The sequence below is a fragment of the Gottfriedia solisilvae genome (assembly GCF_002128405.1).
GTDB classification, from domain to species: Bacteria; Bacillota; Bacilli; order Bacillales; family Bacillaceae_G; genus Gottfriedia; species Gottfriedia solisilvae.
In genome coordinates, this window is the sequence record NZ_NETJ01000005.1 from 57,672 (window position 1) to 115,342 (window position 57,671).

The following is a 57,671-nucleotide window of genomic DNA, read 5'->3' on the forward strand; positions in this document are numbered from 1 at the left end:
GGAAAAAGCTCGCAAATCTGAAAAGTTGTCTACTGAAATGGTAAATACATTAAATCATTGTAAAGCAATTGTACACTCACTTGTCAGTGATGTGCGTGAGATGGAAAAAAGCAGTGAGGAATCACTACACTCTGTAAAACAGTTAGAAAAACATACAAAGGAAGTTGAGAAAATTATTGGTTTCGTAGGTGAAATCGCAGCTCAAACAAATCTATTAGCATTAAATGCCTCAATTGAAGCCGCGCGTGCTGGAGAACATGGTCGAGGATTTGCCGTTGTTGCGGAGGAAGTTCGTAAGTTAGCAGATCAAAGTGCAGAAGCTGTTCAAGGGATTACAAATTTAATTTTAAATATTCAACATGAAGTAAAGAATGTAGTTGAATTAATCTCTCTTCAAGTAAAGTTAGCAAACGAAGAAGCTCATAAAGGAAATGAAACAAATACAGCTATTCTTACGATGACGAATTCTATCGATGAAGTTGTTCAAGCCGTAACATATATCGTTTCACTTGTTGAACAGCAATTTAATCATATTGAACAAACAGTAGGACAATCGCAAGAAGTAACTGCGATCGCAAAAGAGACATCAACTGGCGCATTAGAAGTTGCAGCTGCGGCAAAAGAGCAAACAAGTTTTATTCAGGATGTTAATAATTTAGCTGAAGAATTAGTGTCTCAGGCAGAGGAACTAAAAGAAACGATTAAGAGGTTCACTTACTAATTAATGGTTGTGTCATCTTCTTGGCACAACTTAGTACAAGAGTTTATTAATGTGACAAATCTGTCTTTCTAAAATTAACGGTAAGGTAGTTAGTTGTTCACTCTAGAGAACAGATTAGTACGATCTCTATTAGGTAAAAAAAATAATTTTATTGAAATAGCATTTTCAGTAGTAAAAAAATTAACAATAACAATGATATTAATTCGAAGGATATTATCATTTTTATTCATGAAAAAGTGGGAAGTTGGTTTAAGAGAAGGGAATATTTGCTTCTTTGAGCTTATGGATATAGGTGCTTTTTTTAATAGGCCTTGTTTATATTAATTGTTAATTTTAGTTAAATATAATAAGTGTATGAAAAGAGAATAGCCGGTTAGAGAGTAATTTGGAAAGCGAAGTACTTGGAATGGAAATCAGAAATCAACATCCTTTTTTTAACAGAGTCTTTAAGTAAATAATTCTATGAAATAGGAAAAGAAAGTGGGATATACTGGAACCTAAATCTTTTCCTTTTTTTATTTTATTTTCTCATCATATCAATTCAGGAAGTTTTATTTTGATATATTAATTTGTTGTATATTTGAGAACTAGTTTTGTAAGCGTTTTAAAAAATATAGAGGAAGATATTTAGATAACAAGAATACTAAAATAAGCCTCTCTTAAAAATTTATGGTTTTCTAGTTTGGCTTATTTCATTATATTGGGGAATTTAGTGAAAGGGTGGGGAATGATGAATCGAGACTATTTAATCAAACCATTACTTGGTCAACATTATCCTATGATCTCTCATGGGAAGGGCGTGTACTTGTTTGATAAAGAGGGAAAACGGTACATCGATGGTTCGTCCGGTGCAATTACAGTAGGTATTGGACACGGAGTCAATGAAATCATTGACGTTATGACTGAGCAAGCAAGACAAGTATCCTTTGTTTACCGATCTCAGTTTACGAGTGAAGCTGCTGAGAAGCTTGCTAAAAAAATAAGTGATATCACGCAAGGTGATTTGAACTGGACTTTTTTTGTGAACAGCGGTACGGAAGCAACTGAAACAGCTATGAAACTTGCAATTCAACATTTTCAAGAAAAAGGTATAAAAGGGAAAAACAAAATCCTTTCACGCTGGATGAGCTATCATGGCATTACAATTGGGGCTTTATCAATGTCAGGGCACCCTTTACGACGCCAAAGATTTGTTCCTATGTTGGAAGATTATCCATCCGTTTCACCACCATACTGTTATCGTTGTCCTCTTAATTTAGCTTTTCCTTCATGTGATACTGCTTGTGCATCTGAGTTGGAAACAGCGATTAATAGGATTGGTTCTGAGCATATTGCAGCTTTTATTGCTGAACCAATTATTGGGGCTGCCGGAGGAGCAATAGTTCCACCACATGGATATTATCAAAGAGTAAAAGAGATTTGTGAAAAGAATGATATTTTATTTATTGCTGACGAAGTGATGACTGGAATTGGTCGTACTGGAAAAATGTTTGCGATGGAGCATTGGGGAGTTCAACCAGATATCGTCACACTTGGGAAAGGAATGACATCTGGATATACGCCTATGGCTGCCACAATTGCGAGTGATAGAGTGATCGAGCCTATTATGAAAGGTTCAAAGCTGGTTATGAGCGGTCATACATTTAGTGCAAATCCACTGTCTGCAGCTGTTTCACTGGCTGTCATCGAATATGTCGAGAAACATAATCTAGTGAAAGCGGCTGAGGAAAAGGGAGATTATCTTAAAAAGAAACTTGAAGCTTTACAGGCGAATTCTTCAATAATCGGTGATGTAAGAGGAAAAGGTTTATTAATTGGAGTTGAATTGGAAGGTAACGTGAAATCAAGTTCTTTCATTCAAAATGCAAGCAATAAAGGTTTGCTTCTTTATCCATCGGTTGCAGGAAGAAATGGAAAAGAAGATTCAGCCTTTATGATTGCTCCACCATTAACGATAACCTATGAAGAAATTGATGAACTACTTCAGATTCTTTCCGAGAGTTTATATGAATTGGAAGCAAAACAATCGGGTTTAACCTATGCAACTAAGGGGGAATAAGATGAAACTAGTAGAAAATACGTATAAAAAGATCACAACAATTGACCAAATCCTTCAATATTTCCATGATGATATGACAATAATGGTTGGTGGATTTGGAGGAGTAGGCTCACCTCCATCCTTACTTCAAGGATTATTAGAAAGTGAAGTAAAAGATATTAATGTAATTTGTAACGATGCTGGTTTTCCAGATATCGGTATTGGGCGAATGGTGCGTAATGAAAGAGTGAAATCACTCGTTACATCACATATAGGTTCTAATCCTTTTGCCGGGAAGTTGATGACAGAAGGTAAGTTAGATGTTGAATTTTCACCACAAGGCACATTAGCGGAGCGCATTCGAGCAGGAGGAATGGGTCTTGGAGGCGTTTTAGTGGATGTTGGTCTAGACAGTATTGTAGAAAATGGGAAAGAAAAAGTAACTGTAAAAGGTAAGCAATTTCTGATTGAAGAAGCGTTAACTGCTGAGGTTAGTATTATTTTTGCAAAGAAAGCTGATCCGTTCGGTAATCTAGTTTTTGATAAGAGTGCTAGGAATATGAACCCACATATGGCTACGGCAGGAGAAATAACAATTGTAGAAGCTGAAGAAATTGTTCCTCTTGGCTCATTAAACCCAGAGGAAATCATTACACCTGGTGTATTTGTAAACTATATTATTCAATCAGAGGGAGTGAACTGGAAATGGGCGTGGGAATAGACTTTCGTCAAAAAATTGCAAAACGAGCTGCACAGGAAATTCATAATGGCATGATTGTTAATTTAGGAATTGGAATCCCATCACTTGTTCCAGATCATTTACCTGATGATGTTCACGTTATGTTTCATGCGGAAAACGGCGTAGTTGGAATAGGGCCAAGTCCGGAAAAAGGAAATGAAGACGAGAATCTTTGTAACGCGGGTGGTTTTCCAATTACGATTTTGGACGGTGCTAGTTATTTTGACAGTGCGACTGCATTTGGAATGATTCGTAGAGGTTTACTGGATTTAACAGTATTAGGTGCTTTACAGGTGAGTGAAAAAGGTGACTTGGCAAATTGGATTGTACCAGGTAAAAGGGTTCCAGGAATAGGTGGAGCGATGGACTTGGCACAAAAGGCGAAGAGAGTAATCGTTGTTATGAATCATACAGATAAAGCGGGAAATCCGAAAATCGTAAAAGAATGTAGTTTGCCTTTAACATCTAAACGTTGTGTAGATTTAATTATTACAGAAATGGCTGTTATAGAGGTTAAAAACGATCAGTTAGTGCTTAAAGAATTAATGCAGCCATATACTGTTGATGATGTAATAAAAAATACCGGAACAGAATTGGTTATTAGTGAAGATTTAAAAATATTTATGTAGAAAAGGGTGAGTACATTGAAGGATTACAAAAAAAGTATTCAAGACTATATAAATAATAATAAAGATAAGACTATCAAACTATTAGAACGGTTAGTAAAGGAAGACAGCATTTCTGGAAATGAGAGTAAAGCACAAGCTATTGTTGTAGAAAAGTTGAGAGAACTTGATTTGGATTTAGATATATGGGAACCGGCAATTGAAGAATTAAAGGATCATCCATATTTTATTTCCGCTAGAGAGAATTTCAATGGAAGTCCAAATATTGTAGCGACACTAAAGGGTACGAGTGGTGGTAAGTCTATGATTTTAAATGGACATATTGATGTTGTTCCTGAAGGGAATATTCAACAATGGACATATCCACCCTATGGTGCAATTGTAAAAGACAATAAACTTTATGGACGTGGAGCAACTGATATGAAAGGCGGTAATGTGGCCCTCATATTAGCAATTGAAGCAATTAAACAAAGCGGCATTACGCTAAAAGGTGATGTTCATTTTCAAAGTGTGATCGAGGAAGAAAGTGGCGGTGCAGGAACCTTAGCTGCAATCCTACGCGGATATAAAGCAGATGGGGTAATCATTCCTGAACCGACAAATATGAAGTTTTTCATTAAGCAGCAAGGGTCCATGTGGTTTAGATTGAAAGTAAAAGGAAAAGTAGCACATGGCGGCACTCGATATGAAGGCGTAAGCGCCATTGAAAAAAGCTTGCTGGTTATTCAGCAAATTCAAAAACTTGAACAGTTAAGAAATGATCGAATTGATGACCCATTGTACGATGGTGTACCAATTCCAATTCCGATCAACATAGGTACAATCAATGGTGGTACTTGGCCATCCTCTGTATCAGATCTTGTCACTTTAGAAGGTAGATATGGCGTGGCTCCTAATGAAAAAATGGAAGATGCTAAAAAAGAGTTTGAGAGATGGATAGAAAATCTCGGAAATCTTGATGAATGGTTTTTAGATCATCCAGTAGAAGTAGAGTGGTTTGGAGCAAGATGGGTTCCAGGTTCTGTTGAGGCTGACAATGAGTTGGTCAAAACTTTACTGCATAATTACCATCACATAACAGAACAAAAACCAATCATCGAAGCAGCGCCGTGGGGAACAGACGGAGGACTGTTTACGCAAGTTTTAGATATTCCTATGATTGTCTTTGGACCAGGAGAAACAAAGGTAGCTCATTATCCAGATGAATTCATTGATTTAGATCAAATGTTTTTAGCTGCTGAGATTATTGCTTGTACATTAATAGACTGGTGTAAGGTACAAGAACAGCATGAAGGCGAGGGAGTATATGAAAACGAAAAAGTATTATGAAATTATAAAAATGAAGCATGAGCACTTTTATTTTGAGGGAGCTTTAGATCATTTCAATGAGAGAATTCGGATTGATTATTATTTAGGGAATGTATCAAACCTGATTGAGAGAATCGAAAAGCTAGCGAAAGAATATCAGTATACTAAATTAATCATTAAAACAAGAAAAGAACATCTCTATTCTTTTTTGCAGAAAGGTTATATGATTGAAGCTTTAGTGAAAGGTTATTTTCAGGGAAGCGATGCGTTTTTTGTAACAAAATACAATAGCCTAGATAGAAGAAATAGTCTTTATTGGTCTCAAGGTGATGACATATTAGAGGCAGTTCTTAAGAGCGATAAGTTGAAAGAGAAAATCATTCCAGAAGGTTATCACCTCAGAAGAGCTGATAAAAAAGATGCAAAAAAACTCGCGAATTTATATGGTCAAGTTTTTCAGGTTTATCCAACCCCATTAAACGAAGCTGCATATGTAGAGAAAACAATGGATGAGGATACAATTTATTGGGTTTACGAAAAAGAAGGAATCATTGTAAGTGCGGCATCTGCTGAAATTGATTTTGCACAAAGAAATGCAGAGCTTACAAATTGTGCAACGTTAGTAGAGCATAGAAAACATGGTTTGATGAAAGAAATAATGAAAAAGTTAGAACAGGACTTAGTAAGTCAATCAATCTATTGTTCCTATACAATTGCACGCTCATTATCTTATGGTATGAACGCTGCTTTCCACCAGTTAGGGTACATGTATACTGGAAGAATGACAAATAATTGTTATATTTACGATAAATTAGAAGACATGAACATTTGGGTCAAAGATCTTTCAGAAATAGTCTCTTAATGTATAACTGCCGAAAATTGAGCATGATAGCGCTGAATTTTCGGCAGTAAAAGGATGGTGAGAATGATGATTTCAACAATTCCAACTAATGAAATGATTAGTGCTATATTAAACAGTATCGATGAATCGATTCATGCTGTCGACAATAATGGAATGACTATATTTTATAATCAAGTTGCAGCCGAGAATGATGGCGTTTCAGTTGAAGATGTTCTTGGGAAACATGTACTTGAAGCCTTTCCTTCATTGACGAAAGAAACGAGTACCTTACTCAAGGTATTGGAGACAAAGCAGCCAATTATACAACAGCCACAGCGATATGAGAACATAAAAGGCAAGTTCATTGATACAATTAATACAACGATTCCGATCATGCTAGATGATAATCTCATTGGTGCTGTTGAAATTGCAAAAGACTATTCGACGATTAAAAAGCTTGGAGAAAAGGTTTTAGATTTACAAGCTCGTATGAAGTCACAAACTAAACAAGGTAAAACGAAACAAGCTCATTCTTATACCATTTCAGATATATTGACTAATGACGCAGCTTTAATAGAGGTTAAAATGCAAGTTGAGAAAGTAGCTAATGCTGATTCAGCAGTACTTGTTGTTGGAGAAACTGGAACTGGAAAAGAACTATTTGTACAGTCGATTCATCATTGTTCAATTCGTTGTCAAAATCCTTTTATTGCTCAAAACTGTGCAGCTTTACCCGAATCATTGTTAGAAAGTATATTGTTTGGGACTACAAAAGGTAGTTATACTGGTGCATTAGACCGGGCAGGATTATTTGAGTTGGCTGATGAAGGAACATTATTTTTAGATGAGCTTAATTCTATGCCGTTAGAGCTTCAAGCCAAGTTATTAAGAGTATTAGAGGATGGAGTCGTTCGACGAATTGGCGATCAAAAGACTCGAAAAGTAAATGTTCGGGTCATTGCTGCGATTAACGAATCTCCTTTAGATTGTGTCCAAAATGGAACAATGCGACCAGATTTGTATTATCGTTTAAATGTTTTTTCATTGTTCATTCCACCTTTACGAGAACGAAATTTTGATATTGAGTTATTAACATCTCACTTTGTTGAGTTGTTTAATGAACGCTTCTCAAAAAATGTAAGAAACGTGGAACATACTGTATTTGAGTTATTTCATCAATACAATTGGCCAGGTAATGTACGCGAATTAAAGCATACGATTGAGCACGCGATGATTATGGCAGAGGGCCATACGCTTACAGTCAAACATCTGCCAATTCAACTTCAACAGATTAAAAAAAGTACTGACACAAAGGGAGTACAACCATTACGAATGGCGATGCAAGAAATGGAGGCTTCGCTCGTTAAACAAGCATTACTTCAAACGAAAGGTAATATTCAGCAGGCTGCAGTACTGCTTGAAATACCGCGACAAACGCTTCAGTATAAGATACAAAAACTAAATATAACTGTATAAGCCGCCAAAATATAGGCAGTTTTAGATTGTTGAAAAAACGGTTATTTCCTTGTTGCTTAACCTGCATTCGGAGCCATTATAATCAATGGTAACGCCAAGCTACATCAGGTTTTACGCTTCTAAAGGCAAGTATCCTCGATTAATCTGAACATCATTTTTTATACTTTGACGATAAAATAAGCCGCCTAAATTTAGGCGGTTTTTTATGTTTAGTTGAATATTTAAAACGGATTTATCAAATTTGAATAAGATTTCGTAAGTATGAAAAAAAAATAAAACATTTGAATAGTTAGAATTTTCAGTGTTAACGAGAGTTTATTATTTTTTTTATGTAAAGTTTGTAAAACTTTGGCACGACTCTTGCTTTATAAAAATTATAATATTCGAAAGGGGATGTACGTATGGTAAATGCAGTTTACGCTCCAAATAGACATTGGAAAGAAATCGATTTGTGGAAAGACGTTACAGAAGAACAGTGGAATGATTGGGTTTGGCAACTAACAAACACAATTAAGACATTAGATGACTTAAAAAAGGTAATTAATATTACACCAGAAGAAGAAGATGGCGTAAAAATTGCTACAAAAACGATTCCGTTAAACATTACACCATACTATGCTTCTCTAATGAATCCAGATGATCCACGTTGTCCGGTTCGTATGCAATCAGTACCTATTTCTTCAGAGATTAACAAAACAAGATTTGATTTAGAAGATCCATTACATGAAGATGAGGACTCTCCTGTGCCAGGATTAACTCACAGGTATCCAGATCGCGTATTATTTTTAGTAACAAACCAATGCTCAATGTATTGTCGTTATTGTACAAGACGCCGATTCTCTGGCCAAATCGGAATGGGTGTACCAAAAAAGCAGCTTGATGCAGCTATTAATTATATTAGTAAGACGCCACAAGTTCGAGATGTATTAATCTCTGGTGGAGACGGCTTATTAATTAATGATAATATCCTAGAATATATTTTGAAAAATTTAAGAGAAATTCCACACGTGGAAATCATTCGTATCGGGACAAGGGCGCCTGTTGTGTTCCCACAACGTATTACAGAGAATCTTTGTAATATCTTAAAAAAATATCACCCAGTTTGGCTAAATACACACTTTAATACATCAATTGAAATCACAGAAGAATCAAAACGAGCATGTGAAATGCTTGCAAATGCTGGTGTTCCTTTAGGGAATCAAGCGGTTATCTTGGCAGGAATTAACGATAGTGTACCGATTATGAAAAAGCTAATGCATGATCTAGTTAAAATTCGCGTTCGCCCGTACTATATTTATCAGTGCGATTTATCAGAAGGAATTGGTCATTTCCGTGCTCCTGTTTCTAAAGGATTGGAAATTATGGAAGGTCTACGTGGCCATACTTCCGGCTATGCGGTTCCAACATTCGTAGTTGATGCACCTGGTGGAGGAGGAAAGATTTCCCTGCAGCCAAATTATATGATTTCACAAAGTGCAGAGAAGGTAGTTCTTCGTAATTTTGAAGGCGTTATCACAACGTATCCAGAACCACAGAATTATGTTCCAGGAAGAGCAGATGCTTATTTTAAAGAAATTTATCCTGATATGGATGAAAAACGCTCTAATGCAGGTATTGCAGGATTAATGAATGAAACGAAATTCAATCTGGTACCTGAAGGGTTGCAGCGTATGGATCTTAGAAAAACATATGCAACGAATCCAGAACACGCTTCATTAAAAGATAAACGTGAAAAACGTGATGAATTAAAAGAAAAGAAATTCCAAGCACAAATGACTAAGGTACAAAGTAATGAAGAACTAGTTGGAAGTGCAAATGCAAAAGGTGATGCTGAATGAAGACATGTCAATGGTGCGAGTCCGTCAATATAAGTGAGACAACAAACACTGTATATTGGGAACTTCCAGACGGAACAAAAGCAATTGAAATTCGGGAAACACCATGTATTGAATGTCACGAATGTTATATAACGTATCAAACAGATGAAACGGTTAACGTAATTGAGGAGCAATTATTTCTAATTAATACAAAGTTGCTTGAGAAAACAATACAATTTATTGAATTATTGCAGCAGCCTAGATTATTAAAAAGAAATTATTTTGATTTCTCCAAATAGGGGATCGGAAGCGACAAACTGCTTCCGATTTTTCTCTAATTAAATGATGACTAGATAGAATCATAATTTAAGAGATGAAAATAATTGTAAGCGTTTTATAAGTGAGGTAAACAAAGGGAAATAGTTGTTTTCATAAGTCGTTTAATAAAAGAATCCTAATATTTACGAATAATTGATGATATGAAAAGAAACAATTTCAATCTTATGTTTCAAAAGTTGACTGAAAAAGGGGTAATGGAATGAAAAATTCAGTTAGTACATTAACAGTCCTTGAATCTAAGAATCAATTATCATCGGTGACAGGTGAGTTAAAACGAGGATTAAAGCCTCGACATTTAACAATGATTTCACTAGGTGGAACAATCGGAACTGGTTTATTTTTAGCAAGTGGTGGTGCCATTCACAACGCTGGACCTGGTGGTGTTCTCGTATCTTATATCGCAATTGGAATAATGGTGTATTTTTTAATGACAAGCCTTGCAGAAATGGCTACATATATGCCAGTCGCAGGATCGTTTAGCACTTACGCAACAAAATTCGTAGACCCTGCGCTTGGCTTTGCTCTTGGTTGGAATTACTGGTATAACTGGGCAATTACAATCGCTGCTGAATTAGCGGCAGTAACAATGATTATGAAATTTTGGCTCCCAGAAACGTCTTCAATTCTATGGAGTGGATTGTTTTTAGCAATCATATTTCTATTAAACTATCTCTCTGTTAAAGGTTTTGGGGAATCAGAATACTGGTTTTCATTAATAAAAGTTGTAACAGTAATCGTTTTTTTAATTGCAGGTTTCTTAATGATTTTTGGAATCATTGGTGGAGAAGCGGTCGGATTCAAAAATTTTACGATTGGTGATGCACCTTTTCATGGTGGATTTATGACAACACTTGGAATTTTTATGGCAGCGGGTTTTTCATTTCAAGGAACAGAATTATTAGGTGTTGCGGCAGGAGAAAGTGAAGAACCAAATAAGAATATACCTCGTGCAGCTCGCCAAATATTTTGGCGCATTCTTTTATTTTACGTTTTATCGATTATTGTAATTGGACTATTAATTCCCTATACAAATGAAAATTTAGCAAGTGGTGATGTTGCTGTTAGTCCTTTCACTTTAGTATTTGATAAAGCTGGAATTGCTTTTGCAGCATCAATTATGAATGCAGTGATCTTAACTGCCGTATTGTCGGCAGGAAACTCAGGTATGTATGCTTCGGCAAGAATGCTATGGGACCTTGCTCGACAAAATAAAGCACCAAAATTTCTTGGTAAATTAAATAAGCGCGGGATTCCAGTTAATGCTTTGATTGTAACTTCTGCAGTCGGAACAATCGCATTTTTAGCTTCTTTATATGGTGACGGAGTTGTATATGTTTGGCTATTAAATGCGTCTGGAATGTCTGGATTTATTGCGTGGATCGGGATCGCGATCTGTCACTATCGTTTTAGAAAAGCATTTGTAGCGCAAGGGAGAGATTTAAACGATTTACCGTATAAGGCTAAATGGTATCCGTTTGGACCATTGTTTGCGTTTGCACTATGTGGGATTGTCATTCTTGGACAAAACTATGCTGCATTTACTGGAGAATCCATCGACTGGAATGGTGTTCTTGTTTCATATATTGGTTTACCTCTTTTTCTTGCACTTTGGATCGGTTACAAACTGATAAAAAGAACTAAAATCGTTCCGATTAATGAGTGTGACTTAAATAATAACTAAAAAAGAATCTTAAATAATTAAATGACTAGAAAGTTTTGATTCTCCGACTATATATAGGATGGTGTAAAAATGAGTAAAAGAAAATTCGTTAAAATCCAAACATCAATTCCTGGACCAAAATCTATGGAGTTACTTGAACGAAGAAAAAAAGCAGTGCCAAAAGGGATTAGTAATAATTGTGAAACCTTTGTAAAGAGTGCAAGTGGAGCACTTGTAGAAGATATTGATGGTAATACATTCATTGATTTTGCGGGTGCGATTGGAACTTTAAATGTGGGGCATTCTCATCCTAGAGTAGTTAGAGCGCTTCAAAATCAGTCAGAGAATTTTATTCATACTGGTTTTAATGTCATGATGTATGAATCGTATATTCAACTTGCTGAACGCTTAGCTGAGATTTCACCTGGAAGTTTTGAAAAACAAGTTGCTTTTTTTAATAGTGGAGCAGAAGCAGTAGAAAATGCAGTGAAGATTGCGAGAAAGTATACAAAACGACAAGGAATCATTTCATTTACTAGAGGGTTTCATGGAAGAACTTTGATGACAATGACGATGACAAGTAAGGTCAAACCTTATAAGTATGGTTTTGGTCCATTTGCACCTGAGATTTATAAGGCTCCGTATCCATACGTTTATCGCCGTCCAGATCAGTTGAGCGAAAAGGAATATAGTCAATTTATGATTGAACAATTTGAACAGTTTCTTATTTCTGAAGTTGCGCCTGAAACTATTGCAGCCGTTGTAATGGAACCAATCCAAGGCGAAGGTGGTTTTATTGTTCCGGATCGTAACTTTGTGAAAAGAGTAAGAGAAATTTGTACAGAATATGGAATTTTATTTGTTGCTGATGAAATACAAACGGGCTTTGCGAGAACAGGTAAATACTTTGCAATCGAACATTTTGGAATTGAGCCGGACTTAATTACCATCTCAAAATCTATGGGTGCTGGCGTACCGATTAGTGGTGTAATCGGTAGAAAAGAGATAATGGATGTTTCTGAGAGCGGGGAATTAGGTGGCACTTACGCTGGAAGTCCTCTTGGTTGCCAGGCTGCCTTAGCTGTTCTAGATATTATTGAAGATGAAGGTTTAAATGAACGAGCTGTTATCATTGGAGATAAAGTAAATAGGAAAATGCATCAATTGGCGCAGCGTTTTGATCAAATTGGTGATATTAGAGGCATCGGCGCAATGTGTGCGATGGAAATTGTCACAAATAAAACTGATAAAACACCTGATAAAGTAGCTGTTGGGAAAATTGTAAAGGAAGCAAATAGTAGAGGACTAATGCTATTAAGTGCTGGAATATTTGGGAATGTCATTCGCTTATTAATGCCATTAACGATTACTGATGAACAACTGGAAGAAGGTCTTGATATTTTAGGAGAGTCAGTTGAAGCAGTGTTATCATCAGAATTACATTTGGAGGTAAACCTATGAGCCAAATAAAAGAAAAATACGAAATCTATCCAATGTATATAGATGGGAGTTGGGTTGGCGAAGAGCAAGGTTCATTTACAAAAGTGACAAATCCAGCGACTGGAATGGTAATAGGTGCAATTCCAACTGGTGGTACGACTGAAGCAAAACAAGCAGTTGATGCTGCTCATAGAGCTTTTAAAACTTGGTCGAAAAAGACGGCGGAAGAACGATCACATTTACTGATGAAGTGGCATCGTCTAATTGATGAGAACAAAGAAGAGTTAGCTAAGTTAATGACGCTTGAACAAGGAAAGCCTTTAAAGGAAGCACTTGGAGAGATGGATTATGCTAATGGATTTATATCTTGGTACGCGGAAGAAGGAAAGAGAATTTATGGTGAAACGATTCCAGCCTCTCAGCCTAATAAGCGAATCTTGGTAAGAAAAGAACCAGTTGGAGTTGTAGCCGCAATTACGCCATGGAATTTTCCAGCTGCAATGATTACAAGAAAAGTAGCACCCGCCCTTGCTGCAGGGTGTACAACAGTTATTAAACCAGCGACGCAAACACCACTAACAGCATTAAAGCTAGCTGAATTAGCACATGAAGCGGGGATACCAAAAGGTGTACTGAATGTCGTTACTGGTAAATCTTCAGAAATTGGTGAAGCATGGTTAAAAGATCCAAGAGTAACTAAGATTACTTTTACTGGATCAACTGAAGTCGGAAAAACGCTCATGAGAAACGCAGCGGAAAATGTTAAAAAAGTTTCATTGGAGCTTGGTGGAAATGCACCTTTTATTGTCATGGACGACGCAAATTTGCAAAAAGCAGCAGTAGGTCTTGTTCAGTCAAAATTTCGAAATGCAGGTCAAACTTGCATTTGTACGAACAGAATTTATGTTCATGAAAAAGTGGCTGAAGAATTTACAGTGCTTTTCAAGAAAGAGCTAGAAAAGTTAAAGGTAGGAAATGGATTAGATGAAGGTATCGATATCGGACCATTAATTGATCGCGATGCATTAGAAAAAGTAAAAATGTTAGTTGATGATGCGACTAAAAATGGAGGTAAAGTTGTATTTAGTGGTGAACAACCAACTGAGTTAGAAGGCTTTTATTATGCACCAACGATTTTGTCAGGTATTACAGATGATATGGCGTGTATGAAGGAAGAAATATTTGGTCCAATTGCACCAATCTCTACGTTTAAAACTGAAGAAGAAGTAATCGAAAGAGCCAATAATTCAGTATATGGGCTAGCTGCTTATGTGTATACGGAAAACCTAAGCCGTTCATTTAGAATAACAGAAGCATTGGAGTACGGAATTATCGGATTAAATGATGCATTGCCTTCAGCTGTTCAAGTTCCTTTCGGAGGGTATAAAGAAAGCGGACTCGGTAGAGAGGGCGGCCATTTTGGGATAGAAGAATTTTTAGAAGTTAAATATATTTCTATAGGGCTGGAACTATAGGGAAACGTAAATCTTTTTAAGACATAGAGTCATTGTGATTCTAATGTCTTTTTTTTTATGCTCACTTCACATTTTTGTTAGTGAGTATTTAATAATAAATTAACTAATTTCAAGTAGCAATTTGACCGAAACCACTTATAAGAAAAATAAAATTCGTGAAATCTTTCTTCAGCTCTTACTATTTGGTAAGATAGTACCTACTTAGATACGCAGGATCTCTTACGAGGTTATAAAAATCATGATAATAAAGTTTCCCATGGGGTGAAGTCGATGGATTCAACTATTCAAACTTATTTTGAGAATCTTGATTCTACTGATAAGAATCTACAATTTGAGGCATTTAACTATATTATTTCAGTTACAAAAGAAAAGGTAGATTGGTCGTACGAAGTGTGGGACAAATTAAAAGCAGATTTGACGCATAAAGGTAACCACCAAAGATCAAGAGCAGCACAGTTTCTTGCTAACCTGGCAATTAGTGATCCCGAAAAAAGAATCGTAAATGATTTCCCTAACATTTGGAAAGTAACTTACGATCCAAAATTCGTAACGGCAAGGCATACCTTGCAGACGATTTGGAGAGTGGGTTTAGCTGGTCCTGAACAAAGAGAAATGGTCATTCATCATTTATCAGATCGTTTTATAAATTGCAAAGAAGAGAAAAATTGTACTTTAATTCGCTTTGATATCATTCAGTGTTTAAAAAACTTATATGATGAGGTAGGAATTGAAGAGATAAAACATCTTGCATTGGATTTAATTGAAAAAGAAGAAGATCTTAAGTATCGAAAAAAGTATAAGACAGTTTGGAAATAAGTCATTTTCAGACTGACTGCCAAACGCTCGCTTTCTTCGTTGCTTCGCCTGCTTGCGGTGCTCATTACCGTCAAAGGTAACTCCGCTCCTCATCCGGCTTGCGCCTCGAAAGACAAGCGTTTTCAGTCAGTCTGAATCTCTGAGTTTTAGTACTTCTTTATCTATAAACTTAAAACGCATCCTCTAATAAAAGAGCATGCGTTTATTTTTTATATTCTTAGTTTGAGTTTAACTCATCATTTGTTTAATTAAGGCACGATTTCGTTGCTTAAACACATCATTATGTGATGAAACCATGGCTGCACTACTTGCATCAGGTTGAATATATTGTTTTGCTTTGTTCACTGCATTTGCAGCATCTTGAAAAGCACCAGCTATCAATTGTAGTTTACCATCATGCATTAAAATATCACCAGCAGCAAACAGTCCTTCAATAGATGTTTCACTTGTAGTATTTCCTTTAATATAGTAGTTCTGAATCATCTCAATTTGAATTTCACTATTATTTAATAATGAAGTATCTTGTTCATAACCATGGTTAATGATTACTTCGTCAATTTGTAAATGTGATATTTCATTTGTTTCATTATTAGTAAGTTCAACTTGATCAATTTCTTCATTATTTATACCGGCAATTAATTTAGTAATGGAAGTATTAAATAGACACTCAACCGAACTATTCATTAATTGAGATACGCCAGCTTCATGACCCTTTAAGGCTTCTTTACGATATGTTAAAAAGACTTTTTTAGCAATCGGTTCTAATTCATTAGCCCAGTCAATTGCTGTATTTCCTCCGCCAGATATGATAACCGTTTTATCTTTAAAGCGTTTTAATGATTTTACAGTGTAGTTTAGATTTGAAACTTCGAATCGTTCCGCACCTTCAATTTCAAGCTTTTGAGGATTTAGTATTCCACTACCAACAGCTACAATAACTGTTTTTGAAAAGTGTTTTTGTCCTGAAGACGTTTCTAAGACAAAGTAGCCTTCTTCATTTTTATTAATGGTTTCTACTTTTTCATTTAAAACAACAGTCGGATCAAACGTTAACCCCTGTTGGACGATTTGCTTTATAAACTTCTCACCAGGAATAGGTGGCTGACCGCCAACATCCCAAATCATTTTTTCTGGATATACATGAACCTTACCACCCAATTGTGGTTGGAACTCAATTATTTTCGTTTTCATTTCTCTTAATCCACTATAGAAAGCAGAGTATAGTCCAGCTGGACCTCCGCCGATTACTGTTACATCAAAAAGCGCTTCCATTGTCATTACCGTTTCACTCCAGTAAGTTTCCGTGATTGATTATCATTCTCAATAAATATAAACTATTCGCACACTTTTTTCAATATTAATTTTACGAACTATATTGACAATAATTTAGAATAAGATTATATTTACGTAGTGATACGAAACTGATAATCATTATCAGTAGATTCATAATATTCAATGAATGGAGGTCAATTTATGGTACGTCTGTATACTGATGATTTAACCATTGGCTATGGAGAGCGTTTGATTGTAAAAGACCTTAATATAAAAATACCCGATAAGCAAATTACAACAATTATTGGATCAAATGGATGTGGAAAATCGACCCTTTTGAAGGCGATTACACGTATTATTTCACATCAATCTGGAACAATTATTTTAGATGGTGAAAATATTTCGTTAGAAAATACAAAATTACTTGCTAAGAAAATGGCGATATTGCCTCAAACACCTGAGAGTGCAAGTGGATTAACAGTCGGTGAATTAGTATCATATGGCCGTTTCCCATATCAAAGTGGTTTCGGACGTTTAACAAAAAAGGATATTGAAGTGATTGACTGGGCACTTGAAGTGACTGGCACACAAGACTATAAGTATCAACCAGTTGATTCTCTTTCTGGAGGTCAACGTCAAAGAGTATGGATTGCGATGGCGCTTGCTCAAGAAACGGAAATTATTTTCCTTGATGAACCAACTACATATTTAGATATGGCTCATCAACTTGAGATACTAGAACTACTACAAAGATTAAACCGAGAACAAGAACGTACTATTGTAATGGTATTACATGATTTAAACCAAGCTGCTCGTTTTGCTGATTATATTATCGCTTTAAAAGATGGTGAAATCGTAAAAGCAGGAAATTGTGAAGAAGTAATAAATCATGAGGTACTAAAAGAAGTATTCCAGATTGATACAGAAATAGGAAGAGATCCTAGAACAAACAAACCTATGTGTATAACATATAACTTACTGTAAGGGGATAAATTGATGAAGAAATTTTTAGTGCCATTCCTACTAGTTTTCGTACTGATTATTAGTGCTTGTAGCAATAGTTCAACAGACAAAGATAAAGGTAAAAGTGCAAAAAAATCTGGAACAATTACATATGAATCTCAAAATGGTCCAGTTAAAGTACCAGCTGATCCAAAACGTGTAGTTGTACTTTCATCATTTGCAGGTAATGTAATGGCTTTAGGTGTTAACATTGTTGGTGTTGATGCATGGTCAAAAGCTAATCCACGTTGGACTGATAAATTAAAAGACGCGGAAGAAGTAACAGACGAAAGTCTAGAAAAAATTATCGAATTAAACCCAGATTTAATTATTGGTTTAGATAATGTTAAAAACATTGATAAATTAAAAGAAATTGCTCCTACAGTAGTTTATACTTATGGAAAAGTAGATTACTTAACTCAACACATTGAAATTGGTAAACTACTAAATAAAGAAAAAGAAGCTCAAGCATGGGTAGATGATTTTAAAGAACGTGCTGCACAAGCTGGTGAAGACATCAAAGCGAAAATTGGTGCTGATACAACTGTTTCTGTTATTGAAAAATTCGATAAGCAGCTTTATGTTTATGGAAATAACTGGGGACGCGGTACAGAAATTCTTTATCAAGAAATGAAATTAAAAATGCCTAAAAAGGTTGAAGAAAATGCTTTAAAGCCTGGATATTTTGCGATTTCATTAGAAGTACTTCCTGATTTTATGGGAGATTATGTGATCTTTAGTAAATTTGATCAAACAGATACTTCAGTAGAAACAACGGAAACTTATAAGAATATCCCAGCTGTTAAAAATCAACATGTATATGAAGTAAATGGAAGTGAATTCTACTTCAATGATCCACTTACTCTAGATATGCAATTAGATTTCTTTAAAGAGAAATTTCTAGCTAACTAAACTAAAAAGAGTAGGGATTCTAGTATAAAAGAATTCCTACTCTTTCATTCTATTAGAGAAAAGATGAGACATTAATGACAAAAAAAAATAAAGGTTCAATTCCATTCTTTTTTAAACTCATTTTAGGATTACTGATTTTTTTAAGCATGTTTGTAATATCGATTATATATGGAGCTGCAGATACAACTGTTAGTGACGTGTGGAAAGCTATTTTTACGAATGCAAAAAGTCAGCAAATATCAATCATTCAAGAAATTCGTTTACCCCGTGAGGTTGCAGCGATTTTTGTCGGTGCTGCATTAGCAGTTGCTGGCGCAATCATGCAAGGGATGACAAGAAATCCACTGGCTGATCCAGGCTTACTTGGATTAACTGCAGGTGCCAATGCAGCACTTGCCATTACACTTGCCTTTTTCCCTTCGCTTAATTATTTTGGGATTATGATTGCTTGTTTTATCGGTGCGGCAGTAGGTTCTCTTATCGTTTTTGGTATTGGTTCGATGAAAAAGGGAGGCTTTTCACCTTTTCGTATCGTTCTAGCTGGGGCTGCTGTTTCAGGATTTTTATATGCGATTTCAGACGGAATAGGAATCTATTTCAAAATTTCTCAGAACATCTCAATGTGGACGTCTGGAGGATTAATCGGTACATCATGGGGACAGATTAAGATTGTCGTTCCGTTTATAGTCATAGGAATTTTAATTTCACTTTTCCTATCTAGACAATTAACAATACTTAGTTTAAATGAAGAAGTAGCTATTGGTTTAGGTCAAAATATTAATAGAATCAAGGCAATTCTGTTCGTCATCATTATTTTACTTGCAGGTGCTTCAGTTGCCTTAGTTGGAAATATGGCATTTCTTGGATTAATGGTACCACATATTGTACGTGCTTTCGTTGGTACAGATTATCGTTTTATTTTGCCAATGTCAGCTATTTTTGGAGCTACATTTTTACTTTTCGCGGATACACTTGGAAGAACGATCAATATACCATATGAAACACCGGTTGCTGCAATCGTTGCGATGATTGGTCTACCTTTCTTCTTAATCATTGTTCATAAAGGAGGTAAGGAATTCTCATGATCCAACCTGCAGTCATTCGAAAACAACGAATCATTTTGATCGTACTTGCACTACTCATATTTATTACAATGGTAATTGGAATGGGAATGGGTTATTCTGCAATTCCATATAGTAGACTACTACCAACATTTTTAGGTGATGGTACGTTTAAAGAAGAATTTATTATATTTTCAATAAGATTGCCACGAATGATTATCACTTTTCTAGCTGGTATGGCACTAGCTTTATCTGGTGCAATTTTACAAGGAATCACACGAAACGATATGGCTGAGCCAGGGATTTTAGGCTTCAATGCTGGAGCAGGTGTAGCTATTACAATATTCTTTTTATACATGCCAATAGAAGCGGGATCATTCGTTTATATCATTCCAATTGTTGGGTTCTTTGGTGCATTATTAACGGCTGGAATTATCTATCTATTTTCTTATAAAAAAAATACTGGTCTTCAACCGGTACGATTAGTACTAGTTGGGATTGGATTCTCGATGGCATTATCGGGTATTATGATTGTACTGATTTCATCTGCAGAACGTGTAAAAGTAGATTTTATTGCAAAATGGTTGGCAGGGAGTATTTGGGGTACGGATTGGCCGTTTATATGGGCCTTCCTTCCTTGGCTAATTATCCTTATTCCATTTACTTTATATAAAGCGAATGTACTAAATATACTTAGCTTAAATGAGCCGGTTGCGATCGGAGTAGGGCTATCACTTGAAAAGGAACGCGTAATATTACTTTTATCAGCAGTAGCTTTAGCAGCTTCAGCAGTTTCGATAACAGGCGGAATTGCATTTATTGGCTTAATGGCTCCGCACATGGCTAAAAGTTTAATTGGTCCAAGGAATCAACTATTTCTTCCAATTGCAATCTTAATAGGTGGACTTTTGCTATTAGTAGCGGATACTGTTGGCCGTAATTTAGTTGAACCAGAAGGTATTCCTGCTGGGATCGTCGTTGCATTAATAGGTGGACCTTATTTTGTTTATTTAATCTTAAAAAAATCATAATCACATTTTGAAGAACCATGAACACAAAAGTTCATGGTTTTTTTGTAGAAGTAAGTGAGAAAAAAAGATTGGAAAATCTTGTCTTTAGAAGTTGACGAGAGGGGTTACCATAAATGAGCAAGAAGAACGATTAAGTGTTCAATTTTTTTAAGCTAGATAGGACAATCTTCCATTTTATGAAAATAGGACAAGTATACAATCATTTTTACAGTTTTTTCATATAAAGTGTAAAATAAGAAACTTTCAGGTTGTAAGACTAGTGGGTCATGATGATCGAAGAGGTGCAGTTTCCGATATTGATCTTAATCATTCGAATGATGAGTCTAGCCGAGTTTCAGGTATTGCTAGTAGTAGAATGAAAGTTGATAAATGTGATGTTCCGGATACTGCTTTTCGAAAATAGAGCATTAAACGTAGCTATGAATAGGTGTTCTGATGTTGCAAATATTAACAAGAAAAAACCACACAGTAGTAACTGGTGGTAATCTGTTAAAAAGATGATCTATTTCCCAAAAGAGACATTGTTTTATGTTACAAGCAATGCCTCTTTTTTAATGGCTAATTATTAATTCTTAACATGGTCTAATATTTAAATATGCAATGTCTCTTCGACAAAAGTCACTTTATTGTCTTTTAATGATTGGATTCTTGCTAATGATTCAACACGATATCCTCGTTCGCGAAGAAGATTACCACCTTCTTGGAAAGCTTTTTCAATAACAATTCCGAAACCAACTGCTTCGGCTTTTGCTTCTTCAACGATCGAAAGCAGTCCCAGTGCAGCCTGTCCATTTGCTAAAAAGTCATCAATAATGAGCACTCTGTCTCCTGCCTCTAACCACTTATGAGAAATTGAAATTTCATTTTCTTCTTTTTTCGTAAATGAATATACTTTAGCTGTGTAAACGTCTTGCTGCATTGTAATTGACTTCTTCTTACGAGCAAATACAAGCGGAACTTGTAATGCTAAAGCTGTCATTAATCCAGGACCAATTCCAGAAGATTCAATTGTAACTACCTTCGTAATATTTTCAGAAGAAAATAAGCGTGCAAATTCTTCTCCAATCTCTTTCATTAAAAAAGGATCCATTTGATGATTTAAAAATGCATCAACCTTTAATACATCATTTGCTAGAACGGTTCCTTCTTTTTCGATTTTATCTATTAATAACTTCACTTATTTATCCCCCTTATTAATACAAAGCTTCCGTTAAAATACACAGATCCTATACAAAAAAACTCAAAACATGTTACTCCACAAATAGATTGAGTGAAGTAACACATTTTGAGTTTTTAAAAAGTCACATGTAATATTAAACTACAAGCTGTGTTACCACTCATAGTCGGTATATTTACGGTTAACCGGTAGAAACTTGTGAGCCATATCCTCACGATTATACGAGTGAATTGATTATGAATTTAATGAAACTATAACATGTTTTCAATTGAAAGGTCTAGTTTAATCAAGGAATAACAATATTTGTCATTAAAAAAAAGGAGATCATCATTATAAAGATTATTTAGCTAGATGCATCAAGTGAATATCAATTTATGAACTTGGAAATTTGACTAATATTTCTTTGGGTTAATGTTGATTGAATATATGTGATTGGAAATCCCTCAAGATTAAGTTGGAAATCAGATATGATTAAGTCTAAATTCAAAGAAATTAGATTTTCTTGTGTAAATCCTCCTTGTTTAAGTTCTACAAATTGAATTTTGTTACTGAATGCTTGTTCAAGTCTAGACATTAGGTATTGTTGTATACCATATCCCTCACTTGTTAATAGTAATATCCTATTCTTGTTGATATTCTGCCTAAGTATGGATGCTTGAATCGTTAATGTAATCCTAGCTACAACATCATTAGTCGCTTCAAAATAGGAATATTTTCTAGTCCAATTGTTCAGTACTAGTTTAACAGTTTGATATAATTCCCGATAATTAGTTTGAACATATTGGACGATCGTGTTAGAGGGTATATTCATTTCTGTAGAGTTTATAAGTAGTGTAAAATCCTTAAATTGCTTTTGTAATGAAATAATAAATTCATTATTCATATGTAATGTAAAACCTAACTCACTTCCCAACATATCGACAAAAACATATAGCTCTTCATAAAAAGTATTTTTTTGATAATGGTATAAATTCAGAACTTCAGAATGTCCAATTTTACTATGACTGTACGAAGGTAATATAGAAATAAATAATGAGCAGGCAAGCCTCTCCTCATGAGATATTTTCAGATTGTAGTATTTTTCAATTTGGTCACAAATTTCATTTGAAACAGAAAAAAATATAGACTTTTTTATCTGATAGACCGCTTCTTTATGTAACGATAAAAGAGGTTTATGCTTTATTCGATGGATCATGGTTCCAATATAATAAACATATTTGTATGTTGTAGGTGGTGATAAAAATAATTCGTGTTTTTCAGATACTCTAGTTACGATATGCTTTAGCTCACTAACTGTATAGGTTTCAAAAAACCAAGAATTTGTATGAGAATAAAGATTATATAAGAGATCACAACAAAGTACTCTTTTTTGAAATTCTGAGCCCTCAATAAAAAGTGGTAGCCGTTTTAATGTTAAATGATAAGATTTTAATTTTTCCTCGATACGACTTAGTATTTTATATATTGAAGTGTGCTGCATATAGAGAGCTTTCCCTAAATCGCTTATAAATTTTATTTCTTTAATGAGAATGAAGCTTAATGCTTGATTTATAGTGAAATTTTTTATAAATGAAGCACGTACCTCATCAAAAGTAGAATGAGATGGCATATGTAGGTAAACGCCTTTGCCTTTTTTTATATCGATATGCCAATCAATCGGTAAGGTAGAATTTATGATTTGAATATCATTCAGAATTGTTTTTTCTGTGCAATTTAGTATATTAGCAACTTCTTTAGATTTGAACCATTTATCATGAGCACTTAAAATATCAATGATTTGATATCTACGGTTAATTGCCTTGTCCATTTTATTCACCACTTTAATAGAAAGTAATTTTAATGTGATTTCCTTCACAAGATATATCCAATTTAATGTAATTTTTTAATTTTATTTTAAGGTAATCATGTGACTTTGGACATGATAATTATTTCCTTTGTATTCGGTAAAAAAGTTTGCTCGGCGTAAGCCTCATGAAAAGGGAGCATCCTGAATTTGTTATTTACTAACATATTCTTAAATAGTATCAATATTTTGAAAACAGATAAGTGGAATTCCGTTACGCATCAAACTGTAAATTGTTTGGTGTTTTTTAGTGCTTTTGGGGGATTTTATATTATTCGAAAAATAGATAAAATTCTTTAGTGCTTATATTTTCAACAATTTTCGACATCGATATGATTAGTAAGGAGAGATTTATTTTGAATATAAAAATAAAGAAGTGGACAAGCGGTATTGCACTAATGATTGTAGCAGTATTGTTATTATGCTCTTGTTCAACAAAACAGGTTGAAACGGATAGCAAAAAAAGATTAAAAGTAGGCATTATGCTTTCATCAGTTGGATTGGGTGATCAATCATTTAGTGATGCTGCATTTTCGGGACTGATTAAAGCAAGAGAAGAGAGCGATATATTTTTTGATTATCGTGAGCCTTCGGACGATTTAAGTTTCGAGCAAGGGTTTACTGAATTGGTTAAGGAAGATTGTGAACTTGTCGTTGGACTAGGTTTTTCCGTTAAAGAAAGTTTAGAAAAAGTCGCAAAACAATATCCAAATCAAAAATTTCTATTAATAGATGAGACTTCTGAACTACCGAATGTAACTAGCCTTACTTTTAAAGAAGAAGAAGGAAGCTTTTTAGTTGGTGCAATTGCAGGTCTTACAACAAAAACGAATGTAGTCGGTTTTATTGGTGGAGAGGATGTACCACTTATTAAAAAGTTCGAAAAAGGTTTTGCTGAAGGGGTAAAAGCTACCAATCCTAAAGCAAGCGTTATGACAGAGTATGCTGGTGACTTTGGGAAGGCAGATTTAGGAGCAGAAATTGCTGGAGATATGATTAAACAAAAGAATGTAGATACATTATATGCTGCAGCGGGCTTTACGGGTGTTGGTGTATTACAAGAAGCACAAAAAAATAGTAAATATGCAATCGGTGTAGATACAGATCAGTTTTTTATTGCTGAAAAAGCAGTCGTGACTTCAATGTTAAAAAATGTAGATGTTGCGATTCAATCAGCTATTAAATCTTATATTGATGAAAATGGGAAGTTTCCAGAAAAGAATATGACATTTGGTCTAAAAGAAGATGGAGTTGGTAGTGCACCAATCCGGGTTATTACACTAGATCCAGAGAAGGAAAAAATCTTTGAGGATCTTAAACAAAAATTAGCAAATGGGGAAATAACAATTCCTTTAGATTAATAGGAATAGAGGTAAAATGATATGAAATTGCAAGGTAAAATAATTTTTAATGCAATGGTTTCTTTACTATTGTCTATGGGATTAATTGTGTATATTATCGTCCAATTAGCAGGCATGCAATCTAAAAATAATGATATTGTTCCTGCAATGATGAACATTCAACAACTTAAAAGTTCAGTAATCCTAAGCCAACAAGCTTTAAATAATTATTCTTTCTCAATGTCAGAAAGTAATCGTGCGGAAGTTGAGAACCAACTACAGGCAATTGATCAAGAAATAAAAGTATTAAATAAAGGCTTAAAGCTAGACGAGCAAAAGAGATTATTAAAAAGCATTAATAGTAAATATGAACAGTTAAAACAAAATTCTGAAACAGCAATGAATGACAAAAATAGTCCAGAAGTTAAACGTCAATCAATTAGAACACTAGGAATCTCAAATGATATTCATATGTTAGATATAGTTACGACTGAACAATATGATACGTTAACTGCAGACTTAAGTGGGAAAATTCGATTTACATGGTTGTTGGCAATTATTGGTGGTGCGACATTAACGGTGGCTGCTGCTATTTTCAGTTATTGGATGGCACGACGCATTTCAAATCCAATTAAGAAACTGAGTGGCTTAGCAGAAGAAGTAGCTAATGGAAATCTTGCCGTAGAATTAAAAGAAATAAATGGCAAAGATGAAATTGCTGATTTAAATCATTCATTTAAGCGTATGATTGAAAATCTTCGTGGAATTGTTACATCTGTTGAGGATTCAGGTGTACGAGTAGATCAATTAGCTAAAGAAATAGAATCTGATAATGATATGCTTACAGAAATTGTTAGTCAAATTGCTTCTTCGACAGAAGAGTTAACAATAGGAAGTCAAACGATTGCAGATGATCTTCAAACGACTGTTACGGTAGTAGAAGAAATGCAACGGAACTTTACCGCAACACTTAAAGGGACAAAGTTATCAGCTGAATATGGCGAGGAAGCAGTGTCGGCTATTCAAATTGGTAGCAATGCAATGAAGGATCAACAACAGGTCGTCAATGATAATCTAAAAGCAATGTCAGTAATTGAACAATCTGTACAAGAATTAGTAGAGTTCGCTTCAGAGATTACTGAAATGACGGGTATTGTATCGAATATTGCTAAACAAACAAATCTTTTGGCTTTAAATGCATCGATTGAAGCAGCTAGAGCAGGCGAAGCCGGAAAAGGCTTTGCAGTTGTTGCAGAGGAAGTAAAAAAATTAGCTGAGCAATCGACGTCTGCAACTATGAAAATATTTGATTCTGTTAGTCAAATTAAAGATGGTGTAAATAAGGTGAAAGATTCAGTAACTGAAGGACTTGAATTAGTTACACGTCAAGAGGAAGCGATGGATATTACTGTTGAGTCGTTCCAGCTTAATAGTGAAAAGGTTCAACAAATTGCCGAGCAACTGGAATCTTTAAACAAAGATATGGAAGCTTCTCAAGAATTAAGTATTAGAGTTATGGAGTCTATTGAAAATATCAGTTCAATTACTGAAGAGTCTGCAGCTGGAAGTGAAGAAATCGCTGCTTCGACAGTTGAACAACAAAAGAACTTCTTAACTGCAAGCGAAAAAGTAAAAGCTTTAAGACAAATTGCTGATGAAATGAAAAATCAATTAGAACAATTTAGACTAAGTTAATAGAGTTATATCGAAAAAACCTCACTGGATTAAGTGAGGTTTTTTCAAATACACTAGTTCTTAAAACATTTTGAACAATCTATATAGCAGAACCTGTTTGTTATTCCTTAAATAAATTTTACTTTCGAATGTCTTTACAAAAAAATAGGTAAATGGATTAGTAACAATGCCCAAGCATATTCCATATTTTGTTGTTGAGAGACTTGAAGGTTTGGGATTTTTATACTAAATATTTTTTGTCCTTTTATCTGTCCACTTTTTATGTCTTTTTGATCTTGCTCTCAAGTGAATATAATTTTGGAGGTTTTTAAAATGAATGATTTTCAAAATGAACTACAAAGATTAAACCTTGGTGAATTTCAATCTAGTGAAGTAGTACCTTGGGATCAAAACCAATATTACTTGGCTCAGGCTCGTCAATGTGGTGGCTGTGGCGGTTGCTTTAGATGCTTTAGTTGTTTCTTTTGCTTCTTTTTTACTTGCTTTAACTGTTTTAGTTGTTCCCGTTGTGGTGGCTGTGGCGGTCGCTGTGGCGGTTGCGGTCACTGTGGCGGTGGTGGTCGCTGCGGAGGTCATTAATCAATATTTTGTTTCAAAGAAAGTCCTACCCCCACGCGAGTTTATGTGGGGGTTTTACTCTTTAAGATTAGACATAAGGGTTATGAAAAATACATAGTAATATGATGAAAGTAATAAAAAATTTTATGATCAACTCACTGATAAAAGGGGTGGGAATAGGTTGTCAAAATTGAATGCTTCTACACGTCTGAAAGTGAATCGAGATACTTTTTTTATACCTGATCAAAATGGTAGTGTGTATTTTCGCAACAATATCAGTTCATTTCAAATGGAAGGTAGTACTATTTTTCAATGGATAGAAAAACTCATACCCATGTTTAATGGAGAGCACTCTTTAGGGGAGCTAACCGACGGCTTACCAGCACAATATCGAGATAGAGTGTACGAAATAGGAGAAATATTATACAAAAATGGTTTTGTTCGAGATGTTAGCAAAGATCACCCGCATCAATTAACAGAAAGTATTCAAAAAAATTACGGATCTCAAATTGAATTTTTAAATAGTTTTGGTGAATCAGGTGCTTATCGTTTTCAAATTTATCGCCAATCAAAAGTATTGGCAATTGGTACTGGAGCAATTTTAGTATCGTTAGTATCTGCATTACTCGAATCAGGATTATCTAAGTTTCATTTATTAATTACTGATATTGAAAAAACGAATAAAAAACGGATCAATGAATTAATAAAAAATGCACGGAAACAAGATGTAGAAGTCGAGGTTAAGATCATAAAGAGAAATCGCAAATCCTGGAATAAATTAGTTGAATCTTATGATTCAATCGTCTATGTCACAGAAGAGAATCAAGTCGAGGAAATTCAAACACTTAATAAGATTTGTAAAGAGGAGAAGAAGAACTTTATCCCAGCACTTTGTTTACAACAAATTGCGTTAGCAGGACCCTTAGTGAGTGTGGATTCTGAGGGGTGCTTTGAATCTGCATGGAGGAGTATTCATCAAAACGAGTTGGTCAGTAAAGAAAAGTTACAACCGTTTTCTTCAGTAGCCTCAGCAATGTTGGCGAATGTAGTTGTATTTGAATTATTTAAAGAAATAACGAAAACGAATACATCGGAAAAGATGAATCAATTTTTCCTCATTAACCAAGAAACGTTAGAAGGTAACTGGCATTCATTTTTGCCGCATCCTTTAGTAACTGATCGTGTGAAAGCGGAGATTATTCAAGACTTTGATCAAAGGGTTGAACAGAATAACAGTAAGAGTGGTAATCAAAGTAACTTATTCCTTTATTTTGGTGAATTAACATCAGAAACATCTGGTATTTTTCATATTTGGGATGAAGGTAATTTAAAGCAACTGCCATTAGCACAATGTCGTATTCAGGTTGTAAACCCACTTATTGAAGGTCCAGTAAGTCTCTTACCAAGTAGTATATGTACTGCATTAACACATGAGGAAGCTAGAAGAGAAGCTGCCTTAAACGGTATTGAGATGTATTCACTACAATTGGCGCGTGTTCTCGTAAAAAACAAAGTATCTATACCACCAAATATCGAAAATAGTTTAGTAGAAGAACAGGCAACTATTGGGATCGGAACTGGAGAAACTTTTGCTGAGTGTATTTGCCGTGGATTACAAAACTATTTATCTGAAGAGTTAAGTAACCAACAAATTAATTTTGCTAACACTCTTACGCCATTAGAGCCTGGTGCCATTGAAGATAAACAATGTCAGTATTATTTAAAATCATTAAATATAATGCAGGGGAATCCTGTCATTGCATTGGAAAAGGATCGTTTTGGATTTCCCATCGTCTGGGTTTGTACAAATGATAAATGGTATCGAAGTGTAGGTCTAAATATAACATTAGCTTTACGAGAATCCTTAAAACAGGCATTGATGGAGTCACAAAATGATCAGATTGACCTGCCTTCTCATGCTATTAGTCATTCAACTTCCATCGTATTAGATGAAAATTCACAAAGCATGGTCATTCCCAAATGTGATGAAAAAGAGAAAACTGACCTACTGAAAAATGCTATGAAAATACTAAAAGAAAATAACAAACAGCTCATAGCCATTGACTTAAAAATTGATCTATTTAATACAGAGGAACTGTCAGGAGTATATGGTGTCTTGTTACGGGAGGTGTAATTAGTTGGTTACAACCGTAGTGATTATTGGAGAAGGCTTATTAACGAAATATGTACATGAAATACTTTCTAATAAATACGAGGTCATTCTTGCCTCAAAAGTAGAGGACAGCATTCCTGAATCAGCTAGTTTAGTACTTTTATTGGATGATGCTTGGGATTCCTCTGTTCAGGAACAGGCAATTGAAAAGCTACGATTCAGCAATATTCCGTGGCTACGAAGCTTTGTTTCATTTGGTGAAGGTGTAATCGGCCCTTTAGTTCAAAAAGGAAAAGATGGCTGCTTTAAATGTGCTGATTACCGTCGTCTGATGGGTGGTCGCGATCGAAGAGAAATGAGAGAAATAGAACAGAAGTTAGCTAGAGATGGTGGGAATGAACAGGATGTATGGGCATCAAGATCCGGACTTCTTCAAATGGCTTATTTAATTGGGGCTGAAGTGGAAAGGGTGTTAGACGGGAAGGCAACTAACTTTGACAATCGAGTATTCTTGATGAATCTAAAAACAATGAAAAGCTCAAGTCACACATTTTTACCAAATCCGCTATGCCCGGTATGTGGACAGTTAGCTGATGACTCCGCTAGCTCTGCTCGTATTTCGTTAAAACCAAGCATGAAAATTAGCAATGGGAGTTTTCGTAGTCGTTCAATGGATGAATTAAAAAAAGTATTAGCGAAGGATTATTTGGATGAGCGAACTGGTTTACTAAATAACAAAATGTATGATTTATCACCACCTTTTGCAGATGTAATTGTAAACTTGCCATTGATTCAGGGAGATGAAGGAACGGCAGGGCGCACACATTCATATGAAATAAGTGAATTAACGGCAATATTAGAAGGTTTGGAACGTTATTGTGGTTTATCTCCTCGCGGTAAAAAAACTGTTGTTCATGACAGTTATCAAAATTTGAAAGATAGAGCTCTTAATCCCGAATCGGTAGGAATTCACTCGAAGGAACAGTATGAAATGAATGGTTATCCGTTTATACAGTTTGATCCGAAACGTTCTATGGATTGGGTTTGGGGCTATTCATTTTTGAAAGAAAAACCAATTCTAATTCCTGAATTACTTTCCTACTATAGTTTAGGATGTGGGCAGGGATATATATATGAAACTTCAAATGGTTGTGCATTAGGAGGAAGTTTAGAAGAGGCAATTTTTTATGGGATTTCAGAAGTGGTAGAGCGTGATTCATTTCTTTTAACGTGGTATGCAAAGATGGCTCTTCCACGTATTGACCCTTCTTCTGCAAATGATCAAGAATTAGATCTGATGGTCGAACGTATCCGTGCGGTCGGTGGATACGAACTACACTTATATAATTCAACGATGGAACATGGGATTCCAAGTATTTTAGCTATCGCAAAAAATAAAAAGGATCGTGGCTTGAATCTTATTTGTGCAGCCGGAGCTCATCTTGACCCTGTAAGGGCTGTAAAAAGCGCAGTGCACGAATTGGCTGCTATGATGTTGACGCTAGATCAAAAATTTGAGGAAAACCAAGATAAATATATGCAAATGCTCCAAAACCCTGCACTTGTACAGCAGATGGATGATCATGGAATGTTGTATGGATTACCAAAAGCCGAGGAAAGACTAAACTTTTTATTGGAAGAAAATCGTCCTTTAAAAACATTTGATGAAGAATTCAAGTGGGAAACTAAACACACTGATTTGACGGAAGATTTAAAGGAAATGCTTCAGAAGTTTCGCCAATTAAATCTAGACGTTATCGTAGTAGACCAAACTACACCGGAAATTAGAAAGAATGGCTTATATTGTGTAAAAGTACTAATTCCTGGAATGCTACCAATGACTTTCGGACATCATCTTACGCGAATTACAGGACTTGAAAGAGTGTTGAAAGTACCTGTAAAAATGGGATATGCAAAGAAACCACTTAAGTTAAAACAGCTAAATCCAAATCCACATCCGTTTCCATAGAAGGTGATGAGGGGGTAAATGATGAGTTTAGCGTCATTTCTATACAATCTACATTATGACATTGAAAAGGAGAGCCCGACAGAATGGGAAGTAGACTGGGAAGATGCCCCACTTACCTATAAGCTTTATAGAGATTTACCCACAATTCCACTATGTCACAATATACCTTTACGTCTTGAAGGTCAGGAAATAATGACAAAACCTGAACTTTTAAAAATAGGACATTATCTCTGGAATGTATACGGACTAACTCAAATTTGTCAGTCGGCATTAGCTTCAGGTTCTGATGAAGAAGTGGGTCTAATGCAGTCAAACAGAAGGTTTATTCCATCAGGTGGGGCACTATATCCAAACGAATTATATGTATATCTAAAGTGCGAGGATGTAACTGCTGGGGTATACCATTATGATGTTGCAAGGCATCATTTGGTTTTGTTACGAGAAGGGAATTTTGATTCATTTCTCTCCAACGCTTTAGGAAATAGATGTGATGTTTCGAATAGTTTTGGTGCTATTTTTATCTCGACAATGTTTTGGAAAAACTTCTATAAATATCATAACTTTTCCTACCGTCTTCAAGGAATAGACGCGGGGGTACTAATCGGACAAATTTTGGAAGTGGCAAAACGTTTTGGATTTTCTACGGGCGTATATTTTCAGTTTCTTGATCGAGCGCTCAATCATCTACTTGGGTTAAATGAACAAGAAGAAAGTATTTACGGTGTTGTGCCACTTGCATTAGAAGCTTCGAACTTATTTTCAAGCACAAATACAGTAGACTCAATAAACACTGCTACTGAATTGTGTAAAGAGCTGCCAAGGATTGAGCATCGTTATTTTATTAAGTCGAAGAAAATTTTAGCGTTTCCTAAGCTAATTCAAGTCAATGAAGCTTCAATGATCGAATCGACGGAATTATTCCGGCATATTGAAGAAAAGAAAAACATTCAAAAAGATAGTAAGCAATTTAATTTACCTAAAGTAGATAGGCTTTCCTATGATCTACTATTAATAAATAGAAAAAGATTTTCACCCGATATGGATTTTATCTCAAAAAAAGTAAGCAAAGTAGATCTGGCAACTTTACTCCATGAAGCGACAAAATCATTCTCGTATTTAAATGATTTGGATCAATCAAATAGTAATAGTAGATCTCGTCCATCATTGTATATGTGTTTGAATAATATTGAAGATATCCCAAATGGTGCTTATTATTATGATGACCTAAATCATTCGTTACGAGAGATTCAACTTGGAGATTTTAGACACCAATTACAAAATGGATTGTCTGGTACGAATGTGAATTTATTCCAAGTACCAATCTGTTTACATGTAGTTGGAGATCAGAAACATTTAAAATCTTTACTTGGTTACAGAGGGTATCGAATACAGCATATGGAAGCAGGTATGATGGTCCAACGTTTATTACTTTCTTCTACTGCATTGGGTATGGGGGGACATCCACTTCTAGGATTTGATGCAAAATTATGTGATGAAATTTATAAATTAAGTGAAGAACAAAAAACGGGTTTGATTCAAATTCCAATCGGATATTACCGTAATCGTCCTAGTATACAAGGAGGATTGCATTCTTAAGTTGTACAAAATAGTTTTGATTAATAAGTTAATGATTATCAAAAAAACACTTCTTTAGGCAAGTTCTAAAGGAGTGTTTTTTTATTTGGCTCTGTTAATATTAATTGTTGATTTTAGCTAAATACATTAAGCGTATGAAAAGAGAATAGCCGGTTCGAGAGTAATTGAAATGGAAGGTGCGAAGACTCCTATAGGATATCCGAGAAATTGATACTCCGGAGGGTAAACAAGGTAGGCATGCTAAAACCACGACGTCCTGTCGTAACGCATGCATGATCCACATCGTGTGGACCCGGAGGCTCGGGTCGTCACGCCACATGGTAAGCAAAGTACCTGGAATGGAAATCAACATTCTTTTTTAATAGAGCCTTTTATTTATATGAGAGATAAGCAGATGAGAACAACTTGTAAAATATTTGTAACATGCGGTTAAATCATTGACTATGTAGAGCAGTTTAGATATTATCATGATGGTAAATCAACAAATTCCGACTAATTTTGTCATTAACGGATAGTAAATAATTGCATCATGAAATGGGATTATGGCTTAAAATCTAAGCTTCGACTATATGGAGGAAACTAAATTGTCTAACGTAAGAAAACATCGTAGAAGAAAAAACAGAACAACTATTTTAGCTTTATCAATTACAACTGTGCTTTTAGTTGGAACAGCAACTGTAATAAATAGTCATAAGAACGAAAAAACTATGGTCATTAAGAAAAATACCCATGTAAAAACTGACATTGTAAAAAATAATGATACTCTCTCTTTTCCAGATTATGATCAAACTTCACAAAAAGATGATTCTGGATTATTAGAAGTATTAAATATTGATTCAAATCTTGTACTAGTTAATAAAAATAGAAAATTACCAGATGGCTATGAACCAGAAGACTTAGTATATCCATCAATTCCTTTAAACGGTGCAGTAAAAGAAAAAACTAGAATGAGAAGTGAGGCTGCAAAGGCATTGGAAAATCTTTTTGCTGGAGCATTAGCCGATGGAAATACGTTAACAGCTGTTTCTGGTTATCGTTCTTATGACCGACAAGTCTCTTTATATAATCAATATCTTGAAACTCGCGGAGAAGAATGGACAAAAGCATACAGTGCTTTTCCTGGAACGAGTGAACATCAAACAGGACTAGCTATGGATGTTTCTTCACCATCCTTTGGCAATGCTTTAGAAGTAGAGTTTGCTGAAACAAAAGAAGGAAAATGGTTAGCTGAGCATGCACACGAGTATGGATTTATTATTCGTTATCCTGAAAATAAACAAGATACAACAGAGTACCATTATGAGCCATGGCATATAAGATACGTTGGTGTAGATTACGCAAACTATTTATATACGAAGGATCTTGCTCTTGAAGAAGCAATGCCTTCTGAAAAGTAAAATAAAATAAATTAGGCATGTCACACAATTATGAGTGACATGCCTTTTATTGTTCAACATTAATTAATAATTGAGCAAGTTGTAAAGCTTCATTATTAAGATTCATCTTGGAGTAATAGTTGAAAAGTTCCCTTTTTGAACGCTGTATCAAATACATAAAACCAAACTGTTCAAACATGGGTAAAGCTTCCATTTTCAAGTATTGGTGATATTCATGTTCCTTGTTTTCAATTAATAAGATTTGCAGATTAAACAGATGGATATAAAGTATTTCATTTTTATGTACTGCTTTTTCTAGTCCTTCTTCTACTAAATGTAATAATTCATTTTGGGAGAGTAAATTCCCATAAAATGAGCTGCGGATATAGCCCTCCAATGAAAGTAGATATTTACTAGAATCAGGATCCTTTAATGTCATCGATTGAAAATAATACTTACTAGATAAATCATATTTCTTTCTTCTAAAATACTCATAGGCTAAATTATGGCATACTCTTGCTTTGCGCTCTGGTGAACTACATAAATCACAACTTTGAATTAAACTTTCAAATCCTTTGATTGTTTCATTGAAGTTTTCATCATCTTTGATCTGAATTAACATGAGCATCTCGGTATCAATTGCTCTAAGATAGTTATTTTGTTCTTTGAAAAATTGAAGTGCTTTTTCAGCGTAAAAATAAGACATAACAGGTAATTCAAGTGAATGGTAGGCTGCCGCAAGATGGTAATAATATTCTTTATTATTGTACTCTGATTCTTGAATTGATTTTAAAACTTGAATTGCTTTTAAATTTTCATGTTTTGCTAAATAATATATACCTAATACATGCTTTAATAGACTCGATTCATATGACGATAGTTTTTGTTCATTTTTTTGTATGTCAGTAATGATTTGGTAGGATTCATCTATTGCATGATGCATTAATAAATATCTAGCACGAAGCAACTGATAGAGATGAATATAATTAGAGATTTGAATGAGATCTTCTTGTTCGAGCTCATTATGTATCAAATCCATTTCTTCAAATAACTCCTTAATAATCACATCTTTCCACTGTTCTAAGCGCTTCTTAATATTTTTAAGTTTCAAGATTTCACTATCAATGTTAATATCAAGACGCTCTGCTAACAGAGTGATAATTTCAGGTGCGTACTCAGTTTGTAATCGTTCAATTTTACTAATATGTGTACCAGAACAAATCCCTTTACCTAACTGTTCTTGGGTCATTTGAAATTTCTCACGATAAAACTTTATGATTTTCCCCTCATACATCATAAATTTCTCCTTTTAGAAAAAACTTTATTTTTAAGTTCGAGTAATAGAAAACCAAGATTCCCCCCAGTTTAAAATGATAATCCCTAATAATTTTTAAGTTTTATCGTCCGATAGTAATTTACGAATAAAAGAAGCTACAATTATCTGTATCAAATGTCCTGATTTGACAAATTTCATGATGGAAACTTGTCGAAAGAAGGGTACAATTTAGAAAAACTTATCCAGTAATTCCCCCAATTTACGCTAACGAAAAGCTAAAGTACAATTTGATTGTAGAGTTTTCAAATTATTCGTAATTTAATTTTACACTATTAATGCATAAGTAGGAAATGCGATATCATCAGGTATTTTTAACCATTTAATAGATTTAGACTATTAAACTATTTTACTGGTATATACTTGTTTGCTTAGTTCGCGATTTACAATTTTTAGCTTAAAAAAAGTTAGTAGAAGGAGCGGTTGTTGATGTTTACTAGAAGGAAAAAAGTATTGAATGTAATGGTCACAAGTGTACTTGCTACAAGTTTTCTCGCGTCTTACGTAATGCCTCAACAAAAATCATATGCAATATCAAATTCCGCAGAATCAATCTTAAAAGAATTAACAGAAGAGCAAAGACAATCTATTAAGAGATTAACTCCACAAGAAGGCTTTATAATCGATCCAAGTTTATTATCATTAAAGGATAAAACTGCGAATGTTATTGTTGAACTTAAAACTTCAACAATTGAAGAGACTCAATCAAAATCGAAAAGTTCAGCTAAAGATAAAAAACAAAAGATTCGAGGGGAACAAGAATTTTTTAAACAACGTTTAACAGAGCTTTTCAATGAGAAAGCATCAAAACAAAAATCGAACAAGACATTCGACCAACAAGCTTCTCAATTTAATATTAAACAAACATTTGAGAATGTATTTAATGGAATGGCAATGACGATTCCAACAAATGAAATCAATACCCTTCTTCAAACAGGTGTTGTTAAACGAATTTGGAAGGATAATGAAGTTCGTTTGCCTAAAAACGAATTATCTACACTAGATAAATCAGCTGGAAAAACAATACCACCAGCGCTTCCACATATAGGAGTAGATCGATTACACAGTGAAGATCTAAAAGGACAAGGTATAAAAGTAGGTGTTCTTGATACTGGAATTGACTATAATCATCCCGATTTAAAAGATGTATATAAGGGTGGATATGATTTTGTTGATGACGATGCTGATCCAATGGAATCAACTCCCGCAGATCAAAAAGCATCAGGAATGCCCGAATCTATAGATGGAACTTCGTTTGTAACTGAACATGGAACACATGTTGCAGGTACAATTGCATCCAACCCTAAAAATGATGTGGAGTATGCAATGACAGGTGTTGCTCCAAACGTAGATTTATATGCATATCGCGTATTAGGACCTTATGGGTCAGGTTCTGATTCAGGGGTAATTGCAGGTATTGAGAGAGCTGTTGAAGATGGTATGGATGTTATTAATCTATCTTTAGGTAATAATAGTAATCATTCCTTAAGTGCTACTTCTATAGCAATAAATAATGCAGCATTACAGGGTGTAGTACCAGTAGTTGCTGGTGGAAACGCCGGTCCAAATCCTGGTACGCTAGGGTCACCAGGTTCTTCTCCACTAGCAATAACTGTTGGTGCAAGTGATGTGCCGACTGATATCCCTACGGTAACTACTAGTTTAGGAGATATTTCTGTACCAAATACGTTAATGGGACATGGTCTTGGTAAAGATTATTTAAATATAATTGATAAGGATTATGAAGTTGTAGAAGTTGGAATTGGAACTGAAGAGGATTATACAAATAAAGATGTAACTGGAAAAGTTGCCTTAATTGCTCGTGGTGATATATCGTTTGATGAAAAAATTAGACGAGCTCATGAAAAAGGAGCAGTAGCTGTATTAATTTACAACAATGTTGAGGGAGACATTCCATATTTCTTAGGTGAAAACTATGGTTATGTTCCTACATTTAAAATGTTACAGGAAGATGGAGGGAAACTCCTAGATCGTTTAAAAATGAATCCAACGGAAACTATTAAACTATCAGACTTCCAATCCAATATGAGTACTGGCGATGTGTTAGCTGATTTTAGTTCTCGTGGGCCAGTGAGTAACAATTTTGATATTAAGCCAGATGTAGTGGCACCTGGTGTATCTACATTATCAACTGTACCTGAATTTATTAATAGCCCTGAAGAAGGAACTGACTATTCAAGTGGATATGCTAGTTTAAGTGGTACTTCAATGGCTACACCACATGTAGCAGGAGTAGCTGCATTATTATTACAATCTCATCCAGGTTATACGGTAGCTGATGTAAAAGCGGCTCTTATGAATACGGCTGACCCATTAAAAGGAAGAATTTACAATGTAAATGAAGTTGGGGCAGGACGCGTAGATGCTTATGAAGCAGTTCATAATACTACATTAGTTGAAGTGCAAAACAAAACGATCACACTAGATCAAGATGGTTTTAAAAAGGAAATCGCTGATATTTCTGGTTCTCTACCATACGGAAGCATTGCACAATCAAGTGAAGACCAAAAAAGAACGACATCGATTAGTATTAAAAATTTAAGTGGTGAAAAAGAAACATATCATTCAAGAGTAGAATTTTTAACAATTGATGGAGTATCAAAAGATGCTAGTAAAAGTGGTGTTACATTAGAATTACCATCTACGATTGAAGTAAATGGAAATGATAGCATTAATATTGATGCTAATTTAATGATTCCAAATAATGCTGAGTTTGGTATTTATCAAGGATATATTCATATTGAAAATGAATCGAAAACGGCGGAATACCAAATTCCTTTCCATGTACGTTATTCAACTAGTGGTTTCGAAAATGTGACATTTTATAAACATGCTATAACAAATGATTTAAGTAACTATCATCCATATATTGAACCATTTACACCTGTAACTTTTAAATTGAATAGTCAAATGAAAACGATGGATGTGATCGTTAGCGACTTAAACGGTAAACCAATTGGATATTATGGAACATTTACTAATATGGAAGATTTAAGTGTAGATACTGAATACTTAATCTTTTTCGGTTTCTCTGGTTCAGTAAAATATTTTACAGGTGATCCAAACAATCCTTTATCTCGTGAATATGAATTACTTAAAGAAGGTAAGTATATTGTCTCCTATATCGGTACAGGAGTGGATGGGAAAACGTATAAAGTCGATAATGATATGGTAATCGACAATACGGCTCCTAAGGTTACATTTGATAAGAAAACAGGAATTAATGAAATTACGAATGAGGATTTAACAACTGAAAATAATCCAATGGATGGTAAGGATTATCATGCATATTGGGTTCATGGTAATGTTTATGATGATACGATTGATTATTTAAAGAGTAGAGGACATGACATTACGCAAGAAGCAAATAAAGTATATGCTTACCAAGATTCATTTTGGCCAACCGCAGAATTTTTCCCGACAGCTAATGGAGACTTTAAATTTGGTGTATTACCAGAAGAATATGCAAATTATCCGACGAGTATAAGAATGTATACTTATGACATCGCGACGGCAGGAAATCCGACTTTCCCAGAATTTACGATTATTAACAAAGGTGATAAGTATGCAACATTTAATACAAGTTCAAAAGGCGTAAGTCTAGGTTCAGAGTTTGTTAATACTTTTAAGGTTAATAATGCAAAAGAATTAACAAGTGCTAGTATTACAGCCGATATTCCAACTTATTATAAATTTGTGGATGTTAAACCGTCAAAACAACTAGAAGATTTAGCTAAGAAAAATAATTGGACGATTAATGTTGCAAAGCCAGAAATTATAGCAAGTACTTGGTCTAATATTTCAACATTTGGTGTAGATATTTCGGATAAAAAGACTAAATTACCGGTTTCAATTAATGGTGATGTTAATTTATTAGATATTAATTTAAAAGTAATTGATGACCATAATTATTTTGTAGAAAGCGGATTCTATTCTCAAGAATCATCATATAAAACAAATGATGGAACAAAGTTTACATTACCTACCTATGCTGATAAATTTAAATTCATCTCTCAACATTCTATGTTAGAAGGCTATTACCATGGTGAAGCTGTAAACTTAGATAATTATGATATGGATTATTCAAAGATTGGTACAAAAGTTTATGTTGTTGATAAAAAAGGTAAGAAATATAATGCTTCAATTATTGATAGAGGTTGGTTGACGATTACTGATATTCCTGCAGTTGCAGATGATTATACTTTAGTAGTCGATATTCCTGGTCATTTCCTATACACTAAAAAAATCAAAATAAGTAAAACAATTGATGGAAAAGTACAAGGTATGTACTATGACATGTACATGGACACTACTGCTGCTGGTGATGTAAATAAAGATAATGTAATTGATATTTATGACGCAAAGTTAGTTGCAAATAGTGCAGGTGAAACAGGAGTTAACCTAAAAGAAGACCTTAATAAAGATGGAGTAGTGGATATTGTAGACTTCAACTATGTAGAAAAGAATTTCATGTCGATCAATCCATATTTCCCAACATCAATTAAACCAGTGGAAAAAACAGGTAAATTAACTTTAGAAGAATTGAAGAAAATGTTTAATTAAGTAAAAGGGTGCCTTTCAACTAGAAAGGCACCCTTTTTGTAGACAAAGTATAAAAACTAAGATATCAGACTGATTGAAAACGCTTGTCTTTCGAGGCGCAAAGCCGGATGAGGAGCGGAGTTACCTTTGACGGTAATGAGCACCGCAAGCAGGCGAAGCAACGAAGAAAGCGAGCGTTTGTCAACAGTCTGTGGTGCCTTTCAACTACAAAGGCACCCTTTTTTGTTATTTAAATGATTCGATTGCATTTTTTATCAATGACGCATAAACCTTTGCGCCTTCAGGTTTTAAGTGTACACCGTCTGATTCGAAATAAGAATTATGATTTGCACTTGCTTTATACCAATCTACAACCTTTGTATTCTTTGAAAAGTTACTTGAGACTTCTTTAAAATTCTTATTAACAATTGACTCCCATTGTCTAGGTACTCGAGTATTTACAAATAGTATTTTTTTGTCACCTAAGGATTTAATTACTGAAATCATCTGTTTCTTTGTAAAAGCACCATTGGTTCCTAATTCAATGATGACTACTTCACCTAAGCTGTTCGTTTTCTGTAATTGTTGGATAATCTTAGGCGCATCAGCAAACTGTCGACCTATTTTTGCATCTGCTTTAAGCGTTGGATAAGACTTTTGCAGATAAGGTATTGCATTGATGACAACAGAATCTCCAATGATCGTAATCGATTGTTTCTTTTTCGTTGTTTTATTATTATTTGTTACCGGTTTATTTGTAGAATGACCGATTTGACTATGTTGATTTGGCTTTGATGTATGTTCATCACGATCAACGATAGGAGTTTTATGAGGTTTAGGTTTCATCTTCTCTTTTTCAACAATTTGTGAGGATTGCTTCGGTAAATTTTGAATCGCTTCGATTTCAGAACTTGCCTTTGCTCCATTTGCACCAGGAAGTGATGATATTCCAAAACTAGATATTGCAATTAAAAGAATAAAGGAGCTAATAACAATAAGATGTTTAAGGCAAATATCCTTCATTTTTAATTGGCCAGAACGTACTTTTCCCCAAATTAATTCCAATTTCCCTTTTCGAATTGGGTCTTCAATAAATCGGTAAGATAAAGCAGCAAGACCGAATATTAATATAACTTGAAATGAAACTCTTATAAAAGAGATTTCACCTGTATCAATTTTGGGTGTAAATAAGATAATGACAGGGAAATGCCATAAATAAATTCCGTAAGAACGTAAACCAACCCATTTTAAAGGTCTCATTGCTAGCGCTCGACCAATTATACTTGCTGGATGAGCAAGTGAGGCTATTAGCATAGCGGTAGAGATTGATAGTAAAAACATTCCACCCTGATAGAGGAAACTGTCGTATTGATTTGTCTTACATACCATACATATAAAAATAATTAATCCAAAAAATCCCATGATATCTAATGTTATTCGACCAGATGCTGAGATTTTATTTGTTAGCTTTCGACTTGGCCACATCATAGCCAAGGCTGCTCCAATTAAAAGAGAAAATGCTCTTGTGTCCGTTCCGTAATACACTCTGCTTGGATCACTTCCAGGTACAAATAGTAATGCCATTAACAGTGCGGAAATGATCGCTCCAGTGATTGTTACTAAGAATAGTAAACTCTTACGCTTCATAAAACGTAATCCTATTAAAATAATAATCGGCCATAGAATATAGAACTGTTCTTCGACAGCTAGGGACCAAAAATGATTGAGTAAAGATGGTGGACCAAATGATTCAAAGTATGATAAATCATGAAAAATATACCACCAATTACTGTAATAAAATACTGCCGCAATGGAATCTTGTTTTAAGCTTGAAATGAGGGATGGCTGAAATATGGAAACTGTTGCAATGACTACAAGGATTAATGTAAACATACCAGGTAACAGCCTCTTTGCTCGACGAATCCAGAAATTTTTCAAGTCTATTTTCTTAGTGATACTCCATTCTGCTATTAATAAATCAGTAATTAAATAGCCAGAAAGGACAAAAAAAACAGTTACACCAAGGAACCCTCCTGAGGTACCAGGTAAATTTAAATGATATGCAATGACAGAGAGTACAGCTAGCGCTCTAAGACCATCCAAACCGGGCATATAGCGAAATTGTTTTTTTGCTGAATTAGACATGATTGTAACCTCTGTGAATTAATACTTCGTAAATGATTGATCGATTAAGTTGCGTAGTTTTAATTTTTTTTCCTGTAATCATTGTGTTAACCATTACCAGTAACCCCTTCCCATTTTTAAATTAATATGTAAGCCATCTCTTTTTTTATAGGCTTAATTTATATTTGTAAATCGCCGAAAATAGAGCCAAATCTCAAATGAGAAAGGCTCCTAAAAGTTAAAACATCTATCTAATGTAATGGTTGCCAACTAATATATTTGCAAGAATGTTGGTCGGGATAATGAATTCAACGACGCCCATATACCCAGGAGCAACTTCATATTTATCAAATGAAATAACTAATTTGTAATCTTTATTAATATAAAAATTTTGATTTTCTTTAATGCTTACAAATGGATCAATTGAATAGTCAAGATTTGCTTCAGGTATCCAATAAATTTTACCTTCATCTTTATTCATTTGGTCAATCATTTGTTCCTTGATATTTTTGTTAATGATGTCTATATATGATTTGTCTTTAAACAGAATAGGTAATGATAATAAAATTTCTTTTTTCTTATCGATCGTATCGAATTTCATGGTAGTTGAGGATGAGGCAGCTGTATTTACAACATATCTTTCAATCGATAAAATGTCTTCATTGTCTGTTTTTACTTCATATCCACTATCAACCCCAAGATGTGCCTCTGTGGAGTTTTTCTCTAGTGATGAAATTTCTTTCTTAAATTTCTCATACAGCTTTTGATTTTCTTTTAAATATTTCTGATTTAGACTTTGCTCAAGATCTTTATTTTTTAAATTTGAAACTGATGGTACTTTTATATTTACTTTATAAGTAGGTTCGTTAACAGTATATTCAGTAAAAGTCAGTACTTTAACTACATTTCTTAATACTGGAAAATTTGATAAAGACTTCGCAAATGTTGGACTTGTATTTAAAGAAAGGACGAATACTGCTGCAGCAGTAAGCCCGGTAACTGATTTGATCGGGAAACGTCGTCTTGACTTAGAACGTTGGATTGCATTTTTAACAATCTCATCTAAATCATTAGGTAATGGTACGTTTTTATAGTCTGATCTTAATTTTTCTAATTGTTTATCCACCCAAATTAACCTCCTAAAAAGAAATTCAGTTCATTTTAATTCGGAGTAATTCTAAAGCTTTATATAATCGAGTTTTAATTGTATTTGGACTTTCTTTTAGTATTTCTGCAACTTCTTCTATTTTTAAATCTTCGAAATAACGAAGGATAATTACACTTTTATATTTTGGTGGTAGTGCTTCTAGTGATCTTTCTAAGTCGATATTTGTATAATGATCATTTATCCCTGAAGAATATGACTGGATTGTTTCTTCATCAACTACCACAAGTCTTTTTTGTTTTCGTAAAAAATCTAATGAAGTATTAATGACAATTCTATAAAACCAACTTTTTAAAGATTGTTCCTTTTTTAAATTATTTTTTGAGGAAATGGCTTTTTGTATAGAATCTTGTAATATATCAATTGCATCATTTGAGTTTTTGACATAACCATATGCTAATCGATAAAAGTCATCTTTATTATTCATGATAAAATCTACAAGTTCCTTTTCTAAGTTTGAATTCCCCTTCATGCTTAAAGAGCTCCTTTTTTTAGATACGTATCAGAAGGTATTACATAATAAAGACGTATACCTATTGAAAAAAGTTTGAAAAAAAATAAAAAAATTTAATTTTGTTCATTATTTTTTATGCTCAGGATTGAGCGGCCTAAACTAGTATAACGATGTGAAACTCATTCGTAAACAGGTTCAGAGTATTTATTTAAAAAGTTATAATAAAAAAGTTTTTTTCAGAAAAAAGCTAAGTGGTAAGTAGTTGAACGTAAAAAAATGGAATATTATTAGAAGTTTTTCCAAATCCTATTACGTAGTAGATGAATGCTCAGTAACATTTAAGTGTGTCAATTCTTTACGTAAATAGTTTTTCTGAAATAGCGAAATTTAGGGATTAAACCTAATTTTTTAAGGGTGGGTATTTATATGCTTATTTTTCAACTTGCCATTATTTTAATCGCTTCAAAAATAGCTGGGGATCTAAGTGTTCGATTAAAGCAGCCTTCAGTTTTAGGTAAGCTTTTAATAGGAATTGTTTTAGGTCCCACTGTATTAGGTATTATAGAAGATACAGAAGTGCTAAAAGAAATTAGTAATATCGGGGTTATTTTGCTAATGTTTATTGCTGGATTAGAAACTGATATAGAGGAATTTAAACGAACAGGAAAAGCATCTGCAGCTGTAGGAGTCGGGGGAATTCTAATTCCGTTTGCTTTAGGGTATTTTACAGGGATATATATGAATCTTAATCCTATTCAAGCAAGTTTTTTAGGTTTGCTACTATCAGCAACAAGCGTTAGTATTTCCGTACAAGTTTTAAAAGAGATGGATCGATTAAAGTCTCGTGAAGGAGCGACTATATTAGGGGCAGCAGTTATTGATGATATACTTGTCATCTTGGCGTTAGCGTTTTTAATGAGTTTAGCTGGTGGAGACGTAAATTTAACGAAGGTCATTTTAAAGAAAGTAATATTTTTTGTTTGCGCGATTGTTGTAGGATGGAAATTTGTACCGTTTTTTCTTAGGAAGTTTTCAAGCTTGCGAGTGACTGAAACAGTTATTTCTTCAGCACTAATCATTTGTTTTATTTATGCGTATTTAGCAGAATATACAGGAGTAGCAGCGATTATTGGATCTTACATTGCAGGAGTAGCGATAAGTGTTACTGAATTTAAGCATGAAATTTTTGAAAAGGTAGAAACGATTAGCTACTCTATTTTTGTGCCTGTATTTTTTACTTCCATTGGGGTTGCAGTACAGTTTACCGGAATTATGGATCATATAGGATTCATAATCGTGTTAAGTTTAATTGCCATTTTATCTAAATTAATAGGATCTTCGCTAGGAGCAAAAATAACAGGCTTTTCTTGGAGAAATTCTTTAGGAATTGGCTCAGCAATGGTTTCAAGAGGTGAAGTAGCATTAATTATCGCAGCAATTGGAATTGAAAATGACTTATTAAATCAAGATTTATTTGCTGTTATTGTGATTGTCATCCTTGTTACGACAATTGTTACGCCACCAATGATGAAATCATTATTTAATAAAAAGTAAATTTCATTACCATTTCATATTCAGGCTTACAACTATAGATGTTGGATACTAGGATTTCAATGTAGCATTACAATTTATTGTAATGCTTTTTAAATTGACCTTGTGATACAGAAAAAAGAAATTGATAATGGAAATAGTGATAAAATCATCAGCAAAAGCACTATTTGGAGGTTCAAGTATGAATGACATTCAATTTTCACCATTTCCTAATTTATCTACCAATCGATTAATTTTAAGACAAATGCATAATGATGATAAAAAAGCGATTTTTGCACTACGTTCTGATAAAAACGTATCAGAATTTATCGATCGACCAATAGCAAATTCAATTGATGATGCTCTAGAGTATATTGAGATGATCAATGATGGTATTGAACAAAATAAATGGATTCTATGGGCTATCACATTGAAAGACTCCGATGATTTAATTGGGACAATCTGTCTATGGAATTTTTCAACGGATCAATTAAAAGGAGAAATTGGGTATGAGCTTTCACCAATTTTTCAAGGAAAAGGTATTATGCAAGAAGCATTACAAACTGTAATAGAATTTGGTTTTGAAGATTTAAATTTACGAAGCATTGAAGGAATAGTAAATGAAAAGAATGAAAAGTCGATTCAACTTTTAGAGAAAAATCAATTTTTCAAATGTGAAGTGATTGATGAGGCGAAGTCCACTTCAATTATTTATACACTAACAAGGTAACCTCTAATATTTACATATTAATAGAATAAACTAGAAAACTTAAATAATTTTTATTTTATTTTGAATATTCTAATATAAATATATTTTGGGGTGTTTATGTATTGTCGAATTATTTATTAGGGCATATTCACCAGTAAATGTAAGTGTTTACAATACTTACTATTAAAACTTCATAGAATTTTAACTATTTTTTAAAAATATTAATTGTTTATTATAATCAATGCAAGTTATAATTTAAAGCGTTGGGAAAATAGTAATATATCACAAAATAGTTATCAGAGGGAGAAAGTGTAAATATGTCTAAACGTGTAACATTATCAAGTTCTTTCAGTAAGATCGTTGCGACAGCATTAACTTTTGCTACAATTGCGACACCGTTTACAAATGTAAAAGCTGAAGAAACATCAGCTCCTGCAGCAATTGATTTACAGATTTTAGAAACAACGGATTTACATGATAACATCATGGCTTACGATTACTACAAAGATACACCAGTATTAGATTATGGTTATACAAAAACAGCTACGTTAATTAACAAGGCTAGACAAGAAAGTGAAAATAGTCTTCTATTTGATGCTGGAGATACAATTCAAGGTAATCCAATGGCAGATTATGTAGCGAAAGTAAAAGGTTTGTCTGACACAGAAGTGCACCCGATGATCAAAGCTATGAATATACAAAAATATGATGTAGCTACATTTGGTAATCATGAGTTTAACTATGGTTTAGATTATGCTAAAAAAGTAACTGGTAAAGCAGAATTCCCATATATAAATGCAAATATTTATAATGCTAAAACTGGTGAAAATGAATTTACACCTTATGTAATCTTAGATAAAACATTTAAAGATGCAAATGGAAATGCACAAAAAGTAAAAGTTGGTGTAATTGGATTTGCTCCTCCACAAATTATGGATTGGGACAAAGACAATTTAACTGGAAAAGTAACAGCAAAAGATATGGTAAAAACTGCACAAGAATTTATTCCAAAAGTAAAAGCTGCTGGTGCTGATATCGTTGTAGCACTTGTTCACTCAGGTTGTGACGTAGCAACTGCTGGTCTAGAAAATGCAGAAAATGCTGTATACGACCTAAGTAAGGTTGAAGGAATTAATGCAATTCTTTTTGGTCATAAACACACGAACTTCCCAGGTGCTGCGGAGTTTAATGGTAAAGAAGGAATCGATAACACAATTGGAACAATTAACGGAGTACCTGCTGTAGAAGCTGGTTTCTGGGGTAACAATTTAGGTGTTATGAAACTAACTTTAACGCCAGATGAAAATGGTAAATACACAAAAGTTGAAGCAAAGGGTTCACAATTACGTCCAGTATATGATGCAACAAATAAGAAAAGCTTAGCTGACGAAGATCCTGCAATTGTAAACGCTGTTAAAGAATACCACGAAGGAACTTTAGCTTACGTTCGTGGGAAAATCGGTATGACTAGCGCACCAATGTACAGCTACTTTGCACGTGTACAAGATGATCCTACGATTCAAATTGTAAACAATGCACAAACTTGGTTTGCAAAAGACTTTATTGCTAAAAACTTACCTGAATATAAAGATGTACCAGTATTATCTGCAGCGGCACCGTTTAAATCAGGCCGTGGCGGAGCAAATGACTATACAAGTATCCAAACTGGTGAACTTTCAATTAAATCTGCGAATGATTTATACTTATTCCCGAATACATTGAAAGCAGTAGAATTAACTGGAGCACAAGTAAAAGATTGGTTAGAAATGAGTGCAGGTCAATTTAAACAAATTGATCCAGCTTCTAGCACTGCACAAGAACTAGTGGATAACACATTCCCTGGTTATAACTATGATGTAATTGATGGTGTTACGTATCAAGTAGATGTAACAAAACCTGCGAAATACAAAGCAAACGGTGATGTATTAAATGCTAATGCAAGCCGAATTGTAAATTTAGAATTTAATGGTCAACCAATTAAAGAAGATCAAAAATTTATTATCGTTACGAATAACTACCGTGCAAGTGGTGGAGGAAACTTCCCAGGCTTAAAAGGTGGAAAAGCAAAAGTAGTAATCGATACAATTGAAGAAAACCGTACTGTATTAATGAACTATATCGAAAAACAAGGTGTAGTAAACCCATCTGCAGACAAAAACTGGATGATCGCACCAATCGCTGGTAATCCGGAAGTAACTTTTAAATCTGCTACAGATGCGAAAAATGTTTTATCTGATTCTGCTCACATCACTTATAAAGGTGAAGCATCTGAATTAGGCGTAACTTGGGGATTATATGCTTACAATACAAACTTAACAGTAGACCAAGTAAGTGATTTATCAAAAACTATTTCTGGTAAAACAATTGCTAATGCAACTGTAACTGTAAAAGCAGGAGACAAGACTGTAGGTACTGGTACTGCCGATGCAAAAGGTGCATTCTCAATTAAAATTGCTCCTCAAAAGGCTGGTACGACATTAGTCATTACAGCAACTGCTGGTGCAACAACAACTTCAGTTAATGCAGTAGTTGTTAAAAAAGCAACTGATACAACAGCACCTGCTAAACCAGTTGTGAACCCAGTCTACAATAAATCAACAGTTGTAACTGGAACAACAGAGAAATATGCTTATATTACGATTAAAGTTGGAAATAAAGAAATTGCTACAGGTAGAGCTAATTCGAAAGGTGCTTTTGCGGTTAAAATTAGTGCACAACGTACAGGTACTGTTCTAAGCGTAACTGCTAAAGACGGATTAGGTAACACAAGTGCAGCAACTAATGTTGTTGTAAAGGATGGAACGCCACCGGCAGCTCCTATTATTACTCAAACAATCACTCATGGTACAACAGTGATCACAGGCAAAGGGGAAAAAGGTTCAACAGTAACAGTTAAAGTTGGATCAAAAGTAATTGCTACTGGTAAAGTAACAACACAAGGAACATTCAAAGTGAAAATTCCGAAACAAAAACGTGGAGTTACTTTATTAATTTCTTTAACTGATGCGGCGAAAAATCAAAGTGTTGTAGTAAAGAAAGTAGTTAAATAATAATCAAGAGCCGAATCCAGTGTCTATTAGACAGAAGGATTCGGCTCTTTTTTAATCTCGAAAAGGTGTTAAATATTTATTATGCCATTTTGATAAAATTAATAAAGCAATAATGGAGCCAATTAAGGTCAAACTCATATCCCACTGTGCATCCCAAATATCTCCCTGCATTCCAACAAATTGCTTCGCTTCCTTATTACCAGACCGAATAGCCGAATAAATCCACTCAATTATTTCATATAAAGCTGAAATTGATAATGAGATAGAAAGAGTTAACCAAACGATCCAATTTCTTTTTAATAACGTTTTTCGTATTAAAATTTCTCTAATCACAATGGCGATAAACCCTTTAAAAAAATGTCCAAAACGATCATAATGATTCCGACTTAAATCAAATGCATCTTTAATCCAATTAAATAAAGGAACGTCATCGTAAGTATAATGACCACCGATAAACGTCAAAATTGATAAAATTGCAATAATCACATATGAAAGATTAGTAAACTTGAACTTATGATAAACCACTAATACTACAATACATCCCACCACAGCAGGCAGTACTTCTAATACCCAAATAAAATATCCCGATGGTCTAATAACAGACCATATGAAAACAGCACTAACGATCAATAATAAAAACAAATGGACTCTCTTGTGATGGCTCTCCAACAAATCTCACTCCACGAATAACTTTAATATATACAGTATGAGAAAAATCTGCTCATTCAATACAAAACTGGATATATATAGTTAAAAGTAGTTAAAATAGGTTGTTTCAATTCTTATGACATAAAAAAGTACTAATGAGGGGAGTTGATTCGAAAAGTATTTAAATCCTGCTCTAATGAGTATAGGAGGATCACTGCAGCTCCATGAAAAAGGAGTTTCCTGGAGAGGAAATAAAGATTCTTTATTTTACAGAGCTAAATGTAGGTACTGTTAAGTTTTAATGTCGATAGTTAAATAAAAGAATGGTACTAGAGTCTATTTAGTTATAGTCTACTTTATTTAACTGACAGCAACCATTTAAAAGAAATTAGATTGAAACAAAAGGTATCCGACTCCACTGGGAGTAGCAGGAAAAGTGAGACCCCACAGACCCGAATGCGTCGAGGAGGCTCACCGCCCGCCCCATGGAAAGAGAATACCTTGGAGCAGAAATAAAGATTTTATCTATTACAGAGCTAAAAGTTTTAGGTACTGTTAAGTTTTAATGTCGATAGTAAAATAAAAGAAAGGTACTAGAGTCTAATTAGTTATAGTCTACTTTATTTAGCAGAAAGCAACCATTTAAAGAAATTAGATTGAAACGGAAGGTGCTCGACTCCTGTGGGAGTAGCGGGACAGGTGAGACCCCACAGACGCGAATGCGTCGAGGATGCTCACCGCAGTTCCGCGAAAATCGAGTATCCTGAAGCGGAAATAAATATTTATACAGAGTTAAATGTAGGTACTGTTAAGTTTTAATGTCGATAGTTAAATAAAAGAAAGGTACTAGAGTCTATTTAATTATGGTCTACTTTATTTAACAGAAAGCAATCATTTAAAAGAAATTAGATTGAAACGGAAGGTGCTCGACTCCTGTGGGAGTAGCGGGACAGATGAGACCCCACAGACGCGAATGCGTCGAAGAGGCTCATCGCCCGCCCCACGGAAAGCGAGCATCCTGAAGTGGAAATCGAGGAACTCCATCTTTCCTAAGAGAAATAGATGAGATAGAGGTTGCAAGTGTATCCTTCTATTCAAATCAAACAAAAAAAGGAAACTAATTAACATTCAAATTAGTTTCCTTTAAAAGGTTACTCATATTATTTTAAACTAACAATCTTCAAATCCTTTGACTGTAAATGCTCAATAATCTTCGGCAAAGCCTCTACAGAAGCCTCTGATTCATGCAAAAGAATGATACAACCGGAATCCGAATTACTCTTTACATATTTAAGAATTGAATTAGCATCACGGTTTTTCCAATCCTCAGTATCCTTATTCCATAGAACCATTTTATAATCATATTTTTGCATTATATCAGTAGTATACTTGTTTTTTGCTCCATACGGAGGTCTAAATAATGTAACATTTTGATGTGTAATATTCTTAATTAACTTACTTGATTGAAGTATATCATTTTCTTGTTTTTTATAAGTTAGAGTTGTAAAATCCTGATGGTTCATCGAATGACTACCAATTGAAAATCCATTTGAATGTGCATACTTAACTTGATCCGGATACTGTTTAACGTTTTGTCCAATATAGAAAAACGTTCCACCAGCCTGATTCTTTTTTAATAGATTAATAATCTTAGAAGAATATTTAGAGGGTCCATCATCAAAAGTAAGAGCCACACTTCCTTTTGGAATACTATATGTTACTACATTATTTAATGTAATACTTGGAATAGTAGGTTTCGCAATAACAGGTTTTTTCGGTTTATTAATTTTTTGTATTTCTTCTTCTTTTATTTTTAGTTCATCGGCTTTAACAACACTTTCAGCCTTAACAGGTGTCTGTTCACAAAATAATGTTTTATTAATACAAGAATGACTAATATACCCTATGAGGATAGTAGAAATGAGACTAAGCATAGCAACTGCAATCCAACCGACCATTGCATAGTGGTTACGTGGGCTAGTCTCTTCCACTTTTTTTGTTTGATTTGAAGACATGTAAGGTAACTCCAATATAGATTCTAAATCAACAATGTTTTTGATCTCATGTAGTTTATTATGATATTCCTCGGAACAGATAAAATTGATTTTTTCACTCTTATCCATATAAGTACGAGTCATATAGCTACTGAACAGTCTTGTATTCTGATCAAATGAACTATGAAGAGAGAGTCTATATTTATAATTTTCTCCAATAATGGAGTCTAATAGATTAGCAGTATCATTGTCAATTTCCCAAAGTAGTTCAACTTCTTCATTAAATACTAATCTAATATGTAAAAATGATTTATCAATTGTTCGTTTGATTGATAAAAGCTCAATTAGTTTTCCTTGGTAAATTGACATGATTGCCTCCTAACTCTTGTAATCTTTTATTCTGGAACAGTTACTGACGTAGCAGGTTTTGTTGAGAAAGAAAAAGACATGCGCTCAGTAAAATCGTTAATGGTCTTCATTAACTCGTTCTTTTCATCAAGTATTTTATGATACTGTTCAACATATTTTTGATTTTCTATTTCTAAATCTCTAATTTTTTCTTCGAGGTCTTTAATTTTAATCATGTTTTGATATTGTGTTTTAGTCGAGATATCATTTAATTTATTGTACTTTTGAACTTCTTTTTCTAATTGATTTGTCATTTTTTCAAATTCATTATTGGAATTATTTTGATATTCCTTATAATCTTCAATCAATTGATCATAGCTCATTTGTTTCTTTGTAAGCTTACCTTCAACTACACTAATTTCTTTGTTTTTTTCTTGGATAATTTGATCTTTCTTCATTTGATCATGTTTTAATCGGCTAATCATTTCATTAGCAGTATATAACTGATCCTCTAAATCTTTATTTTTAAAAATTGTAAGTTGACGGTCATTTAGCATATTTTCTAATGAAATAATTAAGTCTAGTGAGACTTTATCTTGATTATCCTTTGAAAAAGGTTGCTTTTGAGTATTTGACTCTATTGCTACAGCTTCTTCTATTAAATGATCATCTGCACCTTCGGACGAGATATGCTGTACATTAATAGATGCTTCGTACTGATTTTGTTTAGAAAGAACTCCTTTTAACCAATCAATTGACTTGTTTTTTGAATCTTTGGTCATGTTTTTCGCTCCTATGACTTAAAATGAAGATTGAGTATAAACAGTAAAAAATATATTGTAAATAATGCCTTTATTAGAAAGTTTTTACTAATATTACAAAAATGTCGAAAATTCTATTATTAATTAATTTAATTGTAAAGTTATGTAACAAATTGTCAATGAAATGAAAAGAAAATAGTTCAATTGTACGGAGAGTGTCGAATGGTAATAGAATAGAATGGACTATAAATGTTAATGATGAGTTGCTATTAATGAGTAATTGGATTCTAAATAAATAGAAAATATTGTAAGTACTTACAAAGGTAAGTGTCAGTTTATAAAACTTTATGTTTTATACCGCATAATCTTGTTGTGATAAGCATCTTTTTTTGATATGTTTAAGAAAAGTGTCGTAAAATTGGATGTTTTCAGGAGACTACCTATAATATAGGAGAATTAAATGAATATAAAAGAGGATAAATATAACATTAAGTTAGTTTCCATAATAGGAAGTTTAATCATCTTAGAAATACTTGCTTCTACTTTACTTCTACATGATAGTTTAACCCATGCTGTGATAGATACAGCCTTCATCTTAGTCATTTTACTCCTAGTTGTTTTATTTTTAAAAATGAAAGACAAAGGTTCAACGGATTACCTTAAGGATCGACAAAGATTAGATCACATTTTCGATACACTTGATGTGGCGATTTGGTCTCATGATTTGAAAACAAATACATTATTAATTACACCAGGTATTGAAAACCTTTATGGTTATTCTTTAGAAAAATTCTACGAAGACTCATCATTATGGAAGAAAGTTATCCATCCAGAAGATTTATATGTACTTGATGAACGTGAAAAAATGCTTTCACAGGGAAAAGCAGTTACAAGTATTTATCGAATTATTCGTAGTGATGGAGAAGTACGATGGCTACAGGATCGAGGAATTCCAACAGTCGACGAAAAAGGGAAATTAGTAGATTTTAGTAGTGTTCTTTTTGACATTACAAACCGTAAAGAAAGTGAAGACCAATACCGAACGTTAGTTGAAATGTCACCAGACATAATTGCAGTATATAGTAGAGGTCGAATTGATTATATTAATGAAGCCGGATATAGACTTTATGGTGCGTCAAGTCATAAAGAATTAATTGGGAAACCTCCATCAAAACTAATACATCCTAATATTTTAAGACAAATTAAAGAAAACGAACTTGTAATAGATGAGCAAATAGAAAAAATGAGATTTGAATTTCAAGCACTACGCCTTGATGGTGAGAGCATTGAAGTTGAAATGACAACAATGCCGATATTCTATGAAGGACGAGCTGCGACACAAATCGTTGGTAGAGATATTTCTGATCGTAAAAAAGCCGAACAAACAATTCAACATATGGCATATTACGATGGACTTACTGGTCTACCTAATAGAAATATGTTTAGAAAGTATTTAAATGAAGTTTTACATCAAACAAAGTGTCAAAAACTTGCTATATTGTTCTTAGATTTAGATCGATTTAAAATTATCAATGACACAAAGGGTCATTCAGTTGGAGATCATTTACTACAAATAGTAGCAAACAGATTAGAGTCTGCTTTTAATAGTAAAGGCATGGTTTCTAGACAAGGTGGTGATGAATTCATCATCTTACTTGAAGAAATTGATCAAGAACAGGTAATTGAAGTTGCACAAAGTATTTTAAGTGAATTTGGTAGTCCGATAGAAATCGAGAATCTTGAATTTTTCGTCACACCAAGTATTGGAATTAGTATGTACCCAGCTGACGGTGAAGATGAAGAGACATTGATTAAAAATGCTGATACGGCAATGTATTTAGCAAAAGAGCGTGGAAAAAACAATTATCAATTCTATTCTTCTAAACTAGCTGAGCTAACATCTCGTAAATTAGACCTTGAAAAATGGTTGCGAAAATCAATGGAGAAAAACGAACTAACGCTTAACTACCAACCACAAATTGATTTGGAAACAAATAAAATTATTGGTGTAGAAGCCCTTATACGTTGGCATCATCCTGAAAATGGTATTATTTCTCCAGCTGATTTTATTCCACTTGCAGAAGAAACTGGACTCATTGTTCCAATGGGGAAATGGATTTTAAAAGAAGCTTGTACACAAAATAAAAGATGGCAAGAACTAGGATTTGATCCAATCCCAATTGCAGTGAATATTTCAGTGCGTCAAATTCAAGAGGATAATTTTGTAGAATCAGTATTACAAATATTAGAAGAAGTTGGCCTAAATCCTCGTTATCTTGAGCTAGAAATCACAGAGAGTATAATGCAGGATATTGAAAGATCTACAATTGTTTTAAATCAGTTAAAGGAAATAGGTGTTCAGATTTCTATAGATGATTTTGGTACTGGCTATTCATCTCTAAGTTATTTAAAGCATTTACCAATTGATAGCTTAAAAATTGATAAGTCATTTGTAGATGACATTATCAATCATTCAAATAAAGGTGAAATGGTAAAAACAATAATAGATATGGGACATAATTTGAACTTTAACGTTATTGCAGAAGGAATTGAAAAAGAGGAGCAGGTTATATTCTTAAAGCAGTATGCATGTAATGTAGGACAAGGTTATTTTTATAGCAGACCTTTGCCTGTTGAACAATTGGAAGAACTGTTATTAAAAAATAGAAATGAAAAAGCATTCCATTAAATTAGGATGCTTTAGAGTGTAAAAAAATTAAAATAACAGTTAAAAAGCATCCTATTCATTAGGATGCTTTTTTTTATAACTACATCTCTCTTGTAAAGGTAGTACTAGTGGATTTATTTCTTCCATATGTAAGCAGTCTCCAAATATATTCAAGTGGTCCATATTTCCACTTGGATAAGATATATTTAGAAAACTGTATTTGTAAGATGATGATGATAATTGCATATAAGGGCTGCATCCAAAGTGAAATGGAAAATGTATCTTTAATGAAAAATGAAACAATTGCCAATGTAATAATAGAATGAGTTAAATAGTTTGTAAATGCCATTTTACCAAGCGGTGCAAGGAAGGAAAGTCTTTTTTCCCATAATGGTATTTGTTGTAATCTTAATATGGTACAAACATAGAAAGTTGCTAAAAGCTTACCAGTTATGAATACGTAATAGCTTGAAGTAATTTGGTGATGAACATACTCTTGAACCATTAAAACAAAAAAAGGTACAGATGCAATTAACACTAAATATTGAACTGTCTTAATTCCTTTTAAATAAGTAGATGTGTTGGTAAATAAGCCAGCTTTTGCACTTGCCATACCTACTAAAAAAATAGGAATAAATTCAAAAGGAAATACACTTATCTCATAAGGAATGGATGTTAAGAAGAAATTCCATCTTTCTTTCATTTGCTCGATAAAATGATAATAATAATTTACTTCACCATTTTCATTTTTAAAAGCAGTAAATAGATTACTAGATGATTCGTTAGTAGAATTGTCTGACGCAAAATGAACTAACGATTCTAGGGAAAAGTATATTAAAAACAAACAACCTGCCCAAATCAACATCTTTTTTACGCTACTTTTATAGAATAATAGTAAAACAAAGCCGAGCAACGCATATGTATGTAAAATATCTCCCGCCCATAAAAATAATATATGAATCACTCCGAAAATAAGCATCCAAGCTAATCGTCTACTAAAAAACTTGTATGGCGATAACCCCTTTTTTTCAATACTCTTCATAAAATAAAATCCACTTACTCCAAATAAGAATGCAAAGATTGTATAAAACTTTGTTTGAATAAACATGTCATATATTAATCTAATAAAACGATCTATACCAACATATTCAAAATGATAGTAAAAATCAGGCATGAACATTGAAGGTATATTGACGAAAAAAATGCCAATTAAGGCAAAACCACGAATGATATCTATTGATATGATTCTTTCTTTTGTGTTCGATAATGGTAAATTCATTTTTAATCTCCTTTTAATAATTAGTTATATTATAAAGGATTACGTCGTTATTTGCTTTTTTGAAAAGTACTATACTGATAATTTTTATGAAATTGTGAGTCAGATTGTTTGTTGCTATTTTTTGTATTTGTTTCTCTTTTGTAATAAAAATCTGATGGATAATTGACATTTTATAAACATTATCATATTATGTTTGTAAATAAATAAACAAATAAAGGTTGTGTTTGGTTTTATGGAGTACGCAGAAGTTTTTTGGAATGCTAATTTGGAAGAACTTAAAAAAGGTTATATAGACGAAAATGAACATTATGTTTGTTTGTTATGCAGTAAAAAAATTGAAAAGGGAATTATTTATCAAGAAGATGGTATCTTCTATGAAGCTGAAAAGTATATGAAACTTCATATTGAAAGTATTCACGAATCAGTTTTTGATTATTTAATTCAGCTTGATAAGAAGCTAACTGGATTAACGGAGCATCAGAATCATCTTCTACGTCTTTTTTATTTAGGAAAAAGTGACGCAGATATTCAGAAGGAAACAGGAATCGGTAGTGCTTCTACAATTCGGAATCACCGTTTCGTTTTAAAAGAAAAGGAACGTCAAGCTAAGTTGTTTCTAGTATTGATGGAGCTTTTAAAAGAAAAAGATCAGCATGCTCCAAGTTTTTTACCACTGCATAAGTCTGCAAAAATGGTGGATGAAAGATATAACATTACTGAAGATGAAAGAGAAAAAAGTTTGAAGAAATATTTTCCTGAAGGAATGAATGGACCATTAAAAAAATTCCCACTGAAGGAAAAACA

At 33.8% G+C, this 57,671-nt stretch carries 42 protein-coding genes and 1 riboswitch (2 of these 43 cut by a window edge); of the genes, 31 read left to right on the plus strand and 11 right to left on the minus strand.

Going from position 1 to position 57,671, the window contains the following annotated elements:
• From CAB05_RS16530 to CAB05_RS16595, 13 genes are all read left to right on the plus strand, one after another.
• Positions 1–721, plus strand: partial view of a methyl-accepting chemotaxis protein gene (locus CAB05_RS16530; protein WP_088001846.1) — the 3' portion only. 572 nt of this gene lie to the left of the window's left edge; only the last 721 of its 1,293 coding nucleotides appear in the window; its start codon lies off the left edge, out of view; the stop codon is at positions 719–721.
• 730 nt (positions 722–1,451) lie between these two features.
• Positions 1,452–2,780 carry an aspartate aminotransferase family protein gene (locus CAB05_RS16540; RefSeq protein WP_088001850.1) on the plus strand — a complete coding sequence of 443 codons (1,329 nt, stop codon included), beginning with the start codon at positions 1,452–1,454 and terminating at the stop codon, positions 2,778–2,780.
• Position 2,781: 1 nt separating this feature from the next.
• A complete protein-coding gene (locus tag CAB05_RS16545) occupies positions 2,782–3,480 on the plus strand; it encodes a CoA transferase subunit A (protein ID WP_088001852.1) in 699 nt (232 codons plus the stop codon).
• Positions 3,465–4,127, plus strand: a complete 663-nt coding sequence (locus tag CAB05_RS16550) for a 3-oxoacid CoA-transferase subunit B (RefSeq protein ID WP_088001854.1) — start codon at positions 3,465–3,467, stop codon at positions 4,125–4,127. The genes CAB05_RS16545 and CAB05_RS16550 overlap by 16 nt, the downstream gene beginning before the upstream one ends.
• 15 nt (positions 4,128–4,142) lie before the next feature.
• Positions 4,143–5,453, plus strand: a complete 1,311-nt coding sequence (locus CAB05_RS16555) for a peptidase (RefSeq protein ID WP_088001857.1) — start codon at positions 4,143–4,145, stop codon at positions 5,451–5,453.
• The gene (ablB, locus tag CAB05_RS16560; RefSeq protein ID WP_088001859.1) at positions 5,431–6,294 is read left to right on the plus strand and encodes a putative beta-lysine N-acetyltransferase; all 864 of its coding nucleotides are present in this window, start codon (positions 5,431–5,433) and stop codon (positions 6,292–6,294) included. Before CAB05_RS16555 ends, ablB begins: the two co-directional genes overlap by 23 nt.
• A gap of 69 nt (positions 6,295–6,363) precedes the next feature.
• Entirely contained in the window at positions 6,364–7,749 is a 1,386-nt protein-coding gene (locus CAB05_RS16565) for a sigma-54 interaction domain-containing protein (protein ID WP_280527181.1), read from the plus strand.
• A 401-nt stretch (positions 7,750–8,150) separates the two neighbouring features.
• The gene (gene kamA / locus CAB05_RS16570) at positions 8,151–9,587 is read left to right on the plus strand and encodes a lysine 2,3-aminomutase (RefSeq protein ID WP_088001863.1); all 1,437 of its coding nucleotides are present in this window, start codon (positions 8,151–8,153) and stop codon (positions 9,585–9,587) included.
• A complete protein-coding gene (locus CAB05_RS16575) occupies positions 9,584–9,865 on the plus strand; it encodes a YokU family protein (RefSeq protein WP_088001865.1) in 282 nt (93 codons plus the stop codon). The genes kamA and CAB05_RS16575 overlap by 4 nt, the downstream gene beginning before the upstream one ends.
• Before the next feature lie 239 nt (positions 9,866–10,104).
• Positions 10,105–11,586, plus strand: coding sequence for an amino acid permease (locus CAB05_RS16580; protein ID WP_088001867.1), 1,482 nt, complete (start codon positions 10,105–10,107; stop codon positions 11,584–11,586).
• 69 nt (positions 11,587–11,655) lie between these two features.
• Positions 11,656–13,026, plus strand: a complete 1,371-nt coding sequence (gabT, locus tag CAB05_RS16585; RefSeq protein WP_088001870.1) for a 4-aminobutyrate--2-oxoglutarate transaminase — start codon at positions 11,656–11,658, stop codon at positions 13,024–13,026.
• Positions 13,027–13,058: 32 nt separating this feature from the next.
• Entirely contained in the window at positions 13,059–14,480 is a 1,422-nt protein-coding gene (locus CAB05_RS16590) for an NAD-dependent succinate-semialdehyde dehydrogenase (RefSeq protein ID WP_142283124.1), read from the plus strand.
• Positions 14,481–14,750: 270 nt separating this feature from the next.
• A complete protein-coding gene (locus tag CAB05_RS16595) occupies positions 14,751–15,296 on the plus strand; it encodes a hypothetical protein (protein WP_088001874.1) in 546 nt (181 codons plus the stop codon).
• A gap of 228 nt (positions 15,297–15,524) precedes the next feature.
• On the opposite strand, the gene CAB05_RS16600 is transcribed toward CAB05_RS16595, so the two are convergent.
• The gene (locus tag CAB05_RS16600; RefSeq protein ID WP_088001876.1) at positions 15,525–16,574 is read right to left on the minus strand and encodes an NAD(P)/FAD-dependent oxidoreductase; all 1,050 of its coding nucleotides are present in this window, start codon (positions 16,572–16,574) and stop codon (positions 15,525–15,527) included.
• 195 nt (positions 16,575–16,769) lie between these two features.
• On the opposite strand from CAB05_RS16600, the gene CAB05_RS16605 reads away from it, so the two are divergent.
• From CAB05_RS16605 to CAB05_RS22205, 5 genes are all read left to right on the plus strand, one after another.
• Positions 16,770–17,552 carry an ABC transporter ATP-binding protein gene (locus CAB05_RS16605; RefSeq protein WP_088001879.1) on the plus strand — a complete coding sequence of 261 codons (783 nt, stop codon included), beginning with the start codon at positions 16,770–16,772 and terminating at the stop codon, positions 17,550–17,552.
• A gap of 12 nt (positions 17,553–17,564) precedes the next feature.
• The gene (locus CAB05_RS16610; protein ID WP_088001881.1) at positions 17,565–18,482 is read left to right on the plus strand and encodes an iron-hydroxamate ABC transporter substrate-binding protein; all 918 of its coding nucleotides are present in this window, start codon (positions 17,565–17,567) and stop codon (positions 18,480–18,482) included.
• Between the two features lie 74 nt (positions 18,483–18,556).
• Positions 18,557–19,567 carry a FecCD family ABC transporter permease gene (locus CAB05_RS16615; RefSeq protein ID WP_088001883.1) on the plus strand — a complete coding sequence of 337 codons (1,011 nt, stop codon included), beginning with the start codon at positions 18,557–18,559 and terminating at the stop codon, positions 19,565–19,567.
• Positions 19,564–20,574 (plus strand): FecCD family ABC transporter permease, encoded by a 1,011-nt coding sequence (locus CAB05_RS16620; RefSeq protein WP_088001885.1) that lies wholly within the window; start codon positions 19,564–19,566, stop codon positions 20,572–20,574. The genes CAB05_RS16615 and CAB05_RS16620 overlap by 4 nt, the downstream gene beginning before the upstream one ends.
• 259 nt (positions 20,575–20,833) lie before the next feature.
• Entirely contained in the window at positions 20,834–20,977 is a 144-nt protein-coding gene (locus tag CAB05_RS22205; RefSeq protein WP_158093299.1) for a hypothetical protein, read from the plus strand.
• 186 nt (positions 20,978–21,163) lie between these two features.
• Here CAB05_RS22205 and CAB05_RS16625 read toward each other — a convergent pair whose 3' ends face one another.
• Together CAB05_RS16625 and CAB05_RS16630 are read right to left on the minus strand one after the other, a co-directional pair.
• A complete protein-coding gene (locus CAB05_RS16625) occupies positions 21,164–21,751 on the minus strand; it encodes a xanthine phosphoribosyltransferase (RefSeq protein WP_088001887.1) in 588 nt (195 codons plus the stop codon).
• 143 nt (positions 21,752–21,894) lie between these two features.
• A riboswitch (purine riboswitch) is annotated at positions 21,895–21,996 on the minus strand.
• Between the two features lie 122 nt (positions 21,997–22,118).
• The gene (locus tag CAB05_RS16630; RefSeq protein ID WP_088001889.1) at positions 22,119–23,558 is read right to left on the minus strand and encodes a BglG family transcription antiterminator; all 1,440 of its coding nucleotides are present in this window, start codon (positions 23,556–23,558) and stop codon (positions 22,119–22,121) included.
• Between the two features lie 371 nt (positions 23,559–23,929).
• Between CAB05_RS16630 and CAB05_RS16635 the strand changes: the two genes are divergently transcribed.
• From CAB05_RS16635 to CAB05_RS16665, 7 genes are all read left to right on the plus strand, one after another.
• Positions 23,930–24,955, plus strand: coding sequence for a BMP family lipoprotein (locus tag CAB05_RS16635; protein ID WP_371870410.1), 1,026 nt, complete (start codon positions 23,930–23,932; stop codon positions 24,953–24,955).
• 21 nt (positions 24,956–24,976) lie between these two features.
• Positions 24,977–26,629, plus strand: coding sequence for a methyl-accepting chemotaxis protein (locus tag CAB05_RS16640; protein ID WP_088001891.1), 1,653 nt, complete (start codon positions 24,977–24,979; stop codon positions 26,627–26,629).
• 312 nt (positions 26,630–26,941) lie between these two features.
• The gene (locus CAB05_RS16645; protein ID WP_088001893.1) at positions 26,942–27,208 is read left to right on the plus strand and encodes a heterocycloanthracin/sonorensin family bacteriocin; all 267 of its coding nucleotides are present in this window, start codon (positions 26,942–26,944) and stop codon (positions 27,206–27,208) included.
• Between the two features lie 160 nt (positions 27,209–27,368).
• The gene (locus CAB05_RS16650) at positions 27,369–29,321 is read left to right on the plus strand and encodes a putative thiazole-containing bacteriocin maturation protein (RefSeq protein WP_088001895.1); all 1,953 of its coding nucleotides are present in this window, start codon (positions 27,369–27,371) and stop codon (positions 29,319–29,321) included.
• A gap of 4 nt (positions 29,322–29,325) precedes the next feature.
• The gene (locus CAB05_RS16655) at positions 29,326–31,269 is read left to right on the plus strand and encodes a TOMM precursor leader peptide-binding protein (RefSeq protein ID WP_088001897.1); all 1,944 of its coding nucleotides are present in this window, start codon (positions 29,326–29,328) and stop codon (positions 31,267–31,269) included.
• Positions 31,270–31,290: 21 nt separating this feature from the next.
• Complete coding sequence (locus CAB05_RS16660) at positions 31,291–32,865, plus strand: SagB/ThcOx family dehydrogenase (protein ID WP_088001899.1); 1,575 nt, start codon at positions 31,291–31,293, stop codon at positions 32,863–32,865.
• A gap of 584 nt (positions 32,866–33,449) precedes the next feature.
• Positions 33,450–34,262, plus strand: a complete 813-nt coding sequence (locus CAB05_RS16665) for a M15 family metallopeptidase (RefSeq protein ID WP_235821545.1) — start codon at positions 33,450–33,452, stop codon at positions 34,260–34,262.
• 46 nt (positions 34,263–34,308) lie between these two features.
• Here the strand turns inward: CAB05_RS16665 and CAB05_RS16670 are convergent, their stop codons facing one another.
• Positions 34,309–35,535: a helix-turn-helix domain-containing protein gene (locus CAB05_RS16670; protein WP_088001903.1), complete on the minus strand. Its 1,227-nt coding sequence runs from the start codon at positions 35,533–35,535 to the stop codon at positions 34,309–34,311.
• Between the two features lie 468 nt (positions 35,536–36,003).
• Here CAB05_RS16670 and CAB05_RS16675 point away from each other — a divergent pair, with 468 nt between their 5' ends.
• The gene (locus CAB05_RS16675) at positions 36,004–40,158 is read left to right on the plus strand and encodes a S8 family serine peptidase (RefSeq protein WP_088001905.1); all 4,155 of its coding nucleotides are present in this window, start codon (positions 36,004–36,006) and stop codon (positions 40,156–40,158) included.
• A 225-nt stretch (positions 40,159–40,383) separates the two neighbouring features.
• Here CAB05_RS16675 and CAB05_RS16680 read toward each other — a convergent pair whose 3' ends face one another.
• From CAB05_RS16680 to sigV, 3 genes are all read right to left on the minus strand, one after another.
• Positions 40,384–42,282, minus strand: coding sequence for an acyltransferase family protein (locus CAB05_RS16680; RefSeq protein WP_088001907.1), 1,899 nt, complete (start codon positions 42,280–42,282; stop codon positions 40,384–40,386).
• A 226-nt stretch (positions 42,283–42,508) separates the two neighbouring features.
• Positions 42,509–43,387, minus strand: a complete 879-nt coding sequence (rsiV, locus tag CAB05_RS16685; protein WP_088001908.1) for an anti-sigma-V factor RsiV — start codon at positions 43,385–43,387, stop codon at positions 42,509–42,511.
• Positions 43,388–43,412: 25 nt separating this feature from the next.
• Entirely contained in the window at positions 43,413–43,898 is a 486-nt protein-coding gene (sigV, locus tag CAB05_RS16690; RefSeq protein WP_088001909.1) for an RNA polymerase sigma factor SigV, read from the minus strand.
• A gap of 408 nt (positions 43,899–44,306) precedes the next feature.
• On the opposite strand from sigV, the gene CAB05_RS16695 reads away from it, so the two are divergent.
• From CAB05_RS16695 to CAB05_RS16705, 3 genes are all read left to right on the plus strand, one after another.
• On the plus strand, positions 44,307–45,434 hold the full coding sequence (locus CAB05_RS16695) for a cation:proton antiporter (RefSeq protein WP_088001910.1): 1,128 nt from the start codon (positions 44,307–44,309) through the stop codon (positions 45,432–45,434).
• A gap of 178 nt (positions 45,435–45,612) precedes the next feature.
• On the plus strand, positions 45,613–46,140 hold the full coding sequence (locus tag CAB05_RS16700; RefSeq protein ID WP_158093300.1) for a GNAT family N-acetyltransferase: 528 nt from the start codon (positions 45,613–45,615) through the stop codon (positions 46,138–46,140).
• 296 nt (positions 46,141–46,436) lie between these two features.
• The gene (locus CAB05_RS16705) at positions 46,437–49,169 is read left to right on the plus strand and encodes a bifunctional 2',3'-cyclic-nucleotide 2'-phosphodiesterase/3'-nucleotidase (RefSeq protein ID WP_088001912.1); all 2,733 of its coding nucleotides are present in this window, start codon (positions 46,437–46,439) and stop codon (positions 49,167–49,169) included.
• 51 nt (positions 49,170–49,220) lie between these two features.
• Here CAB05_RS16705 and CAB05_RS16710 read toward each other — a convergent pair whose 3' ends face one another.
• The 3 genes from CAB05_RS16710 to CAB05_RS16720 form a co-directional block, all read right to left on the minus strand.
• Positions 49,221–49,841 (minus strand): DUF2238 domain-containing protein, encoded by a 621-nt coding sequence (locus tag CAB05_RS16710; protein ID WP_088001913.1) that lies wholly within the window; start codon positions 49,839–49,841, stop codon positions 49,221–49,223.
• Positions 49,842–50,977: 1,136 nt separating this feature from the next.
• A complete protein-coding gene (locus CAB05_RS16715) occupies positions 50,978–52,180 on the minus strand; it encodes a polysaccharide deacetylase family protein (protein WP_088001914.1) in 1,203 nt (400 codons plus the stop codon).
• 26 nt (positions 52,181–52,206) lie between these two features.
• The gene (locus CAB05_RS16720) at positions 52,207–52,941 is read right to left on the minus strand and encodes a hypothetical protein (RefSeq protein ID WP_088001915.1); all 735 of its coding nucleotides are present in this window, start codon (positions 52,939–52,941) and stop codon (positions 52,207–52,209) included.
• Positions 52,942–53,380: 439 nt separating this feature from the next.
• On the opposite strand from CAB05_RS16720, the gene CAB05_RS16725 reads away from it, so the two are divergent.
• Complete coding sequence (locus CAB05_RS16725; RefSeq protein ID WP_088001916.1) at positions 53,381–55,609, plus strand: bifunctional diguanylate cyclase/phosphodiesterase; 2,229 nt, start codon at positions 53,381–53,383, stop codon at positions 55,607–55,609.
• 79 nt (positions 55,610–55,688) lie between these two features.
• On the opposite strand, the gene CAB05_RS16730 is transcribed toward CAB05_RS16725, so the two are convergent.
• Positions 55,689–56,867, minus strand: coding sequence for a DUF418 domain-containing protein (locus CAB05_RS16730; protein WP_088001917.1), 1,179 nt, complete (start codon positions 56,865–56,867; stop codon positions 55,689–55,691).
• A 232-nt stretch (positions 56,868–57,099) separates the two neighbouring features.
• On the opposite strand from CAB05_RS16730, the gene CAB05_RS16735 reads away from it, so the two are divergent.
• Positions 57,100–57,671, plus strand: the 5' portion of a protein-coding gene (locus CAB05_RS16735; RefSeq protein ID WP_088001918.1) for a DUF2087 domain-containing protein. Its footprint extends 184 nt past the window's final position; only the first 572 of its 756 coding nucleotides appear in the window; its start codon is at positions 57,100–57,102; its stop codon lies beyond the right edge, outside the window.

Coding starts and splice junctions, on each gene's coding strand:
- CAB05_RS16540 (WP_088001850.1), top strand. CDS start 1,452: ATGAATCGAGACTATTTAATCAAACCATTACTTGGTCAACATTATCCT.
- CAB05_RS16545 (WP_088001852.1), top strand. CDS start 2,782: ATGAAACTAGTAGAAAATACGTATAAAAAGATCACAACAATTGACCAA.
- CAB05_RS16550 (WP_088001854.1), top strand. CDS start 3,465: ATGGGCGTGGGAATAGACTTTCGTCAAAAAATTGCAAAACGAGCTGCA.
- ablB (WP_088001859.1), top strand. CDS start 5,431: ATGAAAACGAAAAAGTATTATGAAATTATAAAAATGAAGCATGAGCAC.
- kamA (WP_088001863.1), top strand. CDS start 8,151: ATGGTAAATGCAGTTTACGCTCCAAATAGACATTGGAAAGAAATCGAT.
- CAB05_RS16575 (WP_088001865.1), top strand. CDS start 9,584: ATGAAGACATGTCAATGGTGCGAGTCCGTCAATATAAGTGAGACAACA.
- CAB05_RS16580 (WP_088001867.1), top strand. CDS start 10,105: ATGAAAAATTCAGTTAGTACATTAACAGTCCTTGAATCTAAGAATCAA.
- gabT (WP_088001870.1), top strand. CDS start 11,656: ATGAGTAAAAGAAAATTCGTTAAAATCCAAACATCAATTCCTGGACCA.
- CAB05_RS16590 (WP_142283124.1), top strand. CDS start 13,059: ATGTATATAGATGGGAGTTGGGTTGGCGAAGAGCAAGGTTCATTTACA.
- CAB05_RS16595 (WP_088001874.1), top strand. CDS start 14,751: ATGGATTCAACTATTCAAACTTATTTTGAGAATCTTGATTCTACTGAT.
- CAB05_RS16600 (WP_088001876.1), bottom strand. CDS start 16,574: ATGACAATGGAAGCGCTTTTTGATGTAACAGTAATCGGCGGAGGTCCA.
- CAB05_RS16605 (WP_088001879.1), top strand. CDS start 16,770: ATGGTACGTCTGTATACTGATGATTTAACCATTGGCTATGGAGAGCGT.
- CAB05_RS16610 (WP_088001881.1), top strand. CDS start 17,565: ATGAAGAAATTTTTAGTGCCATTCCTACTAGTTTTCGTACTGATTATT.
- CAB05_RS16615 (WP_088001883.1), top strand. CDS start 18,557: ATGACAAAAAAAAATAAAGGTTCAATTCCATTCTTTTTTAAACTCATT.
- CAB05_RS16620 (WP_088001885.1), top strand. CDS start 19,564: ATGATCCAACCTGCAGTCATTCGAAAACAACGAATCATTTTGATCGTA.
- CAB05_RS16630 (WP_088001889.1), bottom strand. CDS start 23,558: ATGGACAAGGCAATTAACCGTAGATATCAAATCATTGATATTTTAAGT.
- CAB05_RS16640 (WP_088001891.1), top strand. CDS start 24,977: ATGAAATTGCAAGGTAAAATAATTTTTAATGCAATGGTTTCTTTACTA.
- CAB05_RS16645 (WP_088001893.1), top strand. CDS start 26,942: ATGAATGATTTTCAAAATGAACTACAAAGATTAAACCTTGGTGAATTT.
- CAB05_RS16660 (WP_088001899.1), top strand. CDS start 31,291: ATGAGTTTAGCGTCATTTCTATACAATCTACATTATGACATTGAAAAG.
- CAB05_RS16670 (WP_088001903.1), bottom strand. CDS start 35,535: ATGTATGAGGGGAAAATCATAAAGTTTTATCGTGAGAAATTTCAAATG.
- CAB05_RS16675 (WP_088001905.1), top strand. CDS start 36,004: ATGTTTACTAGAAGGAAAAAAGTATTGAATGTAATGGTCACAAGTGTA.
- CAB05_RS16680 (WP_088001907.1), bottom strand. CDS start 42,282: ATGTCTAATTCAGCAAAAAAACAATTTCGCTATATGCCCGGTTTGGAT.
- sigV (WP_088001909.1), bottom strand. CDS start 43,898: ATGAAGGGGAATTCAAACTTAGAAAAGGAACTTGTAGATTTTATCATG.
- CAB05_RS16695 (WP_088001910.1), top strand. CDS start 44,307: ATGCTTATTTTTCAACTTGCCATTATTTTAATCGCTTCAAAAATAGCT.
- CAB05_RS16700 (WP_158093300.1), top strand. CDS start 45,613: ATGAATGACATTCAATTTTCACCATTTCCTAATTTATCTACCAATCGA.
- CAB05_RS16705 (WP_088001912.1), top strand. CDS start 46,437: ATGTCTAAACGTGTAACATTATCAAGTTCTTTCAGTAAGATCGTTGCG.
- CAB05_RS16715 (WP_088001914.1), bottom strand. CDS start 52,180: ATGTCAATTTACCAAGGAAAACTAATTGAGCTTTTATCAATCAAACGA.
- CAB05_RS16720 (WP_088001915.1), bottom strand. CDS start 52,941: ATGACCAAAGATTCAAAAAACAAGTCAATTGATTGGTTAAAAGGAGTT.
- CAB05_RS16725 (WP_088001916.1), top strand. CDS start 53,381: ATGAATATAAAAGAGGATAAATATAACATTAAGTTAGTTTCCATAATA.
- CAB05_RS16730 (WP_088001917.1), bottom strand. CDS start 56,867: ATGAATTTACCATTATCGAACACAAAAGAAAGAATCATATCAATAGAT.